Genomic DNA, 57,671 nt, shown 5'->3' on the forward strand with positions numbered 1-57,671 from the left:
GGTCAGCCCACCCGCCCGCAGTTCCCGCCCCAGCCGCCCCGGCAGGCGCACCGGCAGCAGCGGGCGGCGGGAGTGCCGGGCAGCCCGCCAGGCCCGTACCGCCTCGTCGAAGCGGAGCACCTGCGGACCGCCGTACTCCTCGATCCCGGTCAGCGGGCCGGTGGTGAGCCGGTCCGCGAGCCGGGCGGCCACCTCGTGCGGGTCGACCGGCTGGGCCAGCACCGCCGGGTCACCCGGCACCGGGCCGAGCCGGCTCGCCGTCCGCAACAGCCGGTCCAGGAAGTCAGGGAACTGGGTGGCCCGCAGCACCGTCCACGGCACCGGACCCGCAGCCACCACCCGCTCCGCCGCCAGCTTGTGCCGGTAGTACGGGATCGGCACCCGGTCCACGCCGACGATCGAGACGTACAGCAGGTGGCCCACCCCGGCGTGCGCGGCGGCCAACGCCAGCCGGCGGGTGCCCAGCACGTCCACCCGGTGCGTCCGGGCACCGCCACCGGGCAGGGACGCCAGGTGCAGCACCGCGTCCACTCCGGCGACCGCCTCGGCCAACCCGCGGCCGGTGCCCAGGTCGGCGACCGCCCAGTCCGCCGCCGGATCGTGCCGGGGCCGCCGGCTCATCGCCCGTACCGTGAAATCGTCGGTACGCAGCCGGGGCAGCACCGCCCGCCCCAGCGTCCCGCCCGCCCCCGTAACCAGCACCCGCATCCCGGCTCCCTCCACCGACCGTCCGACGAACCGGCCACCCGGAACGTGACGCCGGCCCGACCATCCTCGCAATCGGCCAGGCGGGATTCGCCGGATCAGGCGGGCTGTCCCCGGGCCGGCACCACCCGGCCGGCGAGCACCGCGCCGAGCAGCGCGCAGCCCACCGCCACGGCGAGCATCCCCGCGTACCCTGCCTTGTCGGGTGCCGTCCCGGTGGCGAGCACCGAGCCGGTCAGCGCCAGCACGGTGGCGGTGAACAACGAATCGGCAAGCTGCAGCGACGAACTGTTGCGTCCCTGCTCGTCGGGGGCCGACAGGGCCAGGGTCAACACCGACAGCGACGGGTACGCCAAGCCCATCCCCAGCCCGGCGATCGCCCAACCGGCCACCCCGACCGCCACCGGCACCGGTGGCCACACGGCGAGGGTGAGCGTGGCGGTGCCCACCGCCACGCAGGCCAGGCCCCACCGGGGCAGGGTCGCCGTGGAACGCGGCGGCGACAGTCGGCCCTGGAGCCAGGACCCCACCGACCAGGACAGCGCCCCGACGGTCAGCACCAGACCGGCGGCGGTCGGCGTGAAACCCCGCTCCCGGGACAGCATCAGCGGGATGACCACCTCCGCGCCCGCGAACGCCGCCGCCGCCAGCCCGCGCAGACCCACCACCGTCGGCAGGCCCCGGGCGGCCCGCAGGAACCCCGCCGGCAGCAGCCGGGGCGCGCTGACCACCAAGCCGGCGAGGGCAACCGAGACCAGGATCACGGCGAGCGCGCCGCGCTGCTGCCCCCCGTGGTGCAGCAGTGCGGCGCTCACCCCCGCCCCGGCCGCCCAGCCGATCCGGGCCGCCGCGCCCGCCGGTGGCCCGGCCGGCGTCGGGCGGTCGAGCGTGCGCAGGCCCGACTCGACAAGCAGCACCGCCGGCAGCGCCACCACCGGCACCGCGAGGAAGACCCACCGCCAGCCCAGGTACTCGACGATCAGCCCGGCCACCGCCGGCCCGACAAGCGACGGTACGACCCACGCCGCCGCGAACGCCGCGAAGACCCGACGCCGCAGCTCCTCTGGATACGCCTGCCCGACCACCACGTACAACGCGACGGAGAGCAACCCGGACCCGAGGCCCTGCACCGCCCGCCCGACCACCAGCGTGCCCATCGCGGTGGCACTCCCGGCGACGAACAGTCCGACGACGAACAGCCCCACCCCGCACCACATCGGGCCGCGTGGCCCCCGGGCGTCACACCAGATGCCGGAGAGCACCATGGCCAGCACCGCAGCGGCGAACGAACCGCCGAAGGCGAGCGCGTACAGCCCCAACCCGTCAAGCGCGCGGGCCACCGTGGGCATCGCGGTGCCCACCGCCAGCGCCTCGAAGGCGAGCAGCGACACCAGGGCGACGCTGCCCACCGTCATCGCCCGCAGTTGCGGACCATAGAGGCGGGCCGACGGGGTGAGGGTCGCGGTCACCGGCCAGCCCCGGCCCGGGACGGTACGTCAGGCATGTGCCCAGCCTGCGACCTGCACCCCGGTTCAGGTCAAGGGTGAGCCCGGTCTCGTCACGCCGACTCCAGCGCCTCCCCGACCCCCTTGGCCAGCCCCGACAGGTGCTGGTCGGCGAGCAGGTGACCGGCGGTGATCACCAGGGCGAGCGGCCACTCGATGACCTGGAGGGCGGCGAGCACCCCCAGCCCGGCGTAGTAGGCGAGTTTGTCCGGCGGTGGCACCGCCACCTCCCCCAGCATCGGCACCTCCACCCGCCTCGTGTACGCCCGGACCATCTCGTGGCCGCCGCTGAGGTGACGCGTGATCGTGCTCATTCCGGCCTCCCTGCCGACTACGTCGGGTCGTCAGCCGGATTCCACAGGCACCGCCGTCCATGCCCCGCCACCGGCGGAAACTTCCCCCGGTCCGGGGGCATAACGGACGCCCTGCCGGGAAGCCAGGCCGCCTGACGAACGCGGGAGGCGAGATGGCGTACGGCGGCAGTGGGCGGGACCGACGAGTCGGCCGTACCACTCGATGACCACGCTGGGCCGGGTCGCCGGTCGGCTCCTCCCGTCGGTGCCGGTGCCGCCAGTGGTCAGCGGGGCGTCCCGTACCGTCGGATCGGCCGCCGGGCGGCTGGCCCGGGTGGCCGGGCTGACCCGCCGCCGGGTCTGGTCCCGCGACGGCCGGCACCACATCGAGGTGCACGGCGTCTGCCAGGACGGCGGTGACCGGCTGGCCCGCCAGGTCGAGGCGGCGCTGGAACGGATGCCCGGGGTGGCCTGGGCGCGGGTGAACGCCCCCTCCGGCCGGGTGGTGGTGGCCGTCGAGGAACCGAAGCCGAAGCTGGCGGCCCTGATCGAGACGGTGGGCCGGGTCGAACGGGTCTGCCCGCACGAGCCGGACCCGGAGATCCCGCCCCCGCACCCGCCGGAGGACGGGCCGCGTACCCCCAGGACCCTCGGCGCGCTCGCCTCCGACGCGCTCGGCCTGACCATCTCCGCCGCCACCCGGATCCTGCCGTTCACCCCGGTCCCGGGGGAGGTGGCCGGCCTGCTCACCGCCGTCGACCTGCACCCGAAGCTGCACCACCTCGCCGGCCGGGGGTTGCGCGCCGACCCGCGCGCCGAGGTGCTGTTCCCGCTCGCCGAGGCGGTCGTACAGGGGCTGACCGGCGGCTGGGCCGGCATCGTCCTGGACGGCGCGCAGCGGATCGTGCAGTGGGGTGAGGCCCGGGCCCAGCTCGCCACCTGGACCCGGGCCGAGCCGAAGTTGACCGGTGACCCGGAGCGCGCTGTCGCCCGCCTGACCGGGGCCGGGCGGCCCTGCCCCCGACCCGACGGCCCGGTCGAGCGGTACATCTCGACCATGCTCGCCACCGGGGTCACCGCCGGGGCCGCCGCGCTGCCCGTCGCCGGCCCGAAGCGGGCCGCCGCGCTCGGACTCGCCGCGCTGCCCAAGGCCCCCGGCAGCGGCCGCGAGGGGTACGCCGCCCAGCTCGGCCGGATCCTCGCCCGGCGTGGCGTGATCGCCATGGACCGCAGTGTGCTGCGGGAACTCGACCGGATCGACACGGTGGTGCTGGACGCGGCCGTGCTCGGCTCGGCCCGGGGCGTCCTCGCCGACCTGGCGCCGGTGGCCGACGCGGACACCGGGGAGGTGGTCGGCCGGGCGTTCGCCCTCTTCGACCCCGACCACCCGGACGACGTCCACGAGACGGACGGCTGGCGGCTCGGCCCGCTGGCCGACCTCGACGCCGCCGACCCGGGGGACACCCCGGACAGCCGGCGGCTGCGCGCGGCGGGCGGACCGCTGCTCGGTCTCGTCCACGGTGACGCCCTCACCGCCGTCGTCCGGGTCACGCCCGAACCGGCACCCGGCGTGGACGCGCTGCCCACCGCCGCCCGGCACGCCGGCCTGCGCCTGGTGGTGGCCGGTGCCGACCCGCAGCGGTACGGCTTCGCCGACGCGGTGCTGCCCGGCGGGGACCGGCTCGCCGAGTCCGTCCGCACCCTGCAACGCGACGGCGCGGTGGTGATGCTGGTCTCCGGCGACCGGGCGGCGCTGGCCGGGTCCGACTGCGGGCTCGGCGTGGCCGCCCCCGAGGACCTGCCCCCGTGGGGCGCCCACCTGCTCGTCGGCACCGACCTGCGGATCCCCGCACTGTTGATCGAGGCGGCCGGGGTGGCCCGGCGGATGACCAGGCAGAACATCCACCTCGCCATGGCCGGCACCGGCCTCGGCGCGTTGGGCGCGTTCACCGCCGCCGCACCGCAACTGCCTGGCCGCAGCCTCGCCGCCGTCAACGGCGCGGCGGCACTGGCCTTCGCCAACGGGGTGTGGCGGGCCCGCCGGCTGCCCGACCCGGTGCAAGCCCCGATGCCGGCCACCACCGCCTGGCACCTGATGCCGGTGTCGGCCGTGCTGCGTCAGCTCGACACCACGCCGGACGGCCTGACCGACGCCGAGGCGCAGCACCGGCACCGCGCCGGCCCGGACGCGTCGACCGGCCCGGTCAGCCTGTTCCGGGCCTTCGTCGACGAGTTGGCCAACCCGCTCACGCCGGTGCTGGCCGCCGGCGCGGTCCTCTCCGCGGCGTTCGGCTCACTTGTCGACGCGGCCCTGGTCGGAGGCGTGATCGGCGGTTCGGCGCTGGTCGGGGCGGTGCACCAGCGCAACACCGACCGGGCACTGGCCGAGTTGCTGTCCCGGTCGGCGGTCACCGCCCGGGTGCTGCGGGACGGGACCGCACGGGTGACCGCCGCCGAGGACCTGGTCCCCGGGGACGTGGTGACCGTCGGCCCGGGGGACGCGGTGCCGGCCGACTGCCGGGTGCTCACCGCCGACGGGCTGGAGGCCGACGAGTCGTCGCTGACCGGTGAGTCGTTGCCGGTCAGCAAGGGAGCCGACCCGGTCGTCGCCGCCGCCCTGGCCGACCGCGTCTCGATGCTGTACGAGGGCACCACCATCGCCGCCGGCCACGGCACCGCGGTGGTGGTGGCGACCGGTGCCGGGACCGAGTCCGGCCGGAGCCTCGCGCTGGCCAGCCAGGCCCCACCGGAAAGCGGGGTAGAGGCCCGGCTCGGCAAGCTCACCCGCGCGGCGATCCCACTGGCCGCCGCGTCGGCGATCGCGGTGGCCGGGGCGGGGCTGTTGCGGGGCGTACCACTGGGGCAGACGGCGGCGACCGCCGCGAACCTGGCCGTGGCGTCGGTGCCGGAGGGGCTGCCGTTCCTGGTCAGCGCGGCGCAGCTGGCCGCCGCGCGGCGGCTGGCCGAGCACGGGGCGTTGGTCCGCAACCCGCGCACCATCGAGGCGCTGGGCCGGGTGGACGTGCTCTGCTTCGACAAGACCGGCACCCTCACCGAGGGCAAGCTGCTGCTCGCCGGGGTCGGCGACGACGGCCGGTTCGCCGATCTGCACGGCCTCGACGACGGGTTGCGCCGGGTCCTCGCCGCCGGGCTGCGGGCCACCCCGTACGCGGCCGATCCGGAGGAGTTGCCGCAGCACACCGACCGGGCGGTCCGTCATGGCGCACGGCAGGCGGAGGTGACCGAGCAGACCGACGCGGGCGGTTGGACGGCGGTGGGCGGGCTGCCGTTCGAGCCGTCCCGGGGTTACCACGCGACCGTCGGCCGGACCACCGACGGGATGCTGCTCAGCGTGAAGGGCGCCCCGGAGACGGTGCTGCCCCGGTGCGGTGCGTGGCGGCTGCCGGGCGGCCGGGAAGAGCCGCTTGACGACGAACGTCGGGGCCGGCTGCACACCGTGCTCGCCGAGCGGGCCGGGGCGGGCCATCGGATCCTCGCCGTGGCGGAGTGCCGGGCCGGTGCCGAGGCGGTCACCGACGACGAGGTGCGGGGGCTGGTCTTCGTCGGTTTCCTCGCCCTCGCCGACGGGGTACGGGACAGCGCCGCCCCGGCCGTGCGCCGGATCCGACAGGCCGGCGTGCACACCATCATGATCACCGGGGACCATCCGGCCACCGCCGAGGCTATCGCGTCGGCGATCAGTCCGGAGACCGACGGTCAGCGGGTGGTCACCGCCACCGAGCTGGACCGGTTGGACGACGCGGCGCTGGGCGAGCTGCTGGGCCGTACCGACGTGGTGGCCCGGTGCACCCCGGCGCACAAGGTACGGATCATCCAGGCGTTGCAGAAGTGCGGGCGTACCGTGGCGATGACAGGTGACGGTGCCAACGACGCACCCGCCATCCGGCTGGCCGACGTGGGCATCGCCCTCGGCCAACGGGGCACCCCGGCCGCCCGCGCCGCCGCCGACCTGGTGGTCACCGACGACCGGTTGGAGACCATCATCGCCACCCTGGTCGAGGGGCGGGCGATGTGGTCGTCGGTACGCCACGCGCTGAGCATCCTGGTCGGCGGCAATCTCGGCGAGATCGCGTTCAGCGTGCTCAGCGCCGCCCTCACCGGCCGCTCGGCACTCAGCGGCCGACAGTTGCTCCTGGTCAACCTGCTCACCGACCTGGCGCCGGCGCTGGCCATCGCGATCCGGCCACCCGACTCCGACCACGCCGACGGGCTGCTCCGCGAGGGGCCGGACGCCTCACTCGGCGGCACCATGACCCGGGAGATCGGGCTGCGCGCCGCCGCCACCACCCTGGGTGCGACCGCCGGCTGGACGGTGGCCCGCTGGACCGGCCGGGAACGACGGGCCGGCACGGTGGCCCTGGTCTCGCTGGTCGGCACCCAACTGGGGCAGACCGTCCTCGCCGGTGGCACCAGTCCGACGGTGCTCGCGTCGACCGCCGCGTCGGTCGGCGTGCTCGCCGCCGTGGTGCAGACGCCAGGGGTGAGCCAGTTCTTCGGTTGCACCCCGCTCGGCCCGGTGGGCTGGGGGATCGCCGCCGGTTCGGCGCTCGGCGCGACCTTCGCCAACGGCGCGCTGACCCGCCTGGTGGAGCACCTACCGTCCCCACCCACCCGCTGACCCCGCCTGCCGCCTGCCGCCTGCCGCCTGCCGCAAGATCGTGCTCCAACAACGAAGTAGTGGCATCCTGCGGCAGGATGGCCACTACTTCCGTGTTGTTGCCCGGCTTCTGCTCATCGCCCGGCGGCCCGGGCAGGTGGTGGCGGGGACCAGGTGGCGGCGGCGCGGCCCAGCCGGTCGTTGATCGCCCGGCCGATCCCCTCGTCGGGGGCCAGTTCGGCAAGAATCTCGGTTACCCCGGCCGCGTCCAGCCGGTGCAGCGCGTCGAAGAGCCGGGCGGCGGCCTCGGTCAGGTCACCGGCGGGCGAGAGCACCTCGACCGCCGCGTAGCCGGCGGCCGGCCGCTCCCGGAAGGCCAGGAACCCCCGCCGGACACCGCCGACCGGTTCCGGCACCACACCCCCCACCACCCGCAACGGGGTACGCGGTGCGTAGTGCGCGGCCAACGTACCGGGAGCCACCGGCTGCCCGGAGCTGCCCGGTCGGACGGTCACCGGGCCGATCGCCGCGATGAGCTCCTCCACGGGCAGCGCCCCGAGGCGCAGCACCACCGCCTGCGGTCCCCGCGCGTCCACGATTGTCGACTCGATCCCGCACCGGGTGGGGCCGCCGTCGAGCACCACGTCGACCGCCGCGCCGAGCCCGCGTACGACATGCTCGGCCCGGGTCGGGCTGAGCTGCCCGAACCGGTTGGCGCTCGGTGCGGCCACCGGCACCCCGGCGGACCTGATCAACGCGCGGGCGGACGCCTCGTCGGGCACCCGGACAGCCATGGTGTCCAGGCCGGAGGTGACGATGGGCGGGATCACGGCCGGCCGGTCCACGATCAGGGTGAGCGGCCCCGGCCAGAAGCGCTCGGCCAGCGCCGCGACCGGCGGGGGCAGCGTACCGACGAGAGCCGGCAGGTCGGCGGCGTCGGCCAGGTGGGTGATCAGCGGATCGAAGCTCGGCCGGGCCTTGGCCTCGAAGATCCGCGCCGCGGCCCGGGCATCCAACGCGTTCGCGCCGAGCCCGTAGACCGTCTCGGTGGGGAAGGCCACCAGCCCGCCGGCCCGTAGCACGGCGGCGGCCTCGGCGATGCCGCGCTCGGCGGGCAGGACGCGGGGAGATCCGATGGTCACGTCCCCGACGCTAGCCTGCCGTCCCCGCCCGGTCCGGTGCGGGTGGCCGGCGGCTACCCGGCGGTGGGGCCGAACGACGTGCGGGGCGGCCCGGCCTCCGCCCAGCAGACACCGCCGCGGAACTCCACCCCCGGGACACCGTCGGCCGTCATCCGGGTCAGCGCCGACGGGAACGACGCAACGCCCAGACGCCCCCGCCGACGGCAACCACCGTGGGCACGAGGCAGCAGAGCATCAGGACGACCAGGTGCCACGGCTTGACTGCTCCCATGGCCGAGAGGCTAGAGGACGCGCGCCAACCGCGTCGTCCCTGTGCGCTCCCGGCAGGCAGGTCCCCGGTGTCCTTCCCGGAGGGTAGGTCACGTGGGGGAGGATTGCGGGCATGCTCCGCTCGCCGCTCGCCCTGCTGTTGGACTTCGGTGGTGTCCTGGCCGATGCTCCCCCGCAGTCGCCGGCCCCACCGGAACTCGTCAGGCGGCTGTCCCGTCTGGTCGGCGGTGCGGTGTCCGGCCGGCAGACGGTCTGGACGTCGAGTGTGCCCGGCGGGCCGGGGCGGACGCCTCGCCGGCCCGGTCGGCGGTGTCGTACGACTCGCGGGCGTCGAGCAGGTCGTCCCAGTGCCGTTCGGTCCAGGCACAGGCCACCGCGATCGGTCCGAGCAGGCTGCGGCCCAGCGGGGTCAACTCGTACTCGACGTGCGGCGGGTGGACGGTACGCCTGACCAGCCCGTCGCGTTCGAGGGAACGCAGCGATCGGGTGAGCACCTTGGCGGTGACCCGGTGCAGCGGAACGCGCAGCTCGGAGAAGCGGCGGGGCCCGTGCTCCAGGCAACGGATGACCAGCGCCGCCCACTTGTCGCCGAACCGGATCGGGTTGAGCGACGACGGGCACAGCTCGTCGAACATGTCGGCCGGCAGGGGCTGCCTCATCGCCTCACGATAGCCGGTATCCCGGTGGTAACCACGTCCCTCGATAGCGTCGGCACCTCGGTCGGACGCACGGAATCCGGCCCCGATGGAGGGTGGTTCCTCATGCAGATAGTGGTCTTCGGCGCAGGCGGCCGGGCCGGGCGGCAGGCCGTCGCCGAGGCACAACGCCGCGGCCACCAGGTCACCGCCGTGGTACGCGACCCCGCACGCCACCGCGACCTGGTCGACGTACGGGTGACGGCCGGCGACGTGACCGACCCGCTGAGCGTCGAGCGGTCAGCCGCCGGGCAGGACGTCGCGATCAGTGCCTCGGTGGACCTGTCCCTACCACCGCACGACTTCTTCACCGCCTCGTCCCGCGCCCTGACCAGCGGCCTCACCAAGGCGGGCGTACGCCGGCTGGTGGTGGTCGGCCTCGCCGCGATCATGCCCGGGGCGTCCGGTGCCGCCCTGATGGACGAGCCCGGTTATCCGAACGAGTACCGCCCCTTCTACCTCGGCCACGCCGCCGGCCTCGCCGAGCTCCGGGCCGCCGAGCTGGACTGGGCCTACCTCGCACCCGCCGGTGACTTCGACCACGACGGCCCCCGCACCGGCCACTACGTGCTCGCCGAGCACGGTGACCCGGGCAGCCGGATCAGCTACCCGGACTTCGCCATCGCCCTGCTCGACGAGATCGAGACGCCCCGCCACCGCCGCGCGGCGGCGATCGTCCGGCAGCGGTGAGTCGGTGGTCGTCGGTTCGGGTTAATCCTGTGGTAGCGCGCGGTCCACCGACGACGCCCCGGCCACCGGATGGACCGCGACCACCGCGTCAAGCGGCAGCGCCGAGTAGACGTGTGGGAAGGACTGCCCGTCGGGGGTGTCCTCCCAACGCAGGGCCGCGCCGAGACGCCGGGTGTCGAGCGCGACGACCACAAGGGCCGGCTCCGGCGCGAAGAACCGCACCGCGGTCGCAGCCACCTGTGCGCGCGAGGAACAGTGGACGAAACCGCTGCTGTGGTCCAGCGGTGAACCGTCGAAACGGCCGGTGGCGTCGAACTGCGACCACTCGGCCGGCAGCAGGATCTTGTAGATCAGCACGGCTCAGCGTGGCAGATCGGCAGGCAACCGGTCCAGCATGCGCGCGAATCCCGCGCTAGAGGCGGCAGACGACCGCGGTGGCATCGTCCCGGTGCTTGTACCTCGGCCAGATCACACCGCCCGGATCACGGTCCTCGAACTCCCGGGTGGCCGCGATCAGGGCGGCGGGCCCGTGGTCGTAGGCGAACGCCAGCAGCGCGGGCCAATCCATCGCGTTGAAGTCGGTGACCAGAAGGGCGGCGCCATCCGACAGCAGAGCGGCACCACGCACCTCGTCCACAGCGCCGGTCAGCGCGTGTTCAGCGGCTGTCGGGTCCGCCTGCGCCACCCAGTAGCCACTGGCCCGGTTTCTGACTTTCTGCTGCTCACTTATCAGCGCGAAGAGTGGACCCTTATCGCTTTTGTCCCTGCCGGCACGGGCCGCCCGCGCATTGCCCGACGCGAAGGCTTCCACCGACTTGTCCTGTACCACCACCGGCTCGTCGTGCATCCGGTCAATTGCTACGACGGAATCCGAGAGGACAAGATATTCCAACGAATCTCCGGACTGCCGCACCATGGCGACTGTCGAACAGGGAGAGCCAGGATGGGCGAGGTCGCAGGAATCACGATGCATGGCCGCCACCGCGTCTACCGCCTCCGCCAGGGCTTCCGCCAGATTTCGGCCAGGGCTACCAGCGAGCCCCAGTAGTTTGCTTCCGAGCTGGTGCACGTACCAGGGCGTGCCGTGAACGCAACCCGTCTCCGATGCCTCGGAAAGGCCGTCGAGGACCACGGCCGTCGTGGCGGTGGCTGCCGCCCAGTCCTCGTTCCGACCGTCCGGGCGTCCCGACTCACTTGCGACGCTGACGAACACCCTTCCCCCTGGCGGTTGACTGGTGCCGGAAGCACGACACGTTTCACTAGAGTCCGAACTGCTTCTGCCCTGCCTGCCGATTGCCCTGCCTGCCGATCGGTCCGCACGCAGGAAGACGACCGGTGGGTCATTCGGTACCCCGCTCATTCCACGAGTTCGCACAGTCCTGGGCCGTACTCGTGAGGATCTCGCCTCACTCACAGTCGCGCCCGAACAGGAGACGGCCTGAGCAGCTTGGCCGTACGGATGGCTGTATTCGGAACTGAGATCAACCAAGGAAAGTGCTGGTGGAGCCCAGGGGACTCGAACCCCTAACCCCTGCCTTGCAAAGGCAGTGCTCTGCCAGTTGAGCTAGGGCCCCGCAGGCGGACGACGCCGCCGGTGCCGACCGGAGCCGGGCTGGTCAGCGCAGATCGGGCGCGGTGGTCGCCTCGTGCCAGAGAGCGCGCTCGTCGTTGGAAGCCTTGACCTTCCTGGCCACCACAGCGGCGACGCCGACGACACCGACCAGGAACAGAAGCTTCTTGAACATGGGGCGACCCCTCGCGCTCGACTCGACTGCCCGTCGGAACGGTGTTGCGGTGGGGCTAGCTGGAATCGAACCAGCGACCTCAGAGTTATCAGCTCTGCGCTCTAACCGACTGAGCTATAGCCCCGTGTGGCGACGAGCAAGGTTAACCCATCGCATCGTCCGCTCCCAAATCGGGGTGACCGATGCTCTCGCGCCATCCCGACCGTACCCGGCCGCCCCGCGAGCGGGCGAGTCCTTTCCGCCGGTCACCCGGATCGGAGATCCACTCCCACCAGCGGCGCCGGAGCCGGTCGACCGGCAAGGAGCGGGGAACCGGGCCGGCCCAGCCGGACGGTGGCCGGGAAGCACGATGCCGGGGCGACCGCTGTCCGCGGTGCCCCGGCATCGGGCCGGATCGGTCGCGCCCGGTGAGCGCGCTCGGATCAGTCGCGCTCGGCGAGCGTCAGTTCGATCCCGCCGACCAGGTCGGCGCAGACGTTGTAGACGAACGCGCCGAGGGTCGCGAGCGCGGTGAACAGCACCACGTTGACCAGCCCGATCAGGGCGGACGTCAGGATGACGCCCTTGGCGGTGATCTGGAAGCCCCCGCTGGTGCCCTGCCCGCCGCTGGCGCTGACCAGGTCGGTCAGGCTGTCGTTGACGCTCTGGAAGACACCCATCGCGTCCAGCGCGAGATAGAGCACCGAGGTCGCCACGACCACCACGATGAACAGGACCACGGAGACCGCGAAGGCGAACTTCATCACGGACCACGGGTCGATCCGCTTGAGGTTCAGCCGGGCCCGGCGCGGGCCCCGGGAAGCCGCCGAACTGACCGAGGTACGCGCGGCGCGTACCGCGTCACCCACCCGCGCGGCACCGACGGCGGCCGGACCTCCGAGGCCCGGAGGCAGGCCTCCGCCGTTGGCCGGGCGGGCGCTGCCCGTGCCTGCGGCGGGACGCCCACCGTCCGGGGACGGCCGCAACCCGCCGACCTTCGGCTGGGTGCCGGTGCTGGACGGAGAGGTGGCGGCCCCGACCGAGATCGGCTGTGTCGTGTTGCTCGACCTGGCCGCAGCGGCCACCGGCTGGGTGGCGGAGGAGGGCGCGTCGGTACCCGTTGTCTGGGGCTTCTCGGTCGTTCCCGAATCCTCACCCGGCTTGTCCGGCGGCGGTGCCATGCCGGGTGCCCGAGTGAACTTCGGGGCAGGCGCGTCGGCGGGGACGGTCGCCCGACCCACGGCGGCGCGGCCGGCGGGGGTTGGACCGCTCTTGGCGGCCTCCTCGTCGACCGGTTTGGCCGAGGTCCCCTTGTTCCCCGACTTCGCCTGTGTCTCCGTCATTCAACTAGTCCTGTTCGTCAGGCTCGTCGGCATTGCGAGCAATCGCCACGATAGTCACGCCGTCCGGGAGGTCCATCAGCTTGACCCCCATTGTGTTCCGGTCACGCGTACGGCGTACAGGCTTCACCGGAGTCCGGATGACGCCGCCGTTGCTGGTGATCGCGAACAGCTCGTCGTCCGGGTCGATCACGACCGCGCCCACCAGACCACCGCGGCGCTCGGTGATCTTCGCAGTCAACACGCCCTTACCTCCCCGGCCCTGCACCGGGTATTCCTCGATGGGGGTACGTTTCGCATATCCCCCGTTCGTGGCCACCAGGACGTCCAGACCCTCCCGGACGACCTCCATGGCCAGCAGGACGTCGTCGTCGGTGAAGCGCATGCCGATCACACCCGAGGTGGCCCGGCCCATCGGGCGCAACGCCTCGTCCGAGGCGTTGAACCGGATCGCCTGCGCCTTCTTCGAGACGAGCAGGAGATCCTCCTCCGGCGCCACCAGGACGGCACCGACCAGCTCGTCGTCGTCACGCAGGTTGATCGCGATGACGCCGCCGGACCGGTTGGAGTCGAACTCCTCGAGTCGGGTCTTCTTCACCAGGCCGTTTCTCGTGGCCAGTACCAGGTAGGGGGCCACCTGGTAGTTCGGGATTTCGATGATCTGTGCGATCTGCTCGTCCGGCTGGAAGGCGAGCAGGTTGGCCACGTGCTGACCCTTGGCCACCCTACTGGCCTCGGGCAACTCGTACGCCTTGGCCCGGTATACGCGGCCCTTGTTGGTGAAGAACAACATCCAGTCGTGTGTGGAGCATACGAAGAAGTGGCTGACAATGTCGTCCTGCCGGAGTGTCGCACCGCTCACGCCCTTGCCGCCGCGCCGCTGCGAGCGGTAGAGGTCGACCTTGGTGCGCTTGGCGTACCCGGTGCGGGTGATGGTGACCACCACGTCCTCGCGGGCGATCAGGTCCTCCATCGAGACCTCGCCGTCGAACGGGATGATCTTCGTACGCCGCTCGTCGCCCCACTTCGCGACGATCTCGCTCAGCTCCTCGGAGACGATCTTCCGCTGCCGCTCCGGCTTGGCGAGGATGTCCTTGAGGTCGGCGATCTCGATCTCGAGCTTGGCCAGGTCGTCCAGGATCCGCTGCCGCTCCAGCGCGGCCAGCCGACGCAGCTGCATGTCCAGGATCGCGGTCGCCTGGATCTCGTCGATCTCCAGCAGCCGGATCAGGCCCTGCCGGGCGTCGTCGACGGTGGGCGAGCGCCGGATCAGGGCGATCACCTCGTCCAACGCGTCCAACGCCTTGGACAGGCCGCGCAGGATGTGCGCCCGCTCCTCGGCCTTGCGCAGCCGGAAGGCGGTCCGTCGGCGGATCACCTCGATCTGGTGCTCGACGTAGTAACGGAGGAACTGGGCCAGGTTGAGCGTGCGCGGCACCCCGTCGACCAGGGCCAGCATGTTGGCGCCGAAGGTCTCCTGGAGCTGGGTGTGCTTGTAGAGGTTGTTCAGCACCACCTTGGCGACCGCGTCACGCTTGAGCACCAGCACGATCCGCATGCCGGTACGCCCGGAGGACTCGTCCCGGATGTCGGCGATGCCGGCGAGCTTGCCTTCCTTGATCAGCTCGGCGATCCGCTCCGCCAGGTTGTCCGGGTTGACCTGGTACGGCAGCTCGCTGACCACCAGCGCCGGCCGGCCCCGCTTGTCCTCCTCGACCTCCACCACCGCGCGCATCCGGATCGACCCGCGACCGGTCCGGTACGCGTCCTGGATGGCGGACTGACCGACGATCAGGCCGTGGGTGGGGAAGTCCGGCCCCTTGACGATCTCCAGCAGCGCTTCGAGGGTGGTCGCCTCGTCGGCCTCCGGGTTCTCCAGGCACCACTGCACCGCCGCGCCGATCTCGCGCAGGTTGTGCGGCGGGATCTTGGTGGCCATCCCGACCGCGATGCCCTCGGAGCCGTTGACCAGCAGGTTGGGGATCCGCGACGGCAGGATGGTGGGCTCCTTGGCCCGGCCGTCGTAGTTGTCCTGCAGATCGACGGTGTCCTCGTCGATGTCCCGCAGCATCTCCATCGCCAGCGGGTCGAGCTTGCACTCGGTGTTGTGGCTGACGAAGCCGTCGGAGACGAAGGAGTGATCCTCGGTGTCCACCCGGACGCTGTAGACCGGCTGCACGCCGGCATCCGTGATGCTCGCCACCTCGGCGTAGTAGAACCGGCCGTCGACAAGCGGCTCCACCACGTCGAGGATCCCCGGCTCGGTGATCCGGGCGGCGATCTCGTCGCGGTCCCGCTCCCACCGCTCGATCCGGTCGACGTTGTGCCGACGCAGCCAGTCCCGCTCGGTCCAGCGCCGGGCCCCGTGCGCGCGGATGAAGTCACCGACCAGCGGGACGTGGTCGCTGGAGAGCGCCGTGCTGCTCGCCGGCACCGAAGCCAGCTCGGACTCCAGCTTGGCCTGCTTGCGGCCGAGGAAGCCGACGTGGGCGGCGAAGATCCGGGCGTCGCGGCGGTTGGTCACCACGACCTTAATCTCGCCGTCGTCGTACCGGGTCTGCCGGCTGATCACGCCGAACTCCAGCAGCAACTGCTGGACCTCGCGGGCCAACCGCTCACTGCGGGTCGAGTACGAGACCTGGATGGTGTTGCGCGGCAGCAGCGAGGACGATCCGTCGCCCTCGAAGAGCGCCTGGAGGAAGGCGCGCTTGATCGCCGCCGGCCCCTGCCAGACGAACTCGGGCACGAACTTGGCGGCGCTCCGTGCGCCGACCAGTTCGCCGAGGATGCTGGCGCGCAGCGCCGAAAGGTCCTGGACGTCCAACTCGTGCAGCACACTGCCGGAGGCGATGACCCGCTCGCTCACATAGCGTGGTCCGCCGACGGCGAGATCGTAGGCGGCGAGGACCCGGACGAAGAACTCCCGGTCCACGTTGTTGAACCCGGCCCGCCCCTCCGACACCCAGCCCTCGCTGACGAAGGCACCGGCGAGCACCGCAGCCTCGACGTGCTCCAGCATCGGGTAGCCGATCTCGTCCGGCACCGTCCGCTGGAGCACCACCCGGTCGCCCGGGGAGAGCTCAGCGAGCAGCTTCCAGAGCAGGGTCGGCACCCCGGCCACGTCCACCAGGCAGAGCACCGGGTGGTTGTGGGTGCCGGTCAGCTCGTACCCCTCGCGGGTGCGCAGTCGCAGCGTCGGGTGCTCGCCGGAGTGGAAGAACTTCGACGCGCGGACCAGGTCGCCGTTGCGGTCGCGGACCTTCAGTTCGACGTCGGTCTCGCTGCTCGGCGCGGCGTCCGGCACAATGTCGCCGATCCGGACGGTACCGTCGGCCGTGCGAATCCGGACATCTCCGGTCACGCAGTACCTCATGGCCGCAGCCGGATCATTTCCGGGCGAACCGAAGTTGCCGTTGCCGTCGACCAGGGGGTAGCGCAGCGCCCAGGGCTGGGCCATCCGGACCAGGGCGTCGTAGATGGCCGAGTCACCGTGCGGGTGGAACTGCCCCATCACGTCGCCGACGACCCGGGAGCACTTCACGTAGCCCCGGTCCGGCCGGTAACCCGAGTCGTACATGGCGTAGAGGATCTTGCGGTGGACCGGCTTGAGCCCGTCCCGGACGTCCGGCAGGGCCCGCCCGACGATCACGCTCATCGCGTAGTCGAGGTACGAGCGCTGCATCTCGACCTCGAGCCCGACCGGCTCGATCCGGTCGTGCTGGACGACCGCCGCGAGTGGTGTCTCGGGGGTCTCCGGCTCGTTCGGGGTGGACTCGGGAGTATCGGTCACTGTTAACCCTTATCAGACTCAGAGTCGCGTTCGTCCTGTGGATAACGCTGTGGAAACCGGCCAGGCTGTGGATAACCCGGTGGACGACGGTCGGCCGGTGGCCCACCGGCCGACCGCTGGCTCAGATGTCGAGGAACCGCACGTCCTTGGCGTTGCGCTGGATGAACGAGCGGCGGGCCTCGACGTCCTCGCCCATCAGCACGCTGAACAGCTCGTCGGCGGTGGCGGCGTCGTCGAGGGTGACCTGACGCAGCGTCCGGGTGGCCGGGTTCATCGTGGTCTCCCACAGCTCGGGATAGTTCATCTCGCCCAGACCCTTGAACCGCTGGATGTCGTCCGGCTTGGCGTTGGGCTTCTTCTGCTGGCGCAGCGCGATCAGCCCGTCGCGCTCCCGGTCGGAGTACGCGTACTGGGCGTCGTCACCCTTCTTGTTCCACTTGATCTTGTAGAGCGGCGGGGCGGCCAGGTAGACGTGGCCCAACTCGACAAGCGGTCGCATGAAGCGGAACAGCAGGGTGAGCAGGAGCGTCTGGATGTGCTGGCCATCGACGTCGGCGTCGGCCATCAGCACCACCTTGTGGTACCGCAGCTTCTCCATGTCGAAGTCGTCGTGGATGCCGGTGCCCAGCGCGGTGATCAGCGCCTGGACCTCGTTGTTCTTGAGTACCCGGTCGATCCGGGCCTTCTCCACGTTGAGGATCTTGCCGCGGATCGGCAGGATCGCCTGGGTACGCGGGTCGCGACCCTGCTTGGCCGAGCCGCCTGCCGAGTCGCCCTCGACGATGAAGACCTCGGACTCGCGCGGGTCGGTGGACTGGCAGTCGGCCAGCTTGCCCGGCATCGAGCCGGACTCCAGCAGCGACTTGCGGCGGGCCAGCTTGCGCGCCTGCTGGGCGGCGATCCGGGCGCGGGCCGCCTGGGACGCCTTCTGGATGATCGTCTTGGCCTCGGCCGGGTTGCGGTCGAACCAGTCGACCAGCCGGTCGTTGCAGACCCGCTGCACGAAGCTCTTCACCGGGGTGTTGCCCAGCTTGGTCTTGGTCTGGCCCTCGAACTGCGGATTGGCCAGCTTGACCGAGATGATCGCGGCCAGGCCCTCGCGGATGTCCTCGCCGGAGAGCTTCTCGTCGCCCTTGAGCAGCTTCTTGTCCGCGCCGTAGCGGTTGACCACACTGGTCAGCGCGGCCCGGAAGCCCTCCTCGTGGGTGCCGCCCTCGTGCGTGTTGATCGTGTTGGCGAAGGTGTAGACCGACTCGCCGTACGACTCGTTCCACTGCATGGCGATCTCGACCGACATGCCTTCTTCTTCGGCGGCGAACTCGACGACCGTCTTGTGCATCGGGTTCTTCGAGGCGTTGAGGTGCCTGACGAAGTCGGCGATGCCGCCCTCGTAGTAGAAGGTGACCTCGCGGGGCTTGCCCTCCTCGCCCTCGGCGACCCGCTCGTCGAGCAGGTGGATGGAGAGCGCCCGGTTGAGGAAGGCCATCTCCTGGAGGCGGCGGTAGATGGTCTGGAAGTCGAAGTCGGTCGTCTCGAAGACGTCCGGGTCCGGCCAGAAGGAGACCGCCGAACCGGTGCGGTCGGTGGTCTCGCCCTTCTCCAGCGGGTCGGGCTTGGAGTTGTGGTACTGCTGCCGCCAGACGAAACCGGACTTGTGGATCTCGACGGCCATCCGGGTGGAGAGGGCGTTCACCACTGAGACGCCGACGCCGTGCAGACCGCCGGAGACCGCGTACGCCTTGCCGTCGAACTTGCCGCCCGCGTGCAGCACGGTCAGCGCGACCTCGACACCCGGCTTCTTGAGCTTCGGGTGCAGGTCGACCGGGAAGCCACGGCCGTTGTCGGTGACCCGGACCCCGCCGTCGGCGAGCAGCACCACGTCGATGGTGTCGCAGTAGCCGGCGAGCGCCTCGTCCACGGCGTTGTCCACGACCTCCCACACGAGGTGGTGCAGACCGCGCTCGCCGGTCGACCCGATGTACATGCCGGGCCGCTTGCGGACCGCCTCCAGCCCTTCGAGGACGGTGATCGACTCTGCGCCGTACTCCTGCTTGTCCTGCGCTGCCACCCTCGGCCACTTTCTCGCACCATCCGCACCAGGGCGCGGGGGCGCGGGTTCGGCGGACAGGACACGACGTCGGCGCGCCCGGGCGGCGCGCCCGGAGGGCGGTCGCGGATCGTGCGCGCCGGTCGCCGCGGTTGCCCGCGGATCGCGATCGGCCAGACCCGACCCGGGACGTTGATCAAGGGCCGGTGAAGGCCCCTGTCCGTCGCACCGCGTCAGGTCGTCGTCTCGGGTCCAATCTTACTGTGCGCACACGACAGAACCGCCACTCGGCACCCCTTGAAGGCGGCTCAGACCCCCGTAGCGGGCCGAATCTCGCTGTCCGCTACTCCCCCTACACGCCCGGGTCCGCCTTCCGTGCCCGCCGCCACTGCGATCGGCCGGGTCGGCGGGCGGACGGGGGTCGCGCCCGGAGGCGGTCGTACCGTAGCTTTGCGGCGCGCGGCAGAGCTGCCCGTCTTGATCTTTTCCACCCGTTACCGGGACGATGGACCCGAACGACCCGACACGTGCTCTCGAGAGGTGACACCAGATGGGGCTGGACAATGTCGCGGTGCACTGGCCGCGGACCGGCCGCTTCTACGACCCGGTCGCGCCGGCCGAGTTCGTCGACTTCGGCGAGATCGTCGACATCCCGCGGATCTCCGCGCCGACCGCCGCGCTCGCCGAGCACATCGCCAAGACCGGCACGGTCCGGGCCACCGCGTACACCGAGCTGGTCGACCTGATCCTCGGCCTGGAGAATGTGCTCTACGCCACCGACGCCGCCGCCGAGGACGAGGACCCGGTGATCGACCCGGACGGGTGCGCCTGGATCGCCGGCGGGGTGGAGAAGTTCGTCGCCCAGCACCGGCCGCACGGCGAGGTGGTGACCTTCGAGTCGGTCAGCGATGTGCTCCGCGCGCTGCTCGGCGACGGCCGCCTCGCCGAACAGCAGTTGCGTTGGCTGGGTAGCCGGCTCGACCGGTTGCGCGACGAGAACGGCGACCCGCCGCAGTGGGACTTCACCTGTGCCGAGCTGGGCGTGCTGGCCGCGTTCTACCGGCGCTGCGCCGACCGGGGCTTCGCCGTCTACGCCGACGCCGAGCCCGGTCGCCGACCCGGCCCGCAGCCATGACAGTCGGCCGCAGCGGCGGCTAGCTCTCCGGCGTCAGGGTCGCCCCGGCGGGAGGGCTGGCCACGACCGCGCCGCTGGCGGCGGCGATCACCCGGGTCAGCGCCCCGTGCAGGTCGCGTAGCTCGGACAGCGGCAGCCCGAGCCGCGCGACGACCGCCTGCGGGATCTGCTCGGCGCGGTCCCGCAGGGCCCGGCCGCTCCCGGTGAGCGAGACGGCCAGGCTGCGTTCGTCGGCCGGGTCTCGCCCGCGGCGGAGATAGCCGGCCGCCTCCAGGCGCTTGAGCAGCGGCGACAGGGTGCCGGGATCGAGTTGGAGCAGCCGGCTCAGCTCGCGGACCGACAGCGGCGCGTGCTGCCAGAGCGCCAGCATGACCAGGTACTGCGGATGGGTCAGCCCCATCGGTTCCAGCAGCGGCCGGTAGACCGCGACCACGCCGCGCGCGGCGACGGAGAGCGCGAAGCAGACCTGCTCCTCCAACGCCAACGGATCCCCGTCGGGCTGAGCGCCCACCTCTGCACCTCCTCGTCGTCATTGCGATCGTACCAATGATTGGTGTACCAATGGTTTGCACACCAATCATTGACGAGAGGTCGGAGCCGATGAGCGAGGAGAAGCCGGCGGCGAAGGCCCCCGGCGAGGGCGGTCGGCTCCTGGCCTGGGCCTTCAAGAACCTGGCCGGCCCGCCGGAGGTGCAGGGTGCGGTGCAGGGCGGCTCCCGGCAGGCCCGGGACGCCTGGAAGCAGGACCTGGAGCGACGCAAGCAGTGGAGCCGCGAGCAGCGGGAACGCAAACGTGCCGAGCGGGAGGCCCGGCGCACGCAACAGTGACCGTCAGCCGTAGGTGTCGCGCGGCCCCCGACCCCGCACCCGACGCGGCCCGCGCGACCACGACGGCGCCGCCGGCCCGTGGATGTGCAGCTTGCGGACCACGTTGTGGCCGACCTCCCCGGCGATCCGCTTCAGCAACGAGCCGGCTAGCAGCCGCAACTGGGTGGCCCACGCGGTCGACCGGGCCTCCACGGTCAACTCGCCGTCCTCCAGCTTGACCGGCCGGCTGTGCTGGGCGATCTCCGCCCCGACGACCTTCTCCCAGGCACCGAAGACGGTCGCCTCGGCCGCCGGCTGCTGCCAGCCGCGGGCCTTCATCAGCCGCTCCAGCACCGCACCCAACGGCTGCGGGTCACGCGGGTCCGGCCCCGGCCCGGAGTAGCCACGCAGCCGCCGCCCGCCACCGTCGGCCGCACCGGTGACCCCTGGTCGGCGGTTACGCGACGCCGACTCCCGTCGGGCCTTCGCCGCGTCCAGCACAGCTCGCGCCAGCTGCGGGCCACTCGCCCCCGCCGTGCCGTCCCCGGCCCCTTCCGGGCCGGTCGCCGCGCCGTCGCCGCCCGCTCCGGACGGCCCGCTTCCGGTCGCCGGACCGCCGACCCCACTACCGGGCGCGGCGTCCGCACCGGTGCCGGCCGGTCGGGCCCGCGCACCGTCCGCGCCCCCGCCGCCTCCCCCGGGGGTACGCGCACCGCGTGCCCCGCCCGAGGAGGAGCGACTCGGGCCACCCGTCCGGCCCGGGGGTGCGACGGGGCGCTCCGGCTCAGTCGACACGTCGGACCGTCCCGTCGCCCACCGCGTACCGGGCACCCCGCAGGGCCACCGGGACGTCGTCGTCCACCGCACAGGTCACCAGCAGCTGACCGGCCCCGCCCACCAACTCGGCAAGCCGTTCCCGACGACCCGCGTCCAGCTCGGCGAAGACGTCGTCGAGCACCAGGACCGGTTCGATCCCGTCGGCGCGCAGCAGGTCGTACCCGGCCAGCCGCAGGGCCAGCGCGTACGACCAGGACTCGCCGTGGCTGGCGTACCCCTTGGCGGGTAGCGGGCCGAGGGTGAGCACGAGGTCGTCGCGGTGCGGCCCGACCAGGGTAGTGCCCCGCTCGATCTCGGCCGACCGGGACTCGGCCAGGGCGCCGGTCAACGCCTCGGCCAGCACCGCCCGGTCGGTGGTCGGCCCGGTCAACTCCACCGACGGCCGGTACGCGATCCCGGCCGTTCCCTCGCCCGCCGCCACCGCGTCGTACGCCTTCGCCACGTGCGGGGTGAGCGCGGCGACCAGTTCCAGCCGGCCGGCCAACAGCTCGGCACCGTGCTGCGCCAGGTGGGCGTCCCAGACCGCCAGGGTGGACAGGTCCCCGCCCCGCGACCCGCCCGTCTTGCGGGCCAGGTACGCCGTCCGCAGCAGGGCGTTGCGCTGCTTGACCACCCGTTCGTAGTCGGCGCGCACCCCGGCGTACCGGGGCTGCCGGAGCACGAGCAGGTCGTCGAGGTAGCGACGGCGTTCGGCCGGGTCGCCCCGGACGAGTTCGAGGTCCTCCGGGGCGAAGAGCACCAGCCGCAGCGCGCCGATCACGTCCCGGGCACGACGGGCCGGGGAACGCCCCAGCCGGGCCCGGTTGGCCTTGCCGGGGACGATCTCCAGCTCGATCAGGAGTTCCCGGCCGTCGTGCACCACCGCACAGCGGATCACCGCCGAGGTGGCGCCCAGCCGGACCAGCGGGGCGTCGGTGGCGACCCGGTGCGAGTCCAGGGTCGCCACGTAGCCCAGCGCCTCGGCGAGGTTGGTCTTGCCGACGCCGTTGGCCCCGGTCAGGACGTTCGGCCCCGGCTCCAGGTCGACGCCGACCCGCTCGTACGAGCGGAAGTCGACCAGTTCGAGCCGGCGGACGTACACAGCCTGTGGACGCCGCTCAGCGCTTGTGCACGGCGTGCCCGCCGAACTGCTGGCGCAGCGCGGCGACCGCCTTCATCGCGGGTGAGTCGTCCTGCCGGGAGGAGAAGCGGGCGAACAGGGCGGCGGTGATGACGTTGAGCGGGACGGCCAGCCGGATCGCCTCGTCGACAGTCCAGCGCCCCTCGCCGGTGTCGTCGGTGTAACCGGTCAGCGTGGCCAGCGCCGGGTCCTCGTCCAGCGCCCGGTCCAGCAGGTCGAGCAGCCAGGACTGGACGACCGTCCCCTCCCGCCAGGACTTGATGATCCCGGGCACGTTCGTCACCATCTCGGCGGCGGACAACAGCTCGAAGCCCTCGGCGTAGGCGTGCATCAGGCCGTACTCGATGCCGTTGTGCACCATCTTGGCGTAGTGGCCGGCACCGACCGGGCCGGCGTGCACGAAGCCGTGGTCCCCGGCCGGCTTCAACGCCTCGAAGATCGGCATCAGGTGGTCGACGTGTTCCTGCGCGCCGCCGACCATCAGGGCGTAGCCGTTCACGTTGCCCCACACCCCACCGGAGACGCCGACGTCGACGTAGCCGATGCCCTGTGCGGCGAGGCGTTCGGCCCGGGGTGCGTCGTCGCTGAACCGCGAGTTGCCGCCGTCGATGATGATGTCGCCCTCGCCCAGCACCTCGGCGAGCGCGTCGATGGTCGTGTCGGTGACGGCGGCGGGCACCATCACCCAGACCGCCCGGGGTGACTCCAGCTTGTCGGCCAGTTCGGCGAGGCTCGCGACGTCACTGCGGTCGGCGTTGCGGTCGTAGCCGACCACTTCCTGCCCGGCGGCGCGCAACCGCTCGCGCATGTTGCCGCCCATCCGGCCGAGTCCTACCAGGCCGAGCTGCATCTGCCCCTACCTCCGTGCGTCTGGGTGGTGCCGGTGCGCGATCAGCGGGAGACGCGGATCGGCATGATGAGGTACCGGTACCCGGAGATGACCTCGCCATCCTCGCCTGCGGGAGAAATCACCGCCGGCTTGAAGGCGTCCACGAAGCGCAGCAGTGCGTACTGGGCCCCCAGGTTGGCCAGGCCGTCGATCAGGTACTGCGGGTTGAAGCCGATGGTCAGCGGCTCGCCGGTGAAGGTGGCCTCCATCGCCTCGCTGGCTCGGGCCTCCTCGGTGCCGCCGGCCTCGACGACCAGGCCGTCGGAGCTGAAGCTGAGCAGCACCGGGGTGGTCCGCTCGGCGACCAGGGCGACCCGCTTGACCACCTCGATCAGGGTACTCACCGGGACCCGTGCCTCGGCGTTGCTGGTGGCCGGGAAGAGCGAGCGGACCGGCGGGTAGTTGGCCCCGTCGAGCAGCCGGCTGGTGGTCCGGCGGGTGCCACCGGAGAAGCCGATCATGCCTTCACCGGCGCCACCCTGCGACAGCGCCATGGTCACCTGGCCGCCGAGCGGGCCGAGCGCCTTCGCGGTGTCGTTCAGGGTGCGGGCGGGCACCAGGGCGTTGATGCTGATCTCCGGGTCGTCCGGGGTCCAGTCCATCTCGCGCAGGGCGAGCCGGTAGCGGTCGGTGGCGAGCATCGCCAGGGTGCCACCGGAGAGTTCCAGCCGGACGCCGGTCATCATCGGCAGCGTCTCGTCCCGGCCGGCGGCGATGGCCACCTGGGCGACGGCGGCGGCGAAGGCGGCGGCCTCGACGGTGCCGGCGCTCTCCGGCATCTCCGGCAGGGCGGGATAGTCCTCCACCGGCATGGTCGGCAGGGTGAATCGGGCGCTGCCGCAGACCAGTTCCAGATGGGCGCCGACCGCGGCGATGTCCACCGGCTTGGCCGGCAGTGCCTTGGTGATCTCGGCGAGCAGCCGACCGGAGACCAGGGCGGCGCCGTCGGCGTCCCCCTGCACCTCGACGGACACCTGGCTGGAGACCTCGTAGTCGAAGCCGGAGACCTGGAGATTGCCGTCGGTGACCCGCAGCATCACCCCGGCGAGCACCGGCACGGACGGCCGGCTGGGCAGGCTCTTCGCGGTCCAGGCCACTGCTTCGGCGAGCGCGTCGCGCTCCACTCGGAACTTCATCAATGCCTCCGCGTCGACGTCAGCGACAACTCTCTCATGCCGACCGCTTCCCACCGTCCCGCCCGACCGTGCGGGTTCCCATCGCACCTTAGGGCGCGTGGGCATCGGCTGTGCGCCCGACCCCGTGGATCCCGGTGCCGGGGCGACTGCCGACGGCAGCGCCGGCAACGATCCACAGGAAGCCCAACGGTGATGATTGGTTTTTGATTCTTCAGAAGAGATAACTCATCGTCTTCATCGCACCTGTGCAAACTGTGGGTAACTCGCGTCTTCGCAGCTCAGACACGTTATCCACCGGTGGGTTAGCTGTGGAGAACCAGGGGGAAAACCCGGTCGGTGGTCCACAGGCACCCGGTGTCCCCACAGTTGTCCACCGTCGTCCACCGGTTATCCACCGGTTATCCACCGGGTTTACCCCCAGCGCTGTGGACGACGGTGGCGGCCCGGACCGGCGTTGTCCCCAGAACCTTCAACAGGTTGCCCACAGGCCGACCGTCGGCTGTGGACGACGCGACGGTTGTGCACAGCCGTCCACAGCACTGTCCCCAGGGTTTATCCACAGTCTGTGGGTAACCGGTGTCGAACACAGCGTGGTTATCCACCGGTTGTGGAACAGGGGGTGTGGACAACCGGGTCGTCCTGTGGACAAACATGGCGTGGAAGTTCCACGATCCTGCCCCGTCGGCCCGGTGGAGGGACGCTTCCCCGGGGTCTCCCGGGCACGAAGACGCCCGGCCGAGGTGGTCGGCCGGGCGTCGGTGGCGGAGCGGAAGTGGCGTACGTCTCAGGTGTTCTGCTTGATCCGGTTGGTCAGCTCGGCGATCTGGTTGTAGAGCGAGCGCCGTTCCGCCATCTGCTGACGGATCTTCCGGTCGGCGTGCATCACTGTGGTGTGGTCTCGACCGCCGAACGCCTGTCCGATCCGGGGCAGCGACAGGTCGGTCAGCTCGCGACACAGGTACATCGCCACCTGGCGGGCGTTGACCAGCACCCGGGAGCGTGAGTGCCCGCGCAGGTCCTCCAGGCTCACTCCGAAGTACTCCGAGGTGGAGACCATGATCTGGTCGGCGGTGATCTCCGGTCCGGTGCCGTCGGGGATGAAGTCCCGCAGCACCTCCTCGGCCAGCGACAGCTCGACGGTGGACCTGGTGAGGCTGGCGAAGGCGGTGACCCGGATCAGCGCCCCCTCCAGCTCCCGGATCGAGTTCGACACCCGGGAGGCGATGAACTCCAGCACGTCCGGCGGGGCGTAGAGCCGTTCCTGGGCCGCCTTCTTCTGCAGGATCGCGATCCGGGTCTCCAGGTCGGGCGGCTGGATGTCGGCGAGCAGACCCCACTCGAAGCGGGTCCGCAACCGGTCCTCCAGCGTCGCCAGCTGCTTCGGCGAGCGGTCGGACGTGATCACGATCTGCTTGTTGGCGTTGTGCAGCGTGTTGAAGGTGTGGAAGAACTCCTCCTGGGTCCGCTCGCGGTTCTCCAGGAACTGGATGTCGTCGATCAACAGGATGTCGACGTCGCGGTAGCGGCGCTGGAACGCGCTGGTCTTGTCGTCCCGCAGCGAGTTGATGAAGTCGTTGGTGAACTCCTCGGTCGAGACGTACCGGACCGAACGGGCGTTGCCGAGCGTCTGGGCGTAGTGCCCGATCGCGTGCAGCAGGTGCGTCTTGCCCAGCCCGGAACTGCCGTAGATGAACAGCGGGTTGTACGCCTTGGCCGGCGACTCGGCCACCGCGACGCTCGCCGCGTGGGCGAACCGGTTGGACGAGCCGATGACGAACGTCTCGAACATGTACTTCGGGTTGAGCCGGTTGCCGCTGCTCTCCGTACCGCCGGGGCGTCGGTCGCCGCCACCGGGGCGGTGGTCGACACCGGCCCGACCGGGGCCGCTGTCGGTGGCGCCGTCGCGGGACAGGCCGCGGGCACCCTGCTGATCACGCGGCGGTCGGCCCTGGTCCCGGTACGCGGGCTCGTAGCCGCGCAGGTCGGCGTCCGGCTCGGGGCGGTCGCGCTCCTCGAAACCGCGCCGCTCGGGGCCCGGTTGGTGCACCCGCATCGGTTCGGCGAAGCCGACGCCGAAGAGGGCGTCCTGGCCACCGTCCCGGCTGGCCGGGACCCGGGCCGGCCGCTGGCCGTCGTGTTCCGGTGGGCCGGCCTCGGGCTGACGGTCCCCGGACTGCTCCGGTGGGTCGGACTCCCGCTGGTAGGGCGGTGCCGGCTCGCCGTAGGCCGGTGGCCGGAATGCGGGGTAGTCGTCCAGGGGCGGGCCGGCCTCCCCCGGGGAGGGTTCCGGTCCGCTGCGGTAGACGGTGCCGGCCGGCCTGCCGGCGGCGTCCTCGGCGATCCGCACGGTGACCGCGACCTGTATCGGTCGGCCAAGTCGGCGGGTGAGCGCCTCGGTGATGGCCGGCCGCAGCCGCGACTCGATGACGTCCCGGGTGAAGGCGTCCGGTACGGAGAGCAACGCGGTGTCCTCGACGATCGCCCGCAACCGGGTCAGTCGGAGGTAGGCGCGCTGCTGGGCGGAGATGATCTCGTCGGCGAGTTCGTCCGTCGCCGCGGTCCACACCGCGGCAAGGTCGATCGTTCCGGCCACCGTCGTGCCACCCCCTCGCCTCTGCTCCCGGCCGCCGCTGTGGTCCAGCGGTCGTGCCGGGCCCGCCACCGCGTTCGAGCGGGTGGTACCCCTCACCCACGGACGGCTGACCGGCCGGCATCCACAAGTTATCCACAGCCTGTGTGTACCGACTGATCGGGGCCGCCCGCCGGACGCGGGTCGGACCTGCCCCCTGCCGAGGAGGGCGTTGAAGCGGGTTCACCGTGCCGAACGATTCACTGCCGGGTCCGGTCTTGCCCACCGGGAACAACCCGGATCTGAAGCTGACCGCAAACGCGCACGGTAACAGCGACGGCGGTCCGTCATCAACCGCCGCCATCCCGACGCCCCCGCCGAGATCGGGGCAGAACGCCTGATCGGCCGCCGTCTCGACCGCTGCCGTGCCGGCCTTGGGCAGTTTGACGGTCATTGCCCCCCTGCGTAGGCTGGAATGGCTGCTCTATCGCCCTCTGCTAGGGTGATGGGTGCTTGCTGTCCGTGGTCGTAGCCTCGTCTCGCCGAGGTTCCGCGTCACCGGGCAGTACCGATCGGGGGCCACCGCCGAGGTGGTCTGGTCCACCACACGACCCCGGGCGAACCCGTGCCGGGGACGTACGAAAACGGAGAGCCTGACGTGAGCAAGCGCACCTACCAGCCGAACAACCGCCGGCGCGCGAAGACCCACGGCTTCCGGCTGCGCATGCGCACCCGTGCCGGCCGCGCCATCCTGTCGACCCGCCGTGCCAAGGGCCGTACCCGCCTGTCGGCCTGAGGCCGACGGGTCCGGTCCGGGGGCGTGGACAGTCGTGCTGACGGCCGCGCAGCGCCTGCGGCGTAGTAACGACTTCGCCGCAGCGGTCCGGGGTGGTCGCCGCGTCGGGCGTGGTGCCGTGGTCGTCCACCTGACGCTACCGGCGGCCGCCACACCCCTCGGGACCACACCACTCGGGGCAACCTCGTCGGAGCCGGCGCGGAGCACCGACCCGGAGATGATCTCCGAGTCGAGCCGCGCCGGCTTCGTCGTGTCCAAGGCCGTCGGGCCCGCCGTGGTCCGCAACAAGGTCCGCCGCCGGCTGCGGCACCTGGTGCGCGACCGGCTGGCCGCACTGCCGGCCGGCAGCACCCTGGTGGTACGCGCCCTGCCCACCGCGGCCGGGACGCCGTACACCCGGCTGGGGGCCGACCTGGACGCGGCGATCGCCGCCGCCCGGACGTCCCGGGGACGGCGGTCGCGATGAGCAGCGGACCCGTCGTGTCGGCACGCCGGAGCATGGGTGCCCGGATGCTCAGTGGTCCCATCATCGCGTACCGTCGTTGGATAAGCCCGGCGCTGCCGGCCCGCTGCCGGTTCTACCCGTCGTGCAGTGCCTACGCCCTGGAGGCGGTTACCCGTCACGGTGCGCTCCGGGGAGCCGGCCTGACGGTCCGGCGGCTGTCGCGCTGCCACCCTTTCCACCCTGGTGGACACGACCCGGTGCCGGAGCCGGGCGGCCGCCGACGCGCCGACGTGACTGGAGTCTGAGAATTGAGTCTCGACTGGATCTACTACGCGATCTCGTGGATCCTGCTGACCTGGCACTCGGCGTGGGACGCCATCGGAGTGCCGGTCCGCACGGTGCTCGGCACGAACTGGTCGTGGATTCTCGCCATCGTCTTCCTGGTGGTCACCGTCCGGGTGATCCTCTTCCCGGTCTTCGTCAAGCAGATCAAGTCGCAGCGGGCGATGCAGGCGCTCCAGCCGAAGGTCAAGGAGCTCCAGGAGAAGCACAAGGGTGACCGGGAGACGCTCCAGAAGGAGATGATGGAGCTCTACCGGAAGGAAAAGGCCAACCCGCTCATGGGCTGCCTTCCGATGTTCCTCCAGATCCCGGTCTTCCTGGGCCTCTTCCACGTGCTGCGCCGGCTCGACCCGGCCAAGGACGCCAAGACCCTCTACGGGTGGACGGCCGAGCAGTTCGACAGCGCATCGAGCGCCACGATCTTCACCGCCCCGATCGCCGGCAAGTTCGGCTCCACCGCCGACGAGCTGGCCCGGCTCGGTGCCAACGGCACCACCGTGAAGATCATCGCCGGCATCCTGGTCCTGGTCATGATGGGCACCACCTACCTGACCAGCCGTCAGATGATCCTCAAGACCGGCTGGGCGGAGGACCCGCAGCAGCGGATGGTGCAGCGCCTGATGCTCTACGGCATCCCGCTCTCCCTGCTGATCTCCGGCTCGATCTTTCCGATCGGTGTGATCATCTACTGGGTCACCAACAACCTGTTCACCCTCGGCCAGCAGCAGTGGGTACTCCGCAAGTTCCCGCCGTTGGTGACCAACAAGGGAGTCGCCGGCAACAAGGCGACGACCACCGCCGGCCGAGGCCCGGTGCAGCCGGCCAAGACCGGCGGCTTCCTCAACCGGAACAAGCCCGTAGCGCAGGTGCCGGCCAAGCCGACCGCGCCGAAGGTCGCCGGGCCGAAGCCGGGTGCCAAGCCGGCCAATCCGAAGAAGGGCCCGGCCAAGCGTCAGGGCTGACCCACCGGGCCGCCGTCGGGAAGACCGACGGCGGCCTTCCGGTGCCGCGCAGCCGCCGTCCCGGCCGGCGCCGGAAGGCCGGAACCGCCGCGCCCCGCGCGGACACGGGCGAGACTGCCCGTACCAGACGTGCCCGTGACCGAACCGGCCCCCTTCCCGCCGGTCGCCCGGGAGACCAGCGGACCCGACGGTCCGGCCGAGCTAGTACGGAGATGACACCGTGACCGACACCAGCATCCCCAGCGCGGACGCCTCGCTCGACGAGGAGACCGTCCCGACCGCCGCGACCGGTGAGGGTGAGCCCGAAGAGGGCGGCAGGGAGAAGAAGCAAGCCGGCGAGGGCGAACTGTTCGCGCAGAGCGAGATCGCCGCCGACTACATCGAGGGCCTGCTCGACATTCTCGACTACGACGGCGACATCGACGAGCTGGTCTCCGGTGGCCGCCCGGTCGTCGAGGTGGTCGGTGGCCGGTTGCAGAACCTGGTCGGTCAGCGGGGAGCCACCCTGGAGGCGCTCCAGGAGCTGGCCCGGCTGGCGGTGTTCCGGCAGACCGGCTCGCCGAGCCGGCTTTTGCTCGACGTGGGCGGCTACCGGGCCACCCGCCGCAAGGAACTCGCCGCCGTCGCCAAGAACGCGGTCGAGAAGGTGAAGGAGCACGGCGAGCCGGTGCGGCTGGAGCCGATGTCGGCCTTCGAGCGCAAGTGCGTGCACGACGTGGTCAACGCGATGAGCGGGGTGGAGAGCGAATCCGAGGGTGTCGAGCCGACCCGACGCATCGTCGTCCGGCCGGCGGACTGAACTGGTGACGCCCGACGACCTCACGACGGATGCCGGTCCCGGCCCGGGTGGTACGCCGCCCGGGCCGTCGCCCGAACGCCCCGTCCCCTCCGCGCAGGACGCCGCGCTTCCGGCCGAGTTGGCCACCGCCGCGCGGGCACTCTTCGGTGACCGGCTTGACCTGGCTGCCGGGTACGCCGAACTGCTCGCCACCGACGGTGTGGTGCGCGGACTGATCGGCCCCCGGGAGGCGCCCCGGATCTGGGACCGGCACCTGCTCAACTGCGCGGCCGTCGCCGAGCTGATTCCGCCCGACGCCAGTGTGATCGACGTCGGCTCCGGGGCGGGGCTGCCCGGTGTGGTGCTGGCGATCGCCCGTCCCGACCTGACCGTCGTCCTGGTCGAGCCGTTGGCCCGGCGTACCTCGTTCCTGGTCGAGGCGGTGGAGCGACTCGGGCTGGCCAGGATGGTCCGGGTCTTCCGGGGCCGGGCGGACGAGGCGGCTTCCGGGGTGACCGGGGTCGGCCCGTTCACGGCCGACGTGGTGACCGCCCGCGCGGTGGCACCACTGGATCGGCTCGCCACCTGGAGCCTGCCGTTGGTCGTCCCCCGCGGGCGGTTGATCGCACTCAAGGGTGCGTCCGCAGCCGACGAGGTCGCCGAGCATGCCGAGGCGGTGGCGAAGCTGGGCGGGAGCGAGCCGACGGTGCGACTCTGTGGAACCGACATCCTCGACCCGCCGACCACTGTGGTGGAGATCGTGCGGGAGCGGGTGGTCCGCCCGTCGGGTGTGAAGAAGTCGCCGAGGCGGTCGCGGGGTGGCTCGAAGCGCTCCCGCTGAAGCCCGTCCGGTCTTGTCGTGCTTGCACAGTGACCCCGGTACGGCACGTTGTGGTAGTCCGGGGTTCCCTGGTTCGGGTTCCGCCGTCTAGCGAGGCAATGTCGGTAGCTCGGCTTCCGAGGTCCGTCGAGAACTGCGATGGACCCGCCGTGCCCGTCCCCCGTAGGCTGGCCGCGCGTCGATAGTGTGGGGCGGGCGGATGTCGGGTGCACCGGTCCGATCGCCCCCGCCGGGCCGTACCACTCCGCGGTGCGAGCGCGGGTACGGCCATGAGACGGGGTGCGGACCGACCATCCGGAGCGGGTAGGGATGACAGGTGCATGACGACGGCAGGTACGACGATCCACGGGTGAACGATCCCGAGGGGCCAGCTTCAGGCGTGGACCCTGTTTCACGTGAAACCGAACACCAGGCGTGGTCGGCCGGCGGACAGCCGACGATCCGTCCGCCCGAGCATGGGGCTGGGGGGCGACGCGAGCCCCCGGTGGTGGGTGCCGCGCGCCCCGTCCCCCAGTCGTATCTGCCGCCACCCGCTGCACCGGCCGGCTCCGACAGTCGGCCGCCCAATGCCCCGGACGGAAGGGCGACGGCCTCGGTGCGACGGAACGCGGGGGCGCCCTCGCGATTCGAGGCACCGCCGAACGGCAATCCACCACCGGTACCCGTGCAGCCACACCCAGGTGCGGTACCCGATGCGGCACCTGTGATCGACAGTCCTGCGGCCGAACTCGGGGCCGTTGCTGTCGACCCGGCAGATGCCGCGTACGTTTCACGTGAAACCCCGACGCGCGAAGAGGATGACCCACCGTTGGCTATGGAGGCGATGCGCGCCGTGCAGATCCTTAATCCGAGTGGCGAGGTGACCATGCCCCGCCCTGAGCGGACCCGGGTGATGTGCGTCGCCAATCAGAAGGGCGGCGTGGGCAAGACCACGACCACGGTCAACCTGGCAGTGGCGCTGGCCCTGCACGGCAACCGTGTGCTGGTGGTCGACCTCGACCCGCAGGGCAATGCGTCCACCGGGTTGAACGTCCCGCACCACACCGGAGTTCCGGACGTCTACGACTGCCTGATCGACAGTGTGCCGCTCGCGGAGGTGGCGCAGGAGGTCGAGGGTATCCCCAACCTGTGGTGCGTGCCGGCGACCATCGACCTGGCCGGTGCCGAGATCGAACTGGTCTCGGTGGTCGCCCGGGAGTCCCGACTCAACCGGGCCATCGAGGCGTACCCGGGGCACTTCGACTACGTCTTCATCGACTGTCCGCCCTCCCTCGGTCTGTTGACGGTCAACGCTCTGGTGGCCGCCCAGGAGGTGCTGATTCCGATCCAGTGCGAGTACTACGCCCTGGAGGGGTTGAACCAGTTGATAAACAACATCAACCTTGTTCGCCAGCACCTGAACCCGAAGCTGGAGGTTTCCACGATCCTGCTCACCATGTACGACCGCCGTACCCGGCTGGCCGACGCGGTGGAGCAGGATGTCCGGAACCACTTCGGCGACAAGGTCCTCCAGGCCGTCATTCCCCGTAACGTCCGTGTGTCGGAGGCCCCGAGCTACGGGCAGTCCGTGATGACCTACGATCCCGGATCGCGGGGGGCCACGAGTTACTTCGAGGCCGCCCAGGAGATCGCCGAGCGTGGCGCCAAGGAGCCGGTGAGCCGGAATGCGTAGTGCGGACGAGTCGCTGGGAGGCGTCGTATGAAGAACCGTCCCCGGGGCGGTCTGGGTAGAGGGCTCGGTGCGCTGATCCCGACCGGGCCGGTCCAGGAGAGCACGACCACGGCAACCATGCCCGTGGAGGTCGACCCGGGGCGCCCGGTGATCGAGACGCCTGCTGATCCGATGGCCGCGGTACCGCCGGTGCCCGCGCCGGTGGTTGTCGCGCCGCAGCATCACGAGCCGCCGCAGCATGACGAGCTGCAACTCAATCCGGTGCCCGGCGCGCGCTTCGCCGAGATCTCCGTCGACGCGATCGTGCCGAACCCCAAGCAGCCTCGGCACGTCTTCGACGAGGAGGCACTGGAGGAGCTGAAGACCTCCATCCAGGAGGTCGGCTTCCTCCAGCCGATCGTCGTCCGGCAGTTGGACAGCGAGAAGTACGAACTCGTCATGGGCGAGCGGCGCTGGCGTGCCGCCCAGGCGGTCGGCCGGGAGACCATCCCCGCGATCGTTCGGGAGACCAAGGACGACGCGATGCTCCGGGACGCCCTCCTGGAGAACATCCACCGGGCCAACCTGAACCCGCTGGAAGAGGCCGCCGCCTACCAACAGTTGCTGGAAGAGTTCGGCGCGACCCACGAGGAACTTGCCCGCCGGATCGGGCGGAGCCGACCGCAGATCTCGAACACCATCCGGCTGCTGAACCTGCCCCCACAGGTCCAGCGGCGGGTGGCGGCCGGCGTGCTGTCCGCCGGCCACGCCCGTGCGCTGCTCAGCCTCGACGAGGCTGAGGCACAGGAGCAGTTGGCGCTCCGCATCGTCGCCGAAGGGCTCTCGGTCCGGGCGACCGAGGAGATCGTGGCCCTGGCGCTCAGCGACGGCCCGGCCAAGGCCCCGGCGACCAAGCGCCGTTCGAAGCCGCACGCGCCCGCGTTGACCGACCTGGCCGACCGCCTCTCCGACCGCTTCGACACCCGGGTAAAGGTGGACATCGGCCGGAGCAAGGGGAAGATCACCATCGAGTTCGCCACGGTGGACGATCTGGAACGGATCGTCGGCATCATCGGCGTGGGTGAGGAAGACGAACCGGAGCCCGAGGACTGATCACCGGACCACTCGTCGCGGCCGTGTACCCCAGTCGGGTACGCGGCCGTTTCGTTGGGTTCGATGCCGCTGCGGAAACGCCGGCGACGTCGACACCTCCGTCATCGCTGCCGACTCTCGCCCCTTGCCGGTACGTGTCGTCCGCGGCCATACCGCCCTCGGGTGTTCCGATCGGCAGGGTGAGGGTCTGCTTCAAGCTCATGCTCACGCCGGGTCGTAGTGGCCTCCCGGTCATGGATGCCACTGCAACCTGGAAGTAGCGCGATCCTGCGCGGCGCATTCGGGGTTAACGGGGAGAGGCGGGGGTGAGATCGATCCGCCCGGGGAGAGGGGGACGGATCGCCCCGGCAGGTGTGGACCCCGGGTATGTCCTTGCGGCCCCGCTCCGCTCGGTGCGCCGCGAGCCGGTCGGCGTGGCGTCGCCGAGTTCCACGCCCATTCACACCACGTCGAGACTGAACCGGGCCCGGCAGCCAGCGGACTCGGGAGTTAGGTGGCGGGCCTGGCGATGCGGCCCGTCTCGTCGTCGTCCGATCCGGGCCGCTCAGATCGTCCTGGAGCATCTCAGCGATTTCACGCAGCCCCTGGGTAGCCCGGAGGTTGTAGTTGTCTCCTGGGCTGATCTGAGGGCATTGGGAGCGGTGGTGCGTTTGTGGGCGGCGGTGTGTTCGGAGCGCGATGCGTTTGTGGGGCATGCGGCATGACCCGGGGGCGGCGATGCACGTGTGAGTCGCGGTACGGAGCCATGTTTCACGTGGAACGGATCTTCCCGGCCGATCCGGTGCCGAGGTCGTCGACAGTGCTACCTCACGGCGGATCCGGTGCCGTCCGAAGGAAGGCGATCGGAGGCACGCAGTCGCCACGTTTCACGTGGAACGGTCGTCACTAATCCACAAGCAGGACCGTCTTCCGTAGCGGTCTGCGGCATGCCAAACGGCCGACGGGTGGTCAGCTGCGGGGTAGGGCCCAACGCGACTTTGCGGGAACTCGCGCGATTTCTGAGGAGGCCAGGTGAGGGAGAGCGCGTCCGGCCTGGGTCAGGCCCGACGAGCAAAAGCACCTACCGGCGCAATGAACCGGGTCGAGCCACTGCCTGACAAGCCTGCTTCGATGCCCGCAGCGGCGCAGGACCCTGTGAGCCCGCAGGACCGTCTCGCCCACCCTCCTCACGCACCACCCGGCCGCTGAACCCTTCATCGCGCACCTACCGAACCGCTCGTCTGCTGGCACCTCTTGGCACCCACGCTTGCCGCCTGACCGTTGACACGTCCTCGTTCACACGCGCCCTGCCTACCGTCGACCCATCGATGCTTCATCGGCCCACAACCGCTCGTCGGCCTTCCCTCGGGCACGCTGGCCTCTGGACCGCGTCACCCGTTTCACGTGAAACCGTCCGACTGCACTCGATCTTTCTGGAACAACTCTCCCCGGCATCTGCCGAGCAGGCCGAGCAGGGAGAGGTCAGGAAGGGGCAGGAGCCTGAGCAGGCTCAGTCCCCACCAGGGCCACGGTTCCACGTGAAACCGAGAGGCTCGGTGCGGAATGGAAGCGCTAGCTTCCTACGGCCAAGCGTGCCCCCGGCGTCGCCGACAGGCCTCGCCGCCAGCAGGCCGCTCGCTCCTGCATCGCCCCCTCCACAAGGACGAGTCGACGGTGAGCTACGCCGGATCATCCACCGCCCGAGAGGCAGACGAAAACTCCCGCCATCCAGCAGCCCGAGCGGCCCCTCGATCGTTGTTCAGATCGGACCCATGAACCCTGTGAACAAGGCTGTGGATGACGGCCAAAGTTATCCACAGGAGTTTTCCACAGGCGGCACCCGTTTCACGTGAAACAGCGCGTCAGGGACCTCGCCAGCCTGTGGATGACGGGGTGTGGTGGTGATCTCATCAGCCTGTGGACAACCACTCCGGCTCCCCCTTCGACGCAGCGCGACGGTCGTCATTCTCGACCGAAATCCCTTCATGATCAGCGGCGTTCGGGGTAGGGACAGCGGTCCCGGACTCGGTTAGGGTCAGCGTCGTGCACGAGACCACCCCTCCCTCCTCGGTCCCGGACTTCACCCAGTGGCCGTCGTTCCCGTTCGAAGGCGACCTGCGGGTCAAGCACCTCGACGAACCGGTCCCTGTCGAACCTCCCCGCAAGGGGGAAGGACTCCGGGAGTGCGTCGCCTGCAACGCGCCGGACGACGCGTACATCTGGGTCGGTGAGCGTTGGCGGGTCCGAGCCATGGACCGTCCCACCGGGCTGCCGATGGTGCTGATCCTTGAGTCGCGATCGCACCTCGACCTGGGCGACCTGCCCAACCTGCTGGCTGCCGAACTCGGGGTGATGACCGTGCGTCTGGAGCGCGCGATCCGCTCGCTGGACGGCGTCGCCCGGGTGCACGTCAACCGGTGGGGCGACGGCTCCGCTCACCTGCACATGTGGTTCCTGGCGCGGCCGTACGGCCGGCTACAGCTACGCGGCACTTTCCTGTCGCTCTGGGACTCGATCCTGCCACCCATCTCCGAATCCCAGTGGCGGGAAAACCTGGCGCACGTCGCGGCCTGGCTGGCCGAGTTCGGTGGACGTCCCCTCGCCGAGCCGCCCCGAATCCAGTGGCAGACACCGTCCAGCATCGCTGCGCAGTCGTCGGCCGAGGCCGCTGCGGCTGCCGCCGGCGAAGCGGTATCGGTGATCGAGTCGGCGGAAGAGACTCCCCTCCCCGGGCCGGAGGAGAGCTCGGCCGACATTGTGCCGGAGGAGACTTCGACAGCTGCGCAGCGCAGCGCAACTGTCACCCCCGGGGCCGGTGGCGCTCAGCACACCGGGACCGGCGAGGGTGACCCCCTTGAGACCGACGACCACGACATCGTCGGCGAGCCGACCGTGGCCGCCACCCACCAGACCGACACCGCCGACGGGACCGATCCGGGAGCCGCAGCCGGGAGGACCGACGCGGCGGTCACAGCTGACCCGGACGGCGACCGGATCGACCGGACGGGCGCCGGGGCGGAGGACGGCGACAGTCGAACTGGGGCGGGGACAGGCGACATCGGGGTCGAAGGCCCGGCCGGCATCGGAACCGACCACCGGCTCGACAGCGAGACCGGAGCCGAGGACGACGAAGAGCGAACCGTCGGATCGGACCCCGAGCGGCGCTGACGATCTCTGGTGGCGAGGCGGACGACCCGACCGGGAGACGCGGCGCGAAGGATCAGGAGCGGCGGGCTGCGGCGCGGCGGACCAGTGTGCCGAGGACCTGACCGAAGTCCAGCCCGGCCGCCTGGATCGCCAACGGCAGCAGCGACGTCTCCGTCATGCCGGGCGACACGTTGACCTCCAGCACGTGGGGCCGACCGTCGCCGTCGACGATCAGGTCGACGCGGGAGAGGTCACGCAGTCCGAGTGCGGCGTGCGCGGCCAGTGCCACCTCGGCCACCGTACCGGCCACTGTCGGATCGAGGCGGGCCGGTGCGTGCCACGTGGTCCGGCCGGCGGTGTAGCGGGCCGCGTAGTCGTACACGCCGTTGCGGGGCACGATCTCGACCGGCGGCAGCGCCTGCGGCCCGTCGCCCAGGTCGACCACGGAGACCGCCACGTCCATGCCGGCCACGTACTGCTCGACCAGCGCCGTCGAGTCGTACGCGAAGCAACCGACCATCGCGGCCGGGAGTGCTGCGGCGTCCTTGACCACGGCGGCACCCAGGCCCGAGCCGCCCTGCGTCGGCTTGACCATCAACGGCAGCCCCAACCGCTGCACGATCCGGTCGAGCACCGCCACCGCACCCAGCTCGGAGAAGCGGTCGTGCGGCAGGGCCACCCAGTCGGGGGTGGGGATGCCGTTCTCCCGCAGCACGGCCTTGGCCGACGGCTTGTCCCAGGCGAGCCGGGCGGCCCGCGCGTCGCAGCCGACGTAGGGGACGTCGCAGAGGTCGAGCACCCCGCGCAGCGAGCCGTCCTCGCCGGTGGCGCCGTGCAGGGCGATCACCACGGCGTCCGGCGGGTCGGCGGCCAGCGCGGGCAGCAGCGCCACGTCGGCGTCCCGCAGCTCGGCCTCGACCCCGGCGCTGCGCAGCGCGTCGAGCACCCGCCGGCCGGACCGTAGCGAGACGTCCCGCTCGTACGACAGGCCACCCGCGAGCACCAGCACGCGCGGATCGGCAGCGGCGGAATCGGTCACGAGGGAGTGCTCGACGGGAGTGGCAGCCATGCGGGAATCATGCCAAGTCGGGGCCGGGGGCGTCCGGGCCACCCCGCCGGCTCCCGGTCGGGGTGACCGCGCCGAAGACCTGCCGCATGGCGAGGTCCTGCTCCATGACCCGGGCCAGCCGGCGTACCCCCTCGCGGATCCGCTCGGGGGTGGGGAAGGAGAAGTTGAGCCGCATGTTCCCGGTGCCGGTGCCGTCGGCGTAGAAACCGGTGCCCGGCACGTAGGCGACCCGGGCGGCGATGGCGCGCGGCATCATCGCCTTGGCGTCCAGCCCGTCGGGCAGGCTGGCCCAGACGAACAGACCACCGGTGGGCCTGGTCCAGGTGGTGCCCTCGGGCATCAGGTCGTGCAGCGCGCCGAGCAGCGCGTCCCGCCGCTCCCGGTAGATCTCCCGGTAGACCTTGAGCTGCTCGCGCCACGGCATAGTCGACAGGTACGTCGAGACGGCGGCCTGCGCGAAGCCGCTGGGGCAGAGGATCTGCGCCTCGCTGGCGATGACCAGCTTGTCGCGTACCGCGTGCGGAGCCAGGATCCAGCCCACCCGCAGCCCGGGGGCGAAGGTCTTGGAGAAGGTGCTCAGGTAGAACACCCCGTCGCGGCGGCGGGCCCGCAGCGGCGCGGGCGCCTCACCCTCGAAACCCAGCTGACCGTACGGGTCGTCCTCGATCACCAGCAGGCCGGCCCGCTCGCAGATGTCGAGCACCCGTTCCCGTCGCTCCTCGCTCAGCGTCACGCCGGCCGGGTTCTGGTAGGTGGGGATGGTGTAGAGGAACTTCACCCGCCGGCCGGCGCGGGCCTGGTCGGCGATCGCCACCTCCAGGGCCTCCGGGATGAGCCCGTCGTCGTCCATCGGCACGTGCACGACCTGTGCCTGGGCGGCCTGGAACACCCCGAGTGCGCCGACGTAGGTCGGGCCCTCGGCGAGCACCACGTCACCCGGGTCGAGGAAGAGCCGGGCCACCAGGTCGAGCGCCTGCTGCCCGCCGACGGTGACCACCACGTCGTCCGGGGAGGCGCCGCAGGACGCGTCGATGCCGGAGAGCGCCATCACCTCGCAGATCCGCTCACGCAGCTCCAGGGTGCCCTGGCCGATGCCGTACTGGAGGGTGGTGACGCCGTGCTCGGAGCCGAGCTTGCCGAGCATCTCGCCGACCGCGTCGAGCGGCAACGCGGCGATGTAGGGTGCGCCACCGGCGAGCGAGACGACCTCCGGCCGGCTGGCCACCGCGAAGAGGGCCCGGATCTCCGAGGCGGTCATGCCCCGGACCCGCCGGGCGTACCGGTCGGTGTAGTCGTCGAGCGTCGTTCCGGTCATGACATCACCTCGATCGGGTGTCGGTCGGGCTCCCGCCCGCTGGGGTACCCGCGGTGCCGGCGACCATGGCGGCGCGGATGCACCGGTCGGTCGATCGTAGTCCCCGACGGGGCCGGTCGCCGCTCCCGATCTGGCTCCCGTCCACATCCCGGACGGCCGTCCCCGGCTCGGGTGGGCATTCGCGCGTCCACTCCCGTACGGTCGCCGGGCGGCGTACGATCGCTCGGCGGGGGCTACGATCGCTCGGCGGGCCGCAGCGGGCGACTCGGGGACGCAGCGGGCTGATCTCGCCTCCGAGCCTAAGTGTGGGGATGCTCTGATGTCGCGACGCCTGGTCAGTCTGACCCTCGACACCCTGGAAGACCTGCCTCGCCCGTGCCGGCAGTGCGTCTACTGGGAGCTGGACCCGGTCTCCGCGGAGCGGGCCTGCGCCGGTGGTGACCCGGGGCTGGAGAAGGAGGCCTGGGTCTCCCAGACGCTGCTGGAGTGGGGTTCCTGCGGCAAGCTGGCGTACGTCGACGGGATGCCCGCCGGTTTCGTGATGTACGCGCCGCCGGCCTACGTACCCCGGTCGATGGCCTTTCCGACCTCGCCGGTCTCGGCGGACGCGGCGCTGCTGATGACCGCCAGTGTGGTGCCGGCCTTCGCCGGCGGCGGGCTGGGCCGGATGCTGGTACAGGGTGTCGCCCGGGATCTGACCAAGCGGGGCATCAAGGCGATCGAGGCGTTCGGCGACGCGAAGTTCGGTGACGAGCCGGACGACTCCGTCCGGGCCTGCGTCGCCCCGACCGACTTCTTCCTCTCGGTGGGCTTCAAGACGGTCCGCCCGCATCCGCGCTACCCACGTCTGCGGCTGGAGCTGCGCACCGCGCTGAGCTGGAAGTCCGACGTCGAGTACGCGTTGGAGAAGCTACTCGGCTCGATGAGCCCGGAAAGCCTGCTCCGCCCGGTCCGCCCCGCCCCGGCCACCCGTTCCAGCGCCAGCTGAGCCGCACCGCACCGCACCGAGCCTCGCCCGCACCGAGCCGGGCGCCGAGCCAGTCGCGCGGAGCAGGCCGCCGCGTCGCCCTTGCCCGTCGGCCGCTCAGTCGCGGACCGCGCCGGCGGCCACCACCGCCCGCAGTGCGCTCACGTCGATCGAGCCGGTCGGCACGTCCCGCTCGACGGGGAAGAACATCCGCTGTACGGCGGCCACGATCGCCTCGACGAGCCGGTCCCGGAACCGGGGATCGACCAGCCGGGACCGGTCCTGCGGGGAGGTCAGGTAGCCCACCTCGACCCGCACGGCGGGCATCCTGGTCAACCGCAGCAGATCCCACGCCTTGGCGTGGGTACGACAGTCCCGCAGCCCGGTCCGCGCGACGATCTCCCGCTGCACCAGCCCGGCCAGTCGTTCCCCGGTGGCCGAGGTGACCCCGTTGTCGGTGCCGTAGTGGTAGGTGGCCACCCCGTCGGCGGCCGGGTTGGCATGGCCGTCGGTGTGCAGCGAGATGAACACGTCCGCGCCGAGCGAGTTGGCCAGCTCCGCCCGGTCGGTGTCCGGCAGGCAGGCCCGGGGCGCCGGGCCACGGGTCAGCTGCACCCGTACCCCGGCTGCGGCGAGCCGGCCCTCCAGCCGGCTGGCCAGGTCGTGCACCAGGTCCGCCTCGGTCCAGCGCAGGTTGCCGTCGGGCACCACCACCCCGGGGTCGGTGCCGCCGTGCCCCGGGTCGATGACGACGGTCCGCCCGACAAGCGTCGGGCCGGACTGCCGGATCGCGTCGGATTCGCGGAGCCACTGGGGGCGTCCGCCGACCACCTTGCGGCCGAGCCGGCGCAGCGCATCCATCGTGTACGGGCCACAGGAGCCGTCCGGCTTCAACCCGACCTCGCGTTGGAACTGCGCCACCGCCCGTGAGGTGCGTACCCCGTAGACGGCGTCGGCGCGGCCTGCGTCGTACCCCATCTCCAGCAGTCGCTCCTGCAACGAGCGGACGTCCTCGCCGGTGAGGGGTTCGGGCACCGCGTGGTAGAGGGTGCGGGCGCCGAGCCGCCAGCGGGCGGCGTCCAGGGCCCGCCAGGTCTCCGCACCCACCCGGCCGTCGGCGCTGAGCCCACGGGACTGCTGGAAGGCCCGGACGGCACGTTCGGTGGCGCTGTCGAACTCGTCGCCGGGGGTGGCCGGAAGGAGGTCCAGGCCGGTCAGGACCGCGCGGATCTCGGTTACGGCCGGTCCGCGGTCACCGGGTCGGATCGGACGCACGTCTGACCCCCTCGGAGGCTGGGCTGCCGGGCACCTTCGCTGACGCCACGCTGCGCGTCCGGTAGGACCAGCGCTTACGGAGCGTACCGTGACCGGGCCGCACCGGGTCGATGTTCACGCAGGTCAGCGCAGTGACGACGGAACCCCGCACCCGAGTGGGGCACGGGGTTCCGGGTGGTACGCCGACGTCAGAGCGCCGACTCGATCAGCCGGACCAGTTCGCCCTTCGGCTTGGCCCCGGCGATCGACTGCACCGGCTCGCCGTTCTTGAAGATGGTCAGGGTCGGCACCGACATCACCCGGTAGGCGCGGGCGGTCTCCGGGTTCTCGTCGATGTTGAGCTTGACGATGGTGACCTGGCCGGCCATCTCGCCCGCGATCTCCTCAAGCAGCGGCGAGACCTTGCGGCACGGCCCGCACCACTCGGCCCAGAAGTCCACCAGGACCGGCTTGTCGGACTTCAGCACGTCGGCGGTGAAGCTGGCGTCCGTGACGACCTTCGTTGCTCCCACAATGACTCTCCTGCTCGGTTGTTGGCGTTGCGGTCGTTCAGCTCAGGGTGGCGATGAACCGTTCGGCGTCGAGCGCGGCGGCGCAGCCCGTACCGGCGGCGGTGATCGCCTGCCGGTAGGTGTGGTCGACCACGTCACCGGCGGCGAAGACACCCGGCACGCTGGTCCGGGTGCTCGGTGCCTGCACCTTCACGTAACCCTCGTCGTCCAGCTCGACCTGGTCGCGGAAGAGTTCACTGCGCGGGTCGTGGCCGATCGCCACGAAGACGCCCGTCACGTCGAGGACCTTGACGTCGCCGGTGTGCACGTTGCGGATCCGGACGCCGGTGACCTTGCCGTCGTCGCCGAGCACCTCCTCGACGGTGCTGTTCCACTCCACCTTGATCTTGTCGTTGCTCAGTGCGCGGTCGGCCATGATCTTGCTGGCCCGGAACGAGTCGCGCCGGTGGATGATGGTGACCGACTCGGCGAACCGGGTGAGGAAGCTGGCCTCCTCCATCGCGGAGTCACCGCCGCCGACCACCACGATGTGCTGGTTGCGGAAGAAGAACCCGTCACAGGTGGCGCAGGACGACACGCCGTGCCCCAGGTACTCCTGCTCACCCGGCACGCCCAGCGGACGCCAGGCCGAGCCGGTGGAGAGGATGACGGCCTTCGCCCGGTAGGCGGTCTGCCCGACCCACACGGTGCTCACCGCGCCGGAACCGGTGTCGCCGGTGTCCTTCAGCTCGACCCGGGTGACGTCGTCGGTGAGGAACTCCGCACCGAACCGCTCGGCCTGCTTGCGCATGTTGTCCATCAGCTCGGGGCCGAGGATGCCGTCGGCGAAACCGGGGAAGTTCTCCACCTCGGTCGTGGTCATCAACGCACCGCCGGACTGCACACCCTCGATCACGAGTGGCTTGAGGTTGGCACGCGCGGCGTAGACCGCCGCCGTGTACCCGGCCGGCCCGGAGCCGATGATGATCAGGTTGCGGACCTCGTCCACTGCCGTCTCCCGATGTGTGTGTACGACATCGGCGGCGTACCGACGTCGATCCGAGCGCCGACGGTTCAGCGACGTCGGCGGCTGACTTGCAGAACGTCATCGTACGAACCGGGGATTCCCGGACCGGTCGTCCGGTGGGTCACGTCACGCGATGCGGGACGAGCGGTGACCGCGCTCTCACCCTACCCGCGCCTGGTAGCGGGTGTCCGCGCCGGATCCCGGCACCCCGCACTCCGCGCCGCTCACCCACGCCCACCGGTCGCCGTCGGGATCGGCGAACCGGACCACCAGCGCCGGCTCACCGTGGAACGTGGCGTAGTCGACCACCTCGACGGTGACCGTCCCGCGGCCGTGCTCGGTCGAGATCTCGGCGAGGCAGGCGTCGAGTGCCGCCCGTGCGGTCAGTCGGTCCAGCCCACCCGGGGTCAACCGGCGCTTGTTCTCCAGGCTCTCGGGGCTCTCCGGGGCGGTGGGACTGATCTGGGTGGTGACGCCGGGGCCGTCTCCGGACTGGAAACCCGAGGGAGTGCCGAGCCGGGGCAGCGGCACGTCCGTGGCACCGCTCAGCGTCGCCGGGGACCAGTCGACACCGCTGCGTCGGGGTTCGCCGGTGAACCGGAACCCGCGTCCCGCGCTCTCCGCGCCGTCCTGCGCCGGCCCGGCCATCGTCGAGGCGGGCGAGTCCTGGCCGGCAGAGCCGTCGAGCAGATTGGCCACGCCGATTCCCACCGTGACCAGCGCCGCCGTGGCGAGGCTGACCGGCCCGGCGAGCCGCACCCAGCGCCGCCGACGGCCGGGGCCGGACGGATCGGCCCGTCCGTCACCGATCCGGTTGCCCGGGGTACGCCGACCGCCCGGCTGCGCCGGCACCGGAGCACCGACCCTGGCCGGTCGCCCGGGCTGGTCGGCTACCTCGGTGTCGGTGTCGGTGTCGGTGGGCACGGCGGTGGCCGGGCCGGCACCGGCGAGTACGGCGGTGAGCCGCTCCACCACGGCCGGAGGCATCTCCGGCGCGGTGGCACCCCAACCTGTCAACTCGTCGTGCACCCGGGCCACGGCGGGGGCGAGCACGGCGTACGCGTCGGCCCAGGTGGCGTCCTCGGCCACCAGGCGGGCGACGACTGTCTGCTCCGGGGTGCCGTCCAGTGCCCCGCCCAGATAGTCGGCGAGCAGGTCGTGGTCGACCTCACTGAACCTGCGGCCCGTCACGTCTCCTCCTGGATGGTGCCCCGCCGGGCCTGCCCCGACCCCGATCGGACGCCGTCGGCCGGCTGCCGGTTCCCGGGTGTGACGTCGGAAACGTCCCGACCCGTCCGGAGGGAGTCGCCGGGTGCGGACACCCCTGCCGGACCGGTACCGGCAGGGCGGGACGTCGGCCCGTCGCCGCCGGTGCGCAGGTGCCCGAGCACCAGGGCCAGCCGGGCCCGGCCCCGGGCGCAGCGACTCTTCACCGTGCCCTCGGCCACGCCGAGGATCCGGGCGACCTCGGCCACCGGGTAGCCCTGCACGTCGACCAGGATCAGCGCGGCCCGTTGCTCGACCGGCAGCCCGGCCAGCGCCTGGCGTACCACCAGGGCGGTGTCGTGGTCGGTGGTCGGGGCGGCCGGTTCGACGCCACCGGTCCGACCGGGCTCGTCGGTGCGGTTGCCGTCAGGCAGCGGGACGGTGGGGTGCGCCTGCCGGCGGCGGATCCGGTCCAGGCAGGCGTTGACCACGATCCGGTGCAGCCAGGTGGTGACGGCGGAATCTCCCCGGAACCGGCCGGCGGCGCGGTGGGCGGAGAGCAGCGCGTCCTGGAGGGCGTCCGCCGCCTCCTCCCGGTCGCCCACGGTCCGCAGGGCCACCGCCCAGAGCCGGTCGCGGTGCCTGTGGAACAGTTCGGTGAAGGCGTCCCGGTCACCGGCCACGTGGGCACGGAGCAGGTCCAGGTCGCTGGTGTCGGCGTGCGGCACCACGACCGCCGACCCGCCGTGCGGCGGGTCGGCCGGGTGCCCGCCGCGACCGACCATCACCACGTCCGGCAGGGGCGGTGACGGGGTCGCGGCCGGCGGATCACGATCCCTGGACCGAGATCTCCTGGACGCCCAGCTTGAAGCCCCGCTCGGTGGAGGGCAGCTCGGTGATCCAGAAAAGCAGGTACTGGTATTTCTGCTCGGGGTCGAAGCCGTCGAAGGCCATCTTGGTGCCGTCGTGCTGCTCGAACGGCTGGCCGATCCGCGTCTTGAAGCCCTTGACCAGGTCCTTGTCGCCCTGCGAGCTGGACGGGAAGTCACCGGTGCCGGTGAACAACGCGGCAGAGACACCGGAATCCGACAGGGTGGCGGTGAGTGACTTGACCGTGTGCTGGGCACCGAGGTCGATCCAGACCCCCATGCCCTTCTTGTAGTTGCTGAAGTTGGCCGAGTAGTAGGTGTCGGTCTCCCAACCCTTGTTCTCGTCGCCGTCCATCATCTTCTCGGCGTCACCCAGCTCGTTGCGCTGCCGACTGTCCGGGTCGATGATCCGGATGTCCTGGATGGCCAGCTTGCGTACGACGGGGGCCGGGGTGGCGTCGCCGGCCGGGGCGCTGGTGGAGGGACGGGCCACCGGCTCGGTCTCCGGGCTGTCGTCGCGGCCCAGGGTGGCGATGCCGATGAGCAGGCCGACCAGGGCGACCGCCAGCAGACCGGCGATGCCGATCGCGACCTTCCGGCCGCCCGCGGCGGCGAGCGGCGAGCGGTCCTCCACCCCGTCCGCGGTGAACCGGATGGTGCCGGTCTGGTCGAGGAAGTGGTCCTCGGCGGGGATGTCGAGCCGGCTCAGCTCGGCGGAGAGCACGTCCGACGACGGCGGGGCGATCTCGGCGTCGAGCAGGTCCATGGTCAGGTCGTCGAGGTACGCCGGCACACCGGCCCGGACCTGCCGGGGGGCGGCGATTGCTCCGCTGGCGTCGCGGACGGCGTCCGGGATGCCAGCCCGGCCGTGGCCGGCGGTCGCGCCGCGTAGCGGGGCCTCGGCGTGCGGCCAGTGCCCGGTGAGGGCGAAGTAGAGGATGCCGCCCACCGCGCGGATGTCGGCTTCCTGGCTGTCCTCGCCGTCGGTGCGGGCGTCGGCCAGCACCACCCGGCCGTCGTCGCTGATCATCACGGTGCCCGGGTGCACGTTGCCGTGGACCATCCCGGTGGCGTGCACGGCGGCGATGGCGCTGGCGACGGCGTTGCCGATGGCGGTGGCGCGGGCCGGGTCCAACGGCCCGTCGGCGACCAGTTCACGCAGTGATCTGCCGTCGACCCACTCCCGGACGACGTACGCCCGGACGTCCTCGTCGATGGCGTCGTAGACGCCGACCAGGTTGGGGTGGATGACCCGGCTGGCGGCCACCGCCGCCTGGAGCATCTCGGTGGCGGACTCACCACCCGGGTAGCGGAGCACGACCGCCACGGGTCGGCGCAGGATGACGTCGACCCCCCGCCAGACCAGGCGCCCGGCACTGTCGTTGTTGATGTGCTCGACCAGCTCGTACCGCTCGGCGAGGATCTCACCGGCTGTGGGAGCACCGAAGGTCATGATGGGAGGAGCAGTTTCCTCCGCCTCCTGACCCTCGCCGACCTGGGTCACCCGTCCTCCCTCGGTGATCGTGTCGATCGATGGACCCGCGCTGCTGGGCATGTGGCTTCCCGCTCCGCCGTCGATGGAACCGACCGGCGGCGTCGACGCGAGGCGTCGGCCACCTACCGTGTCCGTCGACAGCGACCTTACCCGGACCGCCCGTCATCCCGACATGTCATCTTCCCGCCGCGCGCGACGAGCTGTCGTATATGGCGGATTACGTCCGTTTACGGTCACTCTCGTCCGCGTTGCCGGCACATGTACTGGCCAATCTAGACGCCTGTCGCAAGTCGCCGACCTCCGGGCCGACCCGCCCGTGACAACCCGGTGGCGGTCGGTCAGGTTCCCCCCGAACGGCCGCACATGCTCAACCGTACGGCTGGTTATCCACAGGCCCTTACGGTGGCTGACCCGGGGATCACCAAGTTATCCACAGGCGTGTCCCCAGGCTGGTGATCCTCGTTCACCCTGCGTGTCCTCTGCCCGGCGTCGCGCCCGCGGCCAGCGGATCAGCGGCCGAGTCGTCGGCGGACCATCCCGACCACCTCGGTGATCTCGCCGATCCGCAGCACCATGGCCAGGCCGAGGTACGTCCCGCCGATCACCGCGCCGCCGAGGACCAGCCGCAGCGCCGCCGCCGTCCAACTCAGGTTGCCCGGATCGCCGGGGAGCAGGTTGACCACCAGCAGGCCGACCAGCGCCGCGCCCAGCGCCGCCACCACCACCTTGCCCATGGTCCGCATGATCCGGCCCAGCCCGATCCGGCCCACCCGGGGCCGGAGCAGCATCGCCGAGATCACCGCCGCCGCCACGTACGAGACGGCGTTGCCGAGCATCATGCCCGCCGCCGCGAAGGTGGCCGAGAAAGCGACGAAGACCCCGATCTGGACCGCCACCCGCAGGATCACCACCGGGATGTTGACCAGGGCCGGGGTCCGGGTGTCCGGCAGCGCGTAGAAGGCGAAGGTGAACAGCTGGCTGATCGCGAACGGCACCAGCCCCAGCGCGGCGACCAGCAGCACCAGCGAGGTGGCCAGCGCGTTGTCGCCGGTGAACGCGCCGTACTGGAAGACCACCACCGAGATCGGGCCGGCCAGCACCGCGTAGCAGACCGCGATCGGGGCGAGCACCGCCGTCACCATCCGGGTGCCCCGGGACAGGTCGGCGGTCACGTCGGCGAACCGGCCCTCGGCGGCGGCGGCGCTCATCCGGGGCATCAGCGCCGTGATGATCGAGACGGCGATGATGCCGTGCGCCATCATCAGCAGCAGGAAGACGTTGTTGTAGATCAGCAGGCCGGCATTGTTCTCGTCACCACCGGCGGCCCTGGTGAGCAGGTTGACCACCACGAAGAGACCGAGCTGGTTGACCGCGACGTAGCAGAACATCCAGCCGCCGAGCCGGGCCAGCTCGCGCAGCCCCAGCTCCCGGAAGTCGAACCGCAGCTTCCACCGGAAACCCACCTTGCGCAGCGCCGGCAGCAGCCCGGCGGCCTGCACCGCCACGCCGAGCAGGGTGCCCCCGCCGACCAGCAGGATCCGGTCCCAACCGATGCCCTCCGGACCCAGCGCCTTCGCGCCGTACACCGCGATGTAGAGGCCGAAGGTGCCGATGACGACCAGGTTGTTGAGGATCGGCGCCCACATCGGGGCGGCGAAGTGACCCCGGGTGTTCAGCACCGCGGCGATCAACGCGCTGACGCCGGTGAAGAACAACATCGGCAGCATCAGGTAGGACAGGTTGGTGACCAGGCCGGTGTAGGCCGCGTTCTTGCCGCCGGCGTAGAGCGTGGTCAGGGTCGAGGCCAGCAGCAGGGCGAGGACCACGGTGACCGCGAGGGCCAGCACCGCGAGGGTCAACAGCCGCTGGGCGTACGCCTCGCCCCGGTCCGGGTCGGCCTTGCGCCGGCGGACCAGCACCGGGATCAGCACGCTGGTCAGCACGCCGCCGAGCAGGAACTCGTACACCTGGTTGGGCAGGAACTGGGCGGTGGTGAACGCGTCGCCGACCGCGCTGCCCAGCGCGGCGCCGATCATCAGGTTGCGGACGAAGCCGGTACCCCGGCTGACCAGGCTGCCCACCGCCATCACCGCGCTGTTCGCCGCGGCGCTGGTCTCGGCGACCACCTCCTGCGGCGGCGCGGTCGCCTCCACCCCCGGCTGGTTCAGCGGATCGGCGGAGATGAACGTCGCCCCGTCGTACGGCCGGAGACCGTCGTCACCCTGCGCGGCGTTCGCGCTGCGGTAGAGCCCGCCGCTCATCTCCAGCCTCCCGGGAATTACGTCGGAGCCGGAACCGGTCCGCACGTCCATGACCATAGTCAACCCGGACCGGACACCCGCGCCCGGCGGATCGGTCCCCGTCCCCGCCCGATAGGCTGGCGATCCCATGTCCGAAGCCTCCGCACCCCAGGCCGCCGAGCGCCGTGAGTTGACCGCCGCGCAGCGCAACGCCGTCGCCGAACTGCTCCGCGTCTCCCCGGTCGCCGACGAGCTGGGCCGCCGGTTCGCCCGCGCCGGTCACGAGCTGCACCTGGTGGGTGGGTCGGTGCGCGACGCCCTGCTCGGTCGGCTCGGCGACGACCTGGACTTCTGCACCGACGCCCACCCCGACCAGACGCTGGGGATCATCAAGGGCTGGGCCGAGGCGATCTGGGAGACCGGTCGGGAGTTCGGCACCATCGGCTGCCAGCGCGACGGCCTCCGGCTGGAGGTCACCACCTTCCGCGCCGAGGCGTACGACCAGGTCAGCCGCAACCCGGTCGTCGAGTACGGCACCAACCTCACCGACGACCTGAAGCGGCGTGACTTCACCGTCAACGCGATGGCGGTCAGCCTCCCCGAGCACCGGTTCACCGACCCGTACGGCGGGCTGGACGACCTGGCCGCCAGGATCATCCGTACCCCTGGCACACCGGCCGAGTCGTTCGGCGACGACCCGCTGCGGATGCTGCGGGCCGCCCGGTTCGCCGCCCAGCTCTGCTTCGCCGTCCACCCCGACGTGCGTACCGCGATGACCGCGATGTCCGCCGACCTGGACCGGATCACCGCCGAGCGGATCCGCGACGAGTTCACCAAGCTGCTCTGCGGCGTCGACCCGATCACCGGGCTGCGGCTGCTCGTCGACACCGGGCTGGCCGACCGGTTCCTGCCCGAGCTGACCGGTCTCAAGCTGACCATCGACGAGCACGCCCAGCACAAGGACGTCTACGAGCACACGTTGACCGTGGTCAGCAACGCGGTGTCGTACGAGACGGACGGCTGTGACTTCGTGCTCCGGATGGCCGCGCTCATGCACGACGTGGGCAAGCCGGCCACCAAGGCGGTCGGGTCGGACGGCCGGGTCAGCTTCCACCACCACGAGGTGGTCGGCGCCCGGTTGACCAAGGCCCGGATGAAGGCCCTGCGCTACCCGAAGGACGTCACCGCCCAGGTCACCAAGCTGGTCGGCCTGCACCTGCGGTTCTACGGCTACGGCCGGGGCGAGTGGACCGACTCGGCCGTCCGCCGGTATGTCACCGACGCCGGTGACCTGGTGACCCGGCTGCACAAGCTGACCCGCTCGGACTGCACCACCCGTAACCGGCGCAAGGCCGCCCAGCTCGCCGCCGACTACGACGCGCTGGAGGAGCGGATCACCCGGATCGCCGCCGAGGAGGACCTGGCCCGGGTCCGGCCCGACCTGGACGGCAACGCGATCATGGAGCTGCTCGGCGTACCGCCGGGTCCGCTTGTCGGCCGGGCCTGGCAGCACCTCAAGGAGCTGCGCCTGGAACGCGGCCCGCTCGACCGCGACGAGGCCGAGGCGGAACTGCTCCGCTGGGCCCACGACCAGGGCCTGCGCTGACGTACGCGAAAGGGGCCGCCCGGAATCCGGACGGCCCCTTCGGCGTGGGTCAGCGGGTCTCGACCGCGCTGCCGTCGACCGGCGGCCTGCCGTTGGCCGGGGACCCGGTCGACGCCGAGCCCAGTTTGGCGAGCAGGGCCGGCAGGTCGATGCCGGTGAGGTCGGAGCCGAGCTGGAGGCCCTGGGCCACGTTCCCGGCGACCGACTTGGTAAGCGAGGACGCCCCGTCGGTGGAGATCACCGTCAGCTTGTCGATAGCGCCGATCGGGGCGCTGGCCGCCTCGACCACCTGCGGCAGCACCCGGACCAGCAGGTCCAGCACGGCCGCCTCGCCGTACGCGGCGAACGCCTCGGCCTTGCGGGCCATCGCGTCGGCCTCGGCCTGGCCCCGGGCCAGGATGGCGGTGGCCTCGGCCTGACCCTCCCGCTCGACCGCCTCGGCGATCGCGGACCGTCGACGCTGCTCGGCCTCGCCCTCCTTGGCACCCTCGATCGCGTTCGCCTCGGCCAGCGCCGCCCGGCGGGCCCGCTCACCCTCACCGGTGAGCCGGGCCTGCTCGGCGGAGGCCTGGGCGGCGGCGATGGTGGCCTGCCGCTGCGCGTCCGCGCTCAGCACCGCCGCGTTGCGGGACGCCTCGGCCTCCTGCTCCACCTTGTACCGGGCCGCGTCGGCCGGCTTGCGGACCTCGGTGTCGAGCTGACGCTGCTTGAGCTCGGCGTTACGCTCGGCCACCTTCTGCTGCTCGGAGAGGATCGCCTGGTCCCGCTCGGCCTGGGCGAGCGGCCCGGCCGCCGCCGACTTCGCCTTCGCCGCGTCGATCTCGGCCTGGATGCCCGCCTGCTTCAGCGACAGGTTCCGGTTCGCCTCGGCGATCGCCTCCTCGGCCAGCAGCCGCTCCTGCTCGGCCTGCTGCCGGGCGCGGGCCTCGGCGATGGCCGCGTCCTTGAGCACCCGGGCCGCCTCCGGCCGACCCAGGTCCTGCAGGTACGACCCCTCGGCGAGGATGTCCTGGAGCTGGAAGGTGTCGAGCACCAGCCCCTGGTTGGTCATCGAGTGCTCGGCCTCCTCGGCGACCGCGTTGGCGAACGCGGCCCGGTCCCGGATGACCTCCTCGACGGTGAGCCTGCCGACGATCGAGCGCAGCGCGCCGGCCAGCACCTCCCGGGTGAAGTTGTCGATCTCGTCCTGCTGGTGCAGGAACCGCTGGGCGGCGGCGCGGATCGCGTCCTCGGTGCCGCCGACCTTGACGATGGCGACGCCGTGCAGGTCGGCCCGGATGCCCTGCTTGCTGACCGCGCCCCGGATGCCGACGTCGATGCGGCGGCTGGACAGGTCGAGCGACTGGAGCTTCTGCACCACCGGCAGCACGAAGACCGACGCGCCGAGGACGACCTTCTGGCCGGAGTTGTCGGTGGACCGACCGCCGTCGGCGGTCTGCGTGGTCCGGCCCTTGCGGCCGGTGACGATGAACGCCTCGTTCGGGCCGGCCACCTTGATCCGGGAGAGCACGAACATCACGAGGACGAGGGCGAGGACGACCGCGCCGCCGATGGCGATGAGGAGAGGCATGGTGGTTCCGTCTCTGCGAGAAGAGGGTCAGTAGGTCTCGACGTGCACGCTGGTCTCGCTCAGCGTCTGCACCACGAAGATCTGCGCACCGAGCGGGATGGGCTCGTCGGCACGGGCGTTGAGTTTCACCGGCTGGCCGGCGACGCGTACCCGCACCTCGCCGTAGCCGCCGGTCGGGATCGGGGTGACCACCAGGCCGAGCGCGCCGACCAGGTCGTCCCGGGTGGGGGTGGCGTCGGTGCGCATGTTGCGCGCCGCCCGGGTCAGTCGGCCCGCCAGCCACGCGGTGGGCACGGCGGCGAGCACGCCCCCGCCGACCGCCGCCGCGATCATCCCCGGGGTACGCCCGCCGAGCAGTTCGTTGACGATGGCCGCGCCGAAGCCGAACGCGCCGAGGAAGCCGGCGACCGCCTCGACGGAGACCGGACCGTCGACGTCGGGATGACCGAAATGGAGGATTTCGCCGCCGAGCAGGGCCAGCGCCAGCACGCCGACGCCCGCCCCACCGATGATCAGAAAGATGAGCGTCCCCGTGGCCACGACCTGCACGGTAGCGACCCGACGCAACGTCCCGCGTGATCATTTCGGGGTGACAGCGCCGTCCGTTCGGTCAGCGAAGTGATCGACGTCTCCGAACCCACCACACCGGCGCAGGTGACGTATCCCGACGGCATGAACAGCGCGAAGGCCGTCTTCGACGGCAGACAGTGGAGCATCTCGTACGGGAGCTGAGGGCCGGGCGGTGGCCAGGTGGCCCGGTGGGGCGGGAAGAATGGCCGGCATGCGTTGGACCGTGCTGGACTCGCCGATCGGGGACTTCTCCGTGGCCACCGACGGGACGGCGGTCTGTGGCACGCACTTCGGCCGGGTCACCTCGGCCGACGACGAGCCCGGCGACACGCTGGCTGGTCAGGCGGTCACGGAGCTGCGGGCGTACTTCGCCGGTGAGCTGACCGGGTTCTCCGTGCCGGTGGTGATGCCGCGCGGCTCCGAGTTCGAGCGTGCCGTGTGGCGTGAGATGACCCGCATCCCGTACGGGGAGACACTCACCTACGGCGAGGTGGCCCGGCGGGTCGGCGACCCGGGCGCGGCGCGGGCGGTCGGGGTGGCCTGCAACCGCAACCCGGTCCCGGTGATCGTCCCCTGTCACCGGATCGTGGGCGCGGGCGGGAAGCTGGTCGGCTTCGGTGGCGGGCTGCCCCGCAAGGTCACGTTGCTGGAGTTGGAAGCAGGTGTCGCCCTGCGCCGCGCCTGGTCGTGACAACCAGCCGTCAGGCAGCCCGGAGCCGCGCTCGGGACACCGACGCCCGGGTCACTTCCGCCCGGGGCCGAGATCGCGCGGGACCCGGACAGCCCGAGGCCTATATCATGCTCGAACCAGGATGTCAACACCGTTGCGTTAGGTGGAACGGCTGTTCGTCAACCACCGCTGCCTCGCCGATCATGGAGTTGTGGTGGGTAACAGAACACCCGTGGAACCCCCAAAGTCGGCACCACCACTCCATGATCGCCAAGCGGGCCCACCCCGCTCCCCGATCGGGCACTTCCTGTCCCGGGTTGACCAGCCGTCCACGGCGTTAACGCAACGGTGTTGACCAGGATGTAGTGGTCTGGTGGTCGCCGGAAGGCCACTACATCCTGGAACCAGCGCGATCTTGCCGAGGAGGATCTCTGCCGTCGGCTGGCGTCGTACCTGGAGGAGCGTTCGGGGTGAACGTCGAGGGCCAGGTCCGTACGGACCTGGCCCTCGACGTCTGGTTCTGGTGCTCGACCGCGCGGTGGCGGTGGAGCGTCAGCGCTCGATGTCGCCGGTGATGAAGTTCTCGACGGCGGCGTGCGCGTCGTGGTCGGCGTACTGCACCGGCGGGGACTTCATGAAGTAGGACGAGGCCGAGAGGATCGGGCCGCCGATCCTGCGGTCCAGGGCGATCTTGGCGGCCCGGACTGCGTCGATGATGACGCCTGCGGAGTTCGGCGAGTCCCACACCTCGAGCTTCAGCTCGGCGTTGAGCGGGGTGTCACCGAAGGACCGGCCCTCCAGGCGGATGTACGCCCACTTGCGGTCGTCCAGCCACGGCACGTGGTCCGACGGGCCGATGTGCACGTCGCTCTTGACCATCTCGTGCGGGATCTGGGACGTCACCGACTGGGTCTTCGAGATCTTCTTCGAGACCAGCCGGTTGCGCTCCAGCATGTTCATGAAGTCCATGTTGCCGCCGAAGTTGAGCTGGTACGTGCGCAGCAGCTCGACCCCGCGGTCCTCGAACAGCTTCGCCAGCGCGCGGTGCACGATGGTGGCGCCGACCTGGCTCTTGATGTCGTCACCGACGATCGGCAGACCGGCGTCGGTGAACTTCTGCGCCCACTGGGGGTCGGAGGCGATGAAGACCGGCAGCGCGTTGACGAAGGCGCAGCCGGCGTCGATCGCGGCCTGGGCGTAGTGCTTCGCCGCCTGCTCGGAACCGACAGGCAGATAGCAGACGACCACGTCGACCTGGGCGTCGCGCAGCGCCTTGACCACGTCGACCGGCTCGGCGTCGGACTCCTCGATGATCTCGCGGTAGTACTGGCCCAGGCCGTCGAAGGTCGGGCCGCGCTGGACGCTGATGCCGGTGGGCGCCACGTCGCAGAGCTTGATGGTGTTGTTCTCGCTGGCGACGATCGCCTCCGCGAGGTCCATGCCGACCTTCTTGGCGTCCACGTCGAACGCCGCGACAAAGTCCACGTCCGATACGTGGTAGTCGCCGAAGGTGACGTGCATGAGACCCGGGACGCGGTCGTTCGGGTCGGCGTTGCGGTAGTACTCCACGCCCTGTACGAGGGACGAGGCGCAGTTACCCACACCGACGATGGCGACGCGGACGGAGCCCATAGCGTCTGCCTCCTTCTTCTTCATCACGGCCGCTCTTCCCTGGACTCGCCAGGTGGAGGCGGGCTGTCGTTGTCTCGTCGATTGCCGGCCGCCCCGGGTCGCGGGACGGTCGGGGTACGGCCGGAGCGCTCGTTGGCGATGAGCTCCTCCAGCCAGCGGACCTCACGCTCGCAGGCGTCGAGCCCGTGGCGTTGCAGTTCCAGGGTGTACGCGTCGAGGCGCTCGGCTGCCCGGCCCAGCACGTCACGAAGGCCTTCGCGACGTTCCTCGATCGTGCGGCGGCGACCCTCCAGGATGCGCAGGCGGGTCGCCTGGTCGGTGCGGGCGAAGAACGCGAAGTGCACGCCGAAGCCCGTGTCGTCGTACGTCTCGGGCCCGGCCTGCGCGATCAGTTGGGCGAAGCGTTCCTTGCCCTCCGCAGTGATCTTGTAGACCACCCGACCCCGTCGGCTGGTCAGCGCGGGAACCTCCTCGGCGGTGGCCGGTGCGTCGGCGGCTTCGGTGATCCAGCCCGCCGCCTGCAACCTGCGCAGGGTCGGGTAGAGCGAGCCGTAGCTGATCGCCGCCCGGATGGCGCCGAGCTTGGCGGCGAGCTCCTTGCGGAGTTCGTAGCCGTGCATCGGGGCCTCCTGGAGGAGGCCGAGGATGGCGAGTTCGAGCACGGGCCACCCTTTCCTTACCCTCGGGACGGAGCGTTAACCGCCTCGATGTATCGGACCGATACATCGCACGTTAGTACCTCACCTGCCGTCCGGGCAAACCCCCGCTGCGCGCCAACCTGTTCACGGATCGTGACGGTGGTCGCCCCGCCCGGTCGGAACGCGTACCCTTTGCCGCATGCGTACGTCTCGTCAGGTGGTCGACTACTCGCTGCAGAAGCGAGCAGTGCTGCGTGAGCTGCTCGCCGGGCGGGTCGGCACCTACGACGTCTGCGACGCCTCGCCCTACCTGAAGAACGCGGCCCGCTTCCACGGGGAACCGACAGACCAGCGGTGTCCGATCTGCCGGAGCGAGAACCTGATCCACGTCCACTACATTTACGGGGACGAGCTCCGGCAGTCCGCCGGCCAGGCACGCACATTGGCCGAGCTGCCCGTGCTGGCGATGACGTTGGGTGAGTTCCAGGTCTTCGTGGTGGAGGTGTGCCCCGGCTGTGACTGGAACCACCTCGTCGAGCAGTTCCTGCTCGGCCGGGACGGGTTGGCCGAGGACGGTTCGGAGCAGGGCGCGGCGGAGGTCGCCACCGCTGCGACCCAGGGGCGAAGGCGAGAGGCGCAACGGTGAAGCCTGCTGATCCGGTCGACTCCGGTGTCGTACGACACAGACACCGCGACCGGCAGCCCATCGGCCTGAATGGCCCGATTGATGTGGAAATTGCAGCGCGTCCCCGGCCCCTCCCCGGCCTCATGGCGCGTGTGTCAACTCACGGCAACCCGGTGGTGGCGCCCCCGCGTCCCACCGCGACCGGCAGGGTGTGAGGAATGAACTCGTACGGCGATCCCAGTTCCCCGCGTGCGCGGGCCCAGGTACCGGGTTCGAACGGCGGCCCCGGCCCGGGGCCGGACGACGCGTACCCCCGACGGGGCGGTGACGCCCGGGGCGCAGCCTCGACCGGCCGCGCCTCGGTAGGCGGTGCCGCGCCCACCGGACGGGCCTCGGCGGCGGTACCCCCGCCGCGCGGAACGGGCGGTGCGGCCGGCTCTGCCTCGGTCGGCCGGGCCGGCCCGGGTCGTGCCTCGGTGCCGGTCTCCCCGGCCGGGCCGGGGCGTGCCTCCGTGCCGGTCTCCCCGGCGGCGTCGGGGTGGGGGGGCCCGGGTCGTGCCTCGGTGCCGGTCTCCCCGGCGGGCGGCCCGGCCGGCCGGGCCAGCGTCGGGACGGCTTCCGCCGGCCGGGCCAGCGTCGGTGCGGCCTCGGTCGGCTCCGCCGGGCGGGCCTCGGTGGCGCGGGCCGGCGTCGCGCAGGTCGGCGGCGGGCCGGGCGGCCCGGGTGGCCCCAACGGGCCGGGTCGTGGTTACGGCGGAGGTACCGGCGGTGGACGCGGACGCGGACCGGGTGACCCGGACGCGATGGCGCGGGCCAAGCGGCGCAAGCGGATCAACCTGCTGATCGCCGGCTTCGCGGTCTTCGTCATGCTCGCCGGGCTCGGCGTGGTCGGGTTCACCTACTACTCCACCACCGTGGTGCTGCCGAACCAGATCAAGCTGCCGCTCGCCACCACCATCTACGCCAGCGACAACAAGACGGTCATCGCCAAGGTGGGCGAGCAGAACCGCACCTTCGTCTCGATCAACCAGATCCCGCAG

Annotated in this window: 47 protein-coding genes, 2 tRNA genes and 1 pseudogene (2 of these 50 cut by a window edge); 18 read left to right on the forward strand and 32 right to left on the reverse strand. The window is 71.4% G+C overall.

The genetic code is table 11. The features are described from left to right. From OHQ87_RS24820 to OHQ87_RS24830, 3 genes are all read right to left on the reverse strand, one after another. Positions 1–708: the 5' portion of an SDR family oxidoreductase gene (locus OHQ87_RS24820; protein WP_328341658.1), read on the reverse strand. The gene continues 78 nt to the left of window position 1, outside the view; 708 of the gene's 786 nt are visible here — the first part of the coding sequence; it begins with the start codon at positions 706–708; its stop codon lies beyond the left edge, outside the window. A gap of 95 nt (positions 709–803) precedes the next feature. Continuing rightward, complete coding sequence (locus OHQ87_RS24825) at positions 804–2,174, reverse strand: MFS transporter (protein WP_328341659.1); 1,371 nt, start codon at positions 2,172–2,174, stop codon at positions 804–806. Positions 2,175–2,263: 89 nt separating this feature from the next. Next, on the reverse strand, positions 2,264–2,524 hold the full coding sequence (locus tag OHQ87_RS24830; RefSeq protein ID WP_328341661.1) for a hypothetical protein: 261 nt from the start codon (positions 2,522–2,524) through the stop codon (positions 2,264–2,266). A 202-nt stretch (positions 2,525–2,726) separates the two neighbouring features. On the opposite strand from OHQ87_RS24830, the gene OHQ87_RS24835 reads away from it, so the two are divergent. Continuing rightward, on the forward strand, positions 2,727–7,142 hold the full coding sequence (locus OHQ87_RS24835; RefSeq protein ID WP_328341663.1) for a cation-translocating P-type ATPase: 4,416 nt from the start codon (positions 2,727–2,729) through the stop codon (positions 7,140–7,142). A 113-nt stretch (positions 7,143–7,255) separates the two neighbouring features. On the opposite strand, the gene OHQ87_RS24840 is transcribed toward OHQ87_RS24835, so the two are convergent. Both OHQ87_RS24840 and OHQ87_RS24850 read right to left on the reverse strand, forming a co-directional pair. Beyond that, the gene (locus OHQ87_RS24840) at positions 7,256–8,239 is read right to left on the reverse strand and encodes an L-threonylcarbamoyladenylate synthase (protein ID WP_328348985.1); all 984 of its coding nucleotides are present in this window, start codon (positions 8,237–8,239) and stop codon (positions 7,256–7,258) included. A 494-nt stretch (positions 8,240–8,733) separates the two neighbouring features. Beyond that, positions 8,734–9,192 carry a winged helix-turn-helix transcriptional regulator gene (locus OHQ87_RS24850; RefSeq protein ID WP_328341665.1) on the reverse strand — a complete coding sequence of 153 codons (459 nt, stop codon included), beginning with the start codon at positions 9,190–9,192 and terminating at the stop codon, positions 8,734–8,736. Between the two features lie 102 nt (positions 9,193–9,294). Here OHQ87_RS24850 and OHQ87_RS24855 point away from each other — a divergent pair, with 102 nt between their 5' ends. Continuing rightward, positions 9,295–9,918, forward strand: a complete 624-nt coding sequence (locus OHQ87_RS24855) for an NAD(P)-dependent oxidoreductase (protein ID WP_328341667.1) — start codon at positions 9,295–9,297, stop codon at positions 9,916–9,918. 21 nt (positions 9,919–9,939) lie between these two features. Here OHQ87_RS24855 and OHQ87_RS24860 read toward each other — a convergent pair whose 3' ends face one another. The 8 genes from OHQ87_RS24860 to gyrB all read right to left on the reverse strand — a co-directional run bounded on the left by OHQ87_RS24860 (position 9,940) and on the right by gyrB (position 18,840). Beyond that, positions 9,940–10,275: a DUF952 domain-containing protein gene (locus OHQ87_RS24860; RefSeq protein WP_328341669.1), complete on the reverse strand. Its 336-nt coding sequence runs from the start codon at positions 10,273–10,275 to the stop codon at positions 9,940–9,942. Between the two features lie 55 nt (positions 10,276–10,330). Then, positions 10,331–11,131, reverse strand: coding sequence for a hypothetical protein (locus tag OHQ87_RS24865; RefSeq protein ID WP_328341671.1), 801 nt, complete (start codon positions 11,129–11,131; stop codon positions 10,331–10,333). A 285-nt stretch (positions 11,132–11,416) separates the two neighbouring features. Further along, positions 11,417–11,492, reverse strand: a tRNA-Ala gene (locus tag OHQ87_RS24870). A gap of 42 nt (positions 11,493–11,534) precedes the next feature. Further along, complete coding sequence (locus OHQ87_RS24875) at positions 11,535–11,663, reverse strand: DLW-39 family protein (RefSeq protein WP_328341672.1); 129 nt, start codon at positions 11,661–11,663, stop codon at positions 11,535–11,537. A 50-nt stretch (positions 11,664–11,713) separates the two neighbouring features. Further along, positions 11,714–11,787: transfer RNA gene (locus OHQ87_RS24880), tRNA-Ile, on the reverse strand. A 298-nt stretch (positions 11,788–12,085) separates the two neighbouring features. Next, complete coding sequence (locus OHQ87_RS24885) at positions 12,086–12,985, reverse strand: DUF3566 domain-containing protein (protein WP_328341674.1); 900 nt, start codon at positions 12,983–12,985, stop codon at positions 12,086–12,088. 4 nt (positions 12,986–12,989) lie between these two features. Further along, the gene (gyrA, locus tag OHQ87_RS24890) at positions 12,990–16,772 is read right to left on the reverse strand and encodes an intein-containing DNA gyrase subunit A (RefSeq protein WP_328341676.1); all 3,783 of its coding nucleotides are present in this window, start codon (positions 16,770–16,772) and stop codon (positions 12,990–12,992) included. A gap of 121 nt (positions 16,773–16,893) precedes the next feature. After that, positions 16,894–18,840 carry a DNA topoisomerase (ATP-hydrolyzing) subunit B gene (gene gyrB / locus OHQ87_RS24895; protein WP_328341679.1) on the reverse strand — a complete coding sequence of 649 codons (1,947 nt, stop codon included), beginning with the start codon at positions 18,838–18,840 and terminating at the stop codon, positions 16,894–16,896. 529 nt (positions 18,841–19,369) lie between these two features. Between gyrB and OHQ87_RS24900 the strand changes: the two genes are divergently transcribed. Then, the gene (locus tag OHQ87_RS24900) at positions 19,370–19,954 is read left to right on the forward strand and encodes a hypothetical protein (RefSeq protein ID WP_328341681.1); all 585 of its coding nucleotides are present in this window, start codon (positions 19,370–19,372) and stop codon (positions 19,952–19,954) included. Between the two features lie 19 nt (positions 19,955–19,973). Here OHQ87_RS24900 and OHQ87_RS24905 read toward each other — a convergent pair whose 3' ends face one another. Then, positions 19,974–20,465: a MarR family winged helix-turn-helix transcriptional regulator gene (locus OHQ87_RS24905; protein WP_328341683.1), complete on the reverse strand. Its 492-nt coding sequence runs from the start codon at positions 20,463–20,465 to the stop codon at positions 19,974–19,976. An 89-nt stretch (positions 20,466–20,554) separates the two neighbouring features. Between OHQ87_RS24905 and OHQ87_RS24910 the strand changes: the two genes are divergently transcribed. After that, positions 20,555–20,782: a hypothetical protein gene (locus OHQ87_RS24910; RefSeq protein ID WP_328341685.1), complete on the forward strand. Its 228-nt coding sequence runs from the start codon at positions 20,555–20,557 to the stop codon at positions 20,780–20,782. A 3-nt stretch (positions 20,783–20,785) separates the two neighbouring features. On the opposite strand, the pseudogene OHQ87_RS24915 reads toward OHQ87_RS24910, so the two are convergent. The 5 genes and pseudogenes from OHQ87_RS24915 to dnaA form a co-directional block, all read right to left on the reverse strand. Further along, positions 20,786–21,349: pseudogene (locus OHQ87_RS24915) on the reverse strand (DUF721 domain-containing protein); the annotation flags it as partial. A gap of 196 nt (positions 21,350–21,545) precedes the next feature. Further along, positions 21,546–22,679: a DNA replication/repair protein RecF gene (gene recF / locus OHQ87_RS24920; protein WP_328341686.1), complete on the reverse strand. Its 1,134-nt coding sequence runs from the start codon at positions 22,677–22,679 to the stop codon at positions 21,546–21,548. Positions 22,680–22,695: 16 nt separating this feature from the next. After that, positions 22,696–23,568 (reverse strand): phosphogluconate dehydrogenase (NAD(+)-dependent, decarboxylating), encoded by an 873-nt coding sequence (gene gnd, locus OHQ87_RS24925; protein ID WP_328341688.1) that lies wholly within the window; start codon positions 23,566–23,568, stop codon positions 22,696–22,698. Positions 23,569–23,609: 41 nt separating this feature from the next. After that, positions 23,610–24,743: a DNA polymerase III subunit beta gene (dnaN, locus tag OHQ87_RS24930; RefSeq protein ID WP_328341690.1), complete on the reverse strand. Its 1,134-nt coding sequence runs from the start codon at positions 24,741–24,743 to the stop codon at positions 23,610–23,612. 784 nt (positions 24,744–25,527) lie between these two features. Continuing rightward, a complete protein-coding gene (gene dnaA / locus OHQ87_RS24935) occupies positions 25,528–27,336 on the reverse strand; it encodes a chromosomal replication initiator protein DnaA (protein WP_328341692.1) in 1,809 nt (602 codons plus the stop codon). A gap of 634 nt (positions 27,337–27,970) precedes the next feature. Here dnaA and rpmH point away from each other — a divergent pair. The 9 genes from rpmH (at position 27,971) to OHQ87_RS24980 (ending at position 37,387) form a co-directional block, all read left to right on the forward strand. Continuing rightward, positions 27,971–28,108 (forward strand): 50S ribosomal protein L34, encoded by a 138-nt coding sequence (rpmH, locus tag OHQ87_RS24940; protein ID WP_067300964.1) that lies wholly within the window; start codon positions 27,971–27,973, stop codon positions 28,106–28,108. Positions 28,109–28,142: 34 nt separating this feature from the next. After that, positions 28,143–28,574 (forward strand): ribonuclease P protein component, encoded by a 432-nt coding sequence (gene rnpA / locus OHQ87_RS24945; RefSeq protein WP_328341700.1) that lies wholly within the window; start codon positions 28,143–28,145, stop codon positions 28,572–28,574. 44 nt (positions 28,575–28,618) lie between these two features. Next, positions 28,619–28,858, forward strand: a complete 240-nt coding sequence (yidD, locus tag OHQ87_RS24950) for a membrane protein insertion efficiency factor YidD (RefSeq protein ID WP_218108252.1) — start codon at positions 28,619–28,621, stop codon at positions 28,856–28,858. 3 nt (positions 28,859–28,861) lie between these two features. Further along, positions 28,862–29,857: a membrane protein insertase YidC gene (yidC, locus tag OHQ87_RS24955; RefSeq protein ID WP_328341706.1), complete on the forward strand. Its 996-nt coding sequence runs from the start codon at positions 28,862–28,864 to the stop codon at positions 29,855–29,857. Positions 29,858–30,077: 220 nt separating this feature from the next. Beyond that, positions 30,078–30,656, forward strand: coding sequence for a Jag family protein (locus OHQ87_RS24960; protein WP_328341708.1), 579 nt, complete (start codon positions 30,078–30,080; stop codon positions 30,654–30,656). A gap of 118 nt (positions 30,657–30,774) precedes the next feature. Continuing rightward, a complete protein-coding gene (rsmG, locus tag OHQ87_RS24965) occupies positions 30,775–31,476 on the forward strand; it encodes a 16S rRNA (guanine(527)-N(7))-methyltransferase RsmG (RefSeq protein WP_328348986.1) in 702 nt (233 codons plus the stop codon). 484 nt (positions 31,477–31,960) lie between these two features. After that, positions 31,961–33,148 (forward strand): AAA family ATPase, encoded by a 1,188-nt coding sequence (locus OHQ87_RS24970; protein WP_442930855.1) that lies wholly within the window; start codon positions 31,961–31,963, stop codon positions 33,146–33,148. 27 nt (positions 33,149–33,175) lie between these two features. Then, positions 33,176–34,240, forward strand: a complete 1,065-nt coding sequence (locus OHQ87_RS24975) for a ParB/RepB/Spo0J family partition protein (RefSeq protein WP_328341710.1) — start codon at positions 33,176–33,178, stop codon at positions 34,238–34,240. A 2,022-nt stretch (positions 34,241–36,262) separates the two neighbouring features. After that, positions 36,263–37,387 (forward strand): hypothetical protein, encoded by a 1,125-nt coding sequence (locus OHQ87_RS24980; RefSeq protein WP_442930595.1) that lies wholly within the window; start codon positions 36,263–36,265, stop codon positions 37,385–37,387. A gap of 52 nt (positions 37,388–37,439) precedes the next feature. Here OHQ87_RS24980 and OHQ87_RS24985 read toward each other — a convergent pair whose 3' ends face one another. After that, on the reverse strand, positions 37,440–38,435 hold the full coding sequence (locus tag OHQ87_RS24985; RefSeq protein WP_328341712.1) for a D-alanine--D-alanine ligase family protein: 996 nt from the start codon (positions 38,433–38,435) through the stop codon (positions 37,440–37,442). Positions 38,436–38,442: 7 nt separating this feature from the next. After that, positions 38,443–39,750 carry an aminotransferase-like domain-containing protein gene (locus OHQ87_RS24990; RefSeq protein WP_328341714.1) on the reverse strand — a complete coding sequence of 436 codons (1,308 nt, stop codon included), beginning with the start codon at positions 39,748–39,750 and terminating at the stop codon, positions 38,443–38,445. Between the two features lie 319 nt (positions 39,751–40,069). Here OHQ87_RS24990 and OHQ87_RS24995 point away from each other — a divergent pair, with 319 nt between their 5' ends. Continuing rightward, positions 40,070–40,738: a GNAT family N-acetyltransferase gene (locus tag OHQ87_RS24995; protein ID WP_328341716.1), complete on the forward strand. Its 669-nt coding sequence runs from the start codon at positions 40,070–40,072 to the stop codon at positions 40,736–40,738. Positions 40,739–40,834: 96 nt separating this feature from the next. On the opposite strand, the gene OHQ87_RS25000 is transcribed toward OHQ87_RS24995, so the two are convergent. The 7 genes from OHQ87_RS25000 to murJ all read right to left on the reverse strand — a co-directional run bounded on the left by OHQ87_RS25000 (position 40,835) and on the right by murJ (position 49,341). After that, positions 40,835–41,992, reverse strand: a complete 1,158-nt coding sequence (locus OHQ87_RS25000) for an N-acetylmuramoyl-L-alanine amidase (protein WP_328341718.1) — start codon at positions 41,990–41,992, stop codon at positions 40,835–40,837. 188 nt (positions 41,993–42,180) lie between these two features. Next, positions 42,181–42,504 (reverse strand): thioredoxin, encoded by a 324-nt coding sequence (gene trxA / locus OHQ87_RS25005; RefSeq protein WP_088643651.1) that lies wholly within the window; start codon positions 42,502–42,504, stop codon positions 42,181–42,183. Positions 42,505–42,541: 37 nt separating this feature from the next. Next, positions 42,542–43,492 (reverse strand): thioredoxin-disulfide reductase, encoded by a 951-nt coding sequence (gene trxB / locus OHQ87_RS25010; protein WP_328341721.1) that lies wholly within the window; start codon positions 43,490–43,492, stop codon positions 42,542–42,544. A 177-nt stretch (positions 43,493–43,669) separates the two neighbouring features. Further along, positions 43,670–44,701, reverse strand: a complete 1,032-nt coding sequence (locus OHQ87_RS25015; protein ID WP_328341723.1) for a hypothetical protein — start codon at positions 44,699–44,701, stop codon at positions 43,670–43,672. Continuing rightward, the gene (gene sigM, locus OHQ87_RS25020) at positions 44,698–45,501 is read right to left on the reverse strand and encodes an RNA polymerase sigma factor SigM (RefSeq protein WP_442930856.1); all 804 of its coding nucleotides are present in this window, start codon (positions 45,499–45,501) and stop codon (positions 44,698–44,700) included. The genes OHQ87_RS25015 and sigM overlap by 4 nt, the downstream gene beginning before the upstream one ends. 43 nt (positions 45,502–45,544) lie before the next feature. Then, positions 45,545–47,140 carry a protein kinase family protein gene (locus OHQ87_RS25025; RefSeq protein WP_328341726.1) on the reverse strand — a complete coding sequence of 532 codons (1,596 nt, stop codon included), beginning with the start codon at positions 47,138–47,140 and terminating at the stop codon, positions 45,545–45,547. A 449-nt stretch (positions 47,141–47,589) separates the two neighbouring features. Then, positions 47,590–49,341, reverse strand: coding sequence for a murein biosynthesis integral membrane protein MurJ (murJ, locus tag OHQ87_RS25030; RefSeq protein WP_328348989.1), 1,752 nt, complete (start codon positions 49,339–49,341; stop codon positions 47,590–47,592). Positions 49,342–49,468: 127 nt separating this feature from the next. Here murJ and OHQ87_RS25035 point away from each other — a divergent pair, with 127 nt between their 5' ends. Then, positions 49,469–50,926 carry a CCA tRNA nucleotidyltransferase gene (locus OHQ87_RS25035; RefSeq protein ID WP_328341728.1) on the forward strand — a complete coding sequence of 486 codons (1,458 nt, stop codon included), beginning with the start codon at positions 49,469–49,471 and terminating at the stop codon, positions 50,924–50,926. 49 nt (positions 50,927–50,975) lie between these two features. Here OHQ87_RS25035 and OHQ87_RS25040 read toward each other — a convergent pair whose 3' ends face one another. Both OHQ87_RS25040 and OHQ87_RS25045 read right to left on the reverse strand, forming a co-directional pair. Further along, complete coding sequence (locus OHQ87_RS25040) at positions 50,976–52,496, reverse strand: flotillin family protein (RefSeq protein ID WP_328341730.1); 1,521 nt, start codon at positions 52,494–52,496, stop codon at positions 50,976–50,978. A 27-nt stretch (positions 52,497–52,523) separates the two neighbouring features. Next, positions 52,524–53,045, reverse strand: coding sequence for a hypothetical protein (locus tag OHQ87_RS25045; protein WP_328341732.1), 522 nt, complete (start codon positions 53,043–53,045; stop codon positions 52,524–52,526). A 232-nt stretch (positions 53,046–53,277) separates the two neighbouring features. Between OHQ87_RS25045 and OHQ87_RS25050 the strand changes: the two genes are divergently transcribed. Continuing rightward, positions 53,278–53,757 carry a methylated-DNA--[protein]-cysteine S-methyltransferase gene (locus OHQ87_RS25050; RefSeq protein WP_328341734.1) on the forward strand — a complete coding sequence of 160 codons (480 nt, stop codon included), beginning with the start codon at positions 53,278–53,280 and terminating at the stop codon, positions 53,755–53,757. Positions 53,758–54,288: 531 nt separating this feature from the next. On the opposite strand, the gene OHQ87_RS25055 is transcribed toward OHQ87_RS25050, so the two are convergent. Beyond that, entirely contained in the window at positions 54,289–55,368 is a 1,080-nt protein-coding gene (locus OHQ87_RS25055) for an inositol-3-phosphate synthase (protein ID WP_328341736.1), read from the reverse strand. A gap of 23 nt (positions 55,369–55,391) precedes the next feature. Beyond that, positions 55,392–56,030, reverse strand: coding sequence for a PadR family transcriptional regulator (locus tag OHQ87_RS25060; protein ID WP_328341738.1), 639 nt, complete (start codon positions 56,028–56,030; stop codon positions 55,392–55,394). Positions 56,031–56,205: 175 nt separating this feature from the next. Between OHQ87_RS25060 and OHQ87_RS25065 the strand changes: the two genes are divergently transcribed. Both OHQ87_RS25065 and OHQ87_RS25070 read left to right on the forward strand, forming a co-directional pair. Next, positions 56,206–56,652 (forward strand): DUF5318 domain-containing protein, encoded by a 447-nt coding sequence (locus tag OHQ87_RS25065; protein ID WP_328341740.1) that lies wholly within the window; start codon positions 56,206–56,208, stop codon positions 56,650–56,652. Between the two features lie 197 nt (positions 56,653–56,849). Beyond that, positions 56,850–57,671, forward strand: the 5' end (the start) of a protein-coding gene (locus OHQ87_RS25070; protein ID WP_328341742.1) for a transglycosylase domain-containing protein. It continues 2,133 nt past the right edge of the window; only the first 822 of its 2,955 coding nucleotides appear in the window; the start codon lies at positions 56,850–56,852; its stop codon lies beyond the right edge, outside the window.

It is taken from the genome of Micromonospora sp. NBC_00421, assembly GCF_036017915.1.
Lineage (GTDB): Bacteria > Actinomycetota > Actinomycetes > Mycobacteriales > Micromonosporaceae > Micromonospora.

Bases quoted from the DNA above. Each gene is read 5' to 3' on its own strand.
- OHQ87_RS24830 (WP_328341661.1), bottom strand. From the start codon at position 2,524: ATGAGCACGATCACGCGTCACCTCAGCGGCGGCCACGAGATGGTCCGG.
- OHQ87_RS24835 (WP_328341663.1), top strand. From the start codon at position 2,727: ATGACCACGCTGGGCCGGGTCGCCGGTCGGCTCCTCCCGTCGGTGCCG.
- OHQ87_RS24850 (WP_328341665.1), bottom strand. From the start codon at position 9,192: ATGAGGCAGCCCCTGCCGGCCGACATGTTCGACGAGCTGTGCCCGTCG.
- OHQ87_RS24855 (WP_328341667.1), top strand. From the start codon at position 9,295: ATGCAGATAGTGGTCTTCGGCGCAGGCGGCCGGGCCGGGCGGCAGGCC.
- OHQ87_RS24875 (WP_328341672.1), bottom strand. From the start codon at position 11,663: ATGTTCAAGAAGCTTCTGTTCCTGGTCGGTGTCGTCGGCGTCGCCGCT.
- OHQ87_RS24885 (WP_328341674.1), bottom strand. From the start codon at position 12,985: ATGACGGAGACACAGGCGAAGTCGGGGAACAAGGGGACCTCGGCCAAA.
- OHQ87_RS24900 (WP_328341681.1), top strand. From the start codon at position 19,370: ATGGGGCTGGACAATGTCGCGGTGCACTGGCCGCGGACCGGCCGCTTC.
- OHQ87_RS24910 (WP_328341685.1), top strand. From the start codon at position 20,555: ATGAGCGAGGAGAAGCCGGCGGCGAAGGCCCCCGGCGAGGGCGGTCGG.
- gnd (WP_328341688.1), bottom strand. From the start codon at position 23,568: ATGCAGCTCGGCCTGGTAGGACTCGGCCGGATGGGCGGCAACATGCGC.
- dnaN (WP_328341690.1), bottom strand. From the start codon at position 24,743: ATGAAGTTCCGAGTGGAGCGCGACGCGCTCGCCGAAGCAGTGGCCTGG.
- yidD (WP_218108252.1), top strand. From the start codon at position 28,619: ATGCTCAGTGGTCCCATCATCGCGTACCGTCGTTGGATAAGCCCGGCG.
- OHQ87_RS24975 (WP_328341710.1), top strand. From the start codon at position 33,176: ATGAAGAACCGTCCCCGGGGCGGTCTGGGTAGAGGGCTCGGTGCGCTG.
- OHQ87_RS24985 (WP_328341712.1), bottom strand. From the start codon at position 38,435: ATGGCTGCCACTCCCGTCGAGCACTCCCTCGTGACCGATTCCGCCGCT.
- OHQ87_RS24990 (WP_328341714.1), bottom strand. From the start codon at position 39,750: ATGACCGGAACGACGCTCGACGACTACACCGACCGGTACGCCCGGCGG.
- OHQ87_RS24995 (WP_328341716.1), top strand. From the start codon at position 40,070: ATGTCGCGACGCCTGGTCAGTCTGACCCTCGACACCCTGGAAGACCTG.
- sigM (WP_442930856.1), bottom strand. From the start codon at position 45,501: ATGGTCGGTCGCGGCGGGCACCCGGCCGACCCGCCGCACGGCGGGTCG.
- OHQ87_RS25025 (WP_328341726.1), bottom strand. From the start codon at position 47,140: ATGCCCAGCAGCGCGGGTCCATCGATCGACACGATCACCGAGGGAGGA.
- murJ (WP_328348989.1), bottom strand. From the start codon at position 49,341: ATGAGCGGCGGGCTCTACCGCAGCGCGAACGCCGCGCAGGGTGACGAC.
- OHQ87_RS25035 (WP_328341728.1), top strand. From the start codon at position 49,469: ATGTCCGAAGCCTCCGCACCCCAGGCCGCCGAGCGCCGTGAGTTGACC.
- OHQ87_RS25040 (WP_328341730.1), bottom strand. From the start codon at position 52,496: ATGCCTCTCCTCATCGCCATCGGCGGCGCGGTCGTCCTCGCCCTCGTC.
- OHQ87_RS25050 (WP_328341734.1), top strand. From the start codon at position 53,278: ATGCGTTGGACCGTGCTGGACTCGCCGATCGGGGACTTCTCCGTGGCC.
- OHQ87_RS25055 (WP_328341736.1), bottom strand. From the start codon at position 55,368: ATGGGCTCCGTCCGCGTCGCCATCGTCGGTGTGGGTAACTGCGCCTCG.
- OHQ87_RS25065 (WP_328341740.1), top strand. From the start codon at position 56,206: ATGCGTACGTCTCGTCAGGTGGTCGACTACTCGCTGCAGAAGCGAGCA.